We start from the raw sequence: 57671 nt of genomic DNA, 5'->3' as shown, positions 1-57671 counted from the left end.
TCAGCTCATCGGCCAAGTCGGTAACAACACGCGCCACTGCGGCCACGCCTGGGTTGCTGGAAACCGCCTGCCCACCGCCAAGCAAAACCTCGTTGGGGTTGAGCAGGGGTAACCTCAGAGTTCGCAACAGCTCGCCAGTGCGACTGAAGGGCAAACTGAGAGACTGGGTCAGCACCTGCCGCATGTGGACAGTGCCGATGTTAACCGTGCGGGTAAATTGGGGGATGCCGTTGACCAAGATGCTGATCTCGCTGCTGTCGTAGCCGATGGAGCTGAGCAACACTGCCTCTTGAGGGCTGTACTGGAGGAGCTGGTCGCGGATGGTGCGAATGAGGGAGAAGCTGGCCAGCTCCACACAGCGCGCTTTCAAGTTGGCTGCTTGCAGCACCGCCAGGTAGTTGTCCACCACCTCCTTGGGGATTGCCACCAGCAGCACCTCGATGCGCTCAATGCCATCCTGGGAAAGGTCAAGGCCCAGGGGTTGGTAGTCCACATCCGCCTGATCCCGCGGGTAGGGGATGTAGAGTTCCGCCTCCTGCTCCAAAACCACCCGCCGCAGTTCATCGGCAGGCAGATCAGCCGGTAGGCGAAGGAGGCGAACAATGGCCTCCCGCGCCGGCACCGCGGTTGCCACCGGCAAGTTGGTGGGCACCTTGTACTCGCTGAGCAAGTTAGCCAAGCTCAGGCCAACGGTGTTGGGATCGAGGATGCGCCCCTCGGCCATCGCCCCCTCGGGCATTTCCACGGTGTGGTAGTGAGCCAGCCGATAGCGGCCACTACCCTGCTTTTTGAGTTGGGCAACGGCGATGCGCTCGGGGTTAATCTCCACCCCAAGCATGGTTTGGGCTTTGAAACCGCCAAAGAAGTCGAACACGCTGGGAAACCCCACCCTCTGCGCCACTGCTAGACGCATACTACCCAATCTGTTGGGGGGTTACCACCACTCGTAGTTGACTGCTGGCAAAGATTTGTGATAGCAGACCCTCCCTTCAACCCCTTCTAAGCAGGCGAGGCCTGCCCGTGACTACACCTGAGGTGGGAAAGGCAGAACTGGCGGCTAGAATCGTAGTCTGTAATTGCCCCTTTTGGGAATGAGAACTTGTGAATTTGACCTAGCCATCCCAGCGCCGGCCCGCCTGTACCGGGGCAGGGGCATTCTGGGGACTGTACCTCTGACGGTTCTGGGATCCCGGGTGTTGGTCATTGGGGGGGAGCGATCCCTGGCCGTGGCAGAGCTGCCCCTGAAGCGCAATTTTGCTCGGGATCCCGCCGTCCAGGTTTACTGGACTACCTACGGGGTTGACTGCAGTGAGTCGGAGCTGGCTCGCCTGCAGGCACTGGCCACAGCAGAATCGGTAACCGGCATTTTGGGGGTAGGAGGCGGCAAGGCGCTGGACACGGCCAAGCTGGTGGCCCATCGTTTGAGGATCCCAGTGGTAACGGTGCCCACCTCTGCCGCCACCTGTGCTGCCTGGAGTGCCCTGTCCAACATCTACTCCGATGCAGGCGCCTTTCAGCGGGATGTGGCCTTGGATCAAGCTCCCGCTGCCCTGATCCTGGACTACGAGCTCATTCTGCAAGCCCCAGCGCGCACGCTAGTGGCCGGGATCGGAGACGCCTTGGCCAAGTGGTACGAGTCTTCTGTAAGCAGTGGCAACTCGGAAGAGGCCTTGGTGATTGCTGCTGTGCAACAAGCCCGTGTCCTGCGGGATCTGCTGTTCCAGCAATCCTTGGCGGCCTTGAGGGAGCCGGGCGGAACTGCTTGGAAGCAAGTGGTGGATGCCTGCATTTGCCTAGCGGGGATCGTCGGCGGCTTGGGAGGGGCCAAGTGTCGCACCGTGGCCGCCCACGCTGTCCACAATGGCCTTACTCATCTGAGGGGGCACCGGGCCACCCTGCACGGGGAGAAAGTGGCTTTTGGCATCTTGGCCCAGCTCCGCCTGGAGGAGATCTTGCAGGGAAGCCAGTTGGCGCTAGCGGCCCGCACTCAGTTGCTGGAGTTCTACCGCCAGGTGGGACTGCCCCTGAACCTGCGGGATCTGCACCTAGGCCACCTGGGATCCGCCGAGCTGCTGCACGCTGCCCAAGTGGCCTGCCAGCCGGGATCGGATATCCACCACCTGCCCTTCCCTGTTAGCCCCGAAGCCCTGCTGGTGGCCCTCACCACCACTGACGTGACCAGCTCCAGCCCCGTCCTGCCACGGGTGTAAGTCATTGTCCTTGGCAGACTCCCCTACTACGGGCTTGGCGGGCCTCGCTGTATGCCGCGGAGGTGACGCCTGCTAAAATCAGGGTTCCGCCTACCCAAGTCCACCCATCCGGGATCTCGGCAAACACCCAGAACCCGAGCAGGCTAGCCCAGAGGAGGCGGGAGAAATCCAAAGGCAGGAGCATCGTTACGTCGGCTAGCTTGTAGGCTTGGGCAAGGGCCACCTGGCCAAGGCTGCCCAACAGCCCCATCGCCACCATCCACAGCCACTGCTCCGGCGAAGGCCAGGTCCAAACCCAAACGGCAGCCAAGAAGGAAAGGGGAGTCTGCAACAGGCCCATGTAGGCAGTGATCGTGAGGCTGGACTCGGTGCGGGCGAGGATCTTAAGCACGATGATCACCCAGCCAAAAAGAAGCGCCGCCGCTAAGGCTAGCCCTGTGCCCAAAGAGAATTCGCGAAAGCCCGGCCTCAGCATCACCAAAGTCCCGACAACTCCTAAGCCCAAACCCAGCCAGCGCGAGGGGCGCATCTGTTCTCCCAGCACCCAAACCGCCATCATGCCAGCAAACAAAAGCTGGACAAAGCTCAGGGCCGTGGCCTCTGCCAAAGGCAACAGGCTGGCCGCCCAGAAGGAAAGCAGCATTCCCAGGGTGCTAATTGCCGAGCGCAGGAGGTAAAAGCTCATCTTGGCAGTGTGCAGAGAGTGGATCCCTGCTCGCAAAAGCAGCGGTACCAGGGCAAGAAACCCGAAGAGGTTGCGCAGAAACACAATCTCAAAAGGGTGTAGGGCGGGAGTGTTGAGCCGGATGATTACCCCCAAGCAGGCAAAGCAAAAGGTGGCTAGCAGCTTTAGGGCAACTCCTTGCCAAGCCCTCTGGTTTCTTTGCTCAGCAAGGCGGCTCCCTTGATGGCTGTACCTCCTCCCTGGAGTCACAGCTCACACCCAAATGGTTTAGGGACAGAGTTTTCGGCCTCAAACTCTCAGCTTAGCCAGACTTTCGGGGATCCAGCCTGCGCTCCTAGGCACCCTCTGCTGTCTACCAGACTGCTCCAAGGGGCAGGGCAAAACGGGATCCCTAGCTTTTCTTGAGAATCTCCTTGAGGTAGCCGATGACCGTTTCCGGCTTGAGGTGAACCATGCAGGGGTGGCCTTCCACTAGGCAGGCTTCGTTTTTGAACTTGTTTTCTGCGCAGACCCGACATTTATAGGAAGTCTGGGTAACGTAAACATGGGGCAAGCGAGGTGCCCACAGTCGCACGGGGCTAGCTCCATCGCCGTCGGCATCGTTGCCAAATAGAGCAATGGTGGGACAGCCTACAGCTGCCGCAATGTGCATTGGCCCCGCATCCACGGAGATACAGACCCGCGCCCGCTTCAGGGCCCCCGCCAGCTCGAGGAGGGTGGTTTTGCCCCGCAAGTCAATCATCCCCGTTTCAGCCAGCAGTTGCTCCTCGCCGTCGCCGTGGTAGAGGGATCGCTGTAGCTCGGGGGCGCTGCCCACTAGCCCCACCTGCAAGCCCTGGCCCTGGCACCACTGGATTACCTGGCGCCAGTATTCAAGCGGCCACATCTTGGCGCGGCGGGTGGTGGTGATGTGTACGAGAACCTCCGGCACCGGAAAATCGGGATCCCGGCTGGGGAGCTCTAGGCGGAAGAAATCCGTCTCTACGTAGGCCAGGCGGCAGAAGATCTCGGCAATGTAGTTGCTGGTGAGGATATCTCTGTAGCGCTGCAAAAACTCCAGGCTGTTCCAGTCGTCGTCCTGGAGCATGCGCTGCACCGGGTCGGAGCCGGGATCCAACTTGCGGCGAAAATCCAAGGTCAGGCCAGCCCCGGCAATGTACTGGGGTCGCAGGGCCGTTACCGCTACCAGGTTGAGCTCGCTAAACTCGTCGCAATTGATGGCCAGATCGTAGGGACCAGCTTGGGCCACGCGATCCCGCACAGCGGCCGCTAGGGCCTCGAGGTAATCGGGGCGGCGGCTGTAGAGGGGGAAACTGAAGTCGATGTAGGGGCAGTGGAGCTCAAAGTCGCGGGTAATTTCGCTGCCAAAAAAATCCAGCACACAGCCGGGGTATTTTTCCTTGAGGCCACGCAAGAGGGGGATGGTGACCACAAAGTTGCCCACCTTGCTGGAAGAAAATACCGCTAGATGTGGCCGTTCCCGCAGGGGTTGGTTGGCAAACCGTTGCATAGGGCTATGCCGTCTGGGTCAGTGGTGTAGAGCCCTCTCGCTAGGCTAGCATCCCCAGGTCAGCCTCCCAGCCAGGTTTTGGGGAGGGGCTAGACTTAGGGCAAGCTGGCTTGGCTGCCATCCCAGATGACCACCACGGCAAAGCGATCCAGAAAGCCATCGGCGGCGTTCATCCGGCGCAAGTTGAAGGCATCTTCGGCAGAGATCACCAGGTCATAGCCCAAGGTGCGCAGGGCGCGGATGCGGTGGGGCCGCTCCCCAATGCGGTTGACTAACCAGCGGGCCTGCTCTTCCGAGGTGGCGTAGGCAGCTGTGCCCTCGCTGCCCACAAAGGCGGCGTTGAGATCCTGGCCAAGGTTGATGGGCGGGTAAACAGGGTTGCCATCGGGATCCAAAAGGCGCATCGACTGGCTGGGCAGAAAGTCCAGGCCGCGGGCATCGACCAGCAGCCCTGTTACCTGGGGCTGGGGCCGCTGGGATCCCGCCTCCAGGCCAGTTCCACCCCCTGGCCCTTGGCCTGTGCCCACCCCTGAGCCAGGACTGGAGCCGCGCACCCCGCTCTGGCCGCTGCCAGGCCCGATTACTCCCCCTTGCCCAGACCCCAAGCCACCGCCGCCGGCGCTCATGTCCAACTGGCGCAACAAGTCCAAATCGAAAATCGGCCCTTCTGATCCTGCGTTCTCGTCAGGAAATAGCTGGTCGGGAGTGACCGAACGCCAGGGCGCTTCTTGTTTCTCAAGGGTTGGGGTAGGGGATCCCCCCTGCAGGCGGTGGAGGGGAGGAAACAGTGTCTGCGCCTCGACCGCTTCCCCCGGCAAGACAAGTCCCCCTGCCAGGAGTCCCAGGGCTGCCGCCTTGATCCGGATCCCTGCGCCTTGAGTTCTCATGCCCACACCTCTTGGCCTGAAAATCCGCAGCCGCTCGTTCCCCCATGCTATCCAGGCGGGGGTGGTTTGGCAGGGGATCGCGCGCAGTCCTCCTTTCTTTCTGATCCCCAGCGATCCCCAAGCTCTTGACCAATAGGAAGAAATACGTGAACATAGGGTCATCATTACTGATCCCCGCTGATCCCAACCTGTAGTCATCAGCGGTTGGAAGACGCAAAGCCGGCTGTCACCCCAGTAGGTCAGGGGTTGCGCTTAGCCGCAAGCTGGGATCAGCCTTATCGGTTAGCCAGTTGAGTGTGGGCACAAGCCCGATTTGTTGAGGAGAGGAGGCCCCGACCATGCCACCAGAGCGGATCCCCTTAGAAGAAATGACCATCCGGCAGTTGCGGGAAGAAGCGGCCCGCTATCAGATCCCCAAGTACAGCCGCATGACCAAAGACCAGCTTATCGAGGCCATTCGGGAGGCCAAAGCTAAGTCTGGGCGCCCTGTCGATACCATGCCAGCGCCCAGCGGGCAAGAATCGGTTACCCAAACGAAGTTTGTGGGTCCGGAGGTTGCCAGCAAGCCGGATCTGGCCGATGTGGATAAAGGGTTAGGGGATCTGCCAGGTGGCTATGGCGAAAGCCGCATTGTTCTGCTGCCGCGGGATCCCCAGTGGGCCTACGCCTACTGGGATGTGCCCAACGAGGCCAAAGAGAGCAAGCGCCGCGAGGGAGGTCAGCAGTTGGCGCTGCGCCTCTATGACGTAACGGATATCGATTTCGACCGCCAGCCGGCCCACAGCATGCAGGAGTACCCCTGCGACGAGTTGGCGCGGGAATGGTACCTGCCGATCCCGGTGAGCGATCGCTCCTACCTGGTGGAGATTGGCTACCGGACGGCGGATGGTCGCTGGCTCGTGTTGGCCCGCTCGGCGGCGGTGATGGTGCCGCCAGTCTTCCCTTCTGACTGGTTTGAAGAGCACTTCCTGACAGTGCCCTTTGACATGCCCCTCCAGGGCCGCACCCTCTACCAGCTCACCGAGCCCTACAAGCGCAGCGCTACCGGCATGGGCGTGGTGGCCTACAAAGGCGACGAGCCGCAGCGGGAGAGGACAGCGGATCCCTTCCTGGACATGGTGGGGGCTTTCGAGGCGATGCGAGTAGCGGGATCCTTGTTTGGCAGCCACCAACTGGTGCCGGAGCAGGCCATCAGCTCGTTCATCGTTCCGTCCGGGGTGGGCATGATGGGCATGGCAGAAGTGCCTGCTGCTCCTTGGATGGCCTCTGGCTCGGGGTTGGGGCTGTTCTCGGGCGCTTCCGAAGTGCTACCGCGGCGCTCCCGTAAGTTCTGGCTGGTGGCCGATGCCGAACTCATCGTCTATGGAGCCACGGAGCCCGATGCCACCGTCACCATCGGGGGGCGCAAGATCCAGCTCAACCCTGATGGCACTTTCCGCTTCCACATGGCTTTCCCCGACGGCAACATCGATTTTCCCATCTTTGCTGTAGCTGCCGACGGCGAGCAAACCCGCGAGATCCACATGACCTTCGATCGCCGCACCCTCTCTCGCCGCACCAACACCAAAGAGGAGGCCCTTGAGGAACTGCTGCCCTAGAGGTTCTGCTCTTGCCCTTCCCCCTGGTTGCCAGGGGGATTTTTTTTGGTCGGTAGCCGAGGACTTGCCGACCCTGGAAGAAGCAGGCTAGAGTAGAAGAACGACGCGGGGTAGAGCAGCCTGGTAGCTCGTCGGGCTCATAACCCGAAGGTCACTGGTTCAAATCCAGTCCCCGCTATAATATCTGCAAATAGGAGGAGAGCTTCTTTACGTTTCTTGGGCCGAAGCCAGGAAGACGGCGCATGGATTCGCGGGAAATCGAGGCGTTGATACAGGCTGCCCTACCCGGCGCCAAAGTGCACGTAGAAGATACAGTGGGCGATGGCAACCATTTTCAGGCTGTTGTTGTAGCTGAGCAGTTCCAGGGCCTGTCCCTCATCCAACAGCACCGGCTGGTGAACGAGGCCTTGAAGCCCTACCTTCAGGATGGCCGTCTCCATGCCCTAGCTCTCCGTACCTTTACTCCTAGCCAGTGGGAGGAGCTTCAGGGGGCGGATCCCGGTTCAGCTCTTCAATCATCCCCATTCCCTCCTTCTTGAGCTACTAGCCAAAGCTGATACGGAGCAGAGAAAAGTCATCTTCAAGAGCCGCCCTGCCGCGGAAAGATTGGATGTGTTGCAGAACGTGATCGACGCCAATGCAGGCATGGGCGCCTAGGAACGACTTCCAGTTCTCTATCCCCCAGATCCCTTCCGAGCTGGACACTTCGTAAACCCCGTCGCTGAACACGTAGAGACAACTGTTCGCCGGGATCCGCACTTCGTCCCTGGCAAAGTCCTGCTCGGGCAAAACGCCAATGGGCAAATTGGGCGTCTTCAGCTCTAGGGGGATGGGATCCGATTGAGCAACCAACAGAGCGGGGGGGTGGCCAGCGCTGGCAAAAGAAAGCAAGCGAGATCCCGGCTGGTAAACCCCATACCAGAGGGTGAAGTACATGTCATGGTGGGATCCCATTGGGAAGGACTGGTTGAGGGCGCGCAACACCGCATCTGGCTGCCGCAGGTCGGTGTCGGGCAGGCTCTGGGAGCGCAGCTGGTTCACCACCGACACGGACAAGAGGGCGGATCCCACCCCGTGCCCTGAGACATCCAGAAGGTAAATAGCTAGGTGATCCTCGTCCAGCCACTGGTAGTTAAACGAATCGCCCCCCAGCTCCTGGGAGGGCAAAAAGCACCACTCAATCGCTATCTGGTGAAGGGGGAAGTGAGCCGGTTTGGGCAAAAGCGAGCGCACATAGCTAGCTGCTTCGGCCAACTCCGCCCGCAGTCGAGCAGTTTGCTGCTGCAGGTCATGGCTGAGCTGGTGCAAGCGTAGCCCAGCCCGCACCCGCGCTCGCAATTCATTGGGATCGATTGGCTTGCTGAGGAACTCGTCTGCCCCAGCATCTAGGCCCTGAATGCGGTCTTCGACTTCGGTGCGGGCGGTAAGCAAAATGAAGAAGGTGGTGGAAAACTTGGGATCAGCCTTGATGCGCCGGCAGACTTCCAGCCCATCCATATCAGGCATCATCCAGTCGCAGATAATCAGCCCCGGGGCTAGAAGGTGGGCCTTCTCCAGCCCTTCCGAACCATTGCTGGCTATCTCGACGGTGTAGCCTTGCTGCTCCAGGGATCGCTTCAACAGCAAGCAAATGGTGGGATCGTCGTCAACAATCAGAATAGTCGTCATCCCTGCCCTCCTATCCCCGAGGCTGAAACCGCGTTCAGGCGCTCTGCCAGAACGCCCCTCTCCTCACTCGCTTTATCCGGTCGCTAACCCGCAAGGAGGGAGTTGCCGCCAGTTAGCCCGCTAGCAGTAGTAGAGGTTGCTTCCGCAATCTCCTTTATCTCTCTCTGACGCTCCCAAACCGTAATTGCCCGCTACCCAGAAACTAACTTTCTCAGGATACTGAAGAATGGGGCTAGAGACCTTCCAGGATGCCCTTTCCCTTTGCCGCCAGGGAGAGTCGCCAAGTCCCTTGGGAGATGCAGATCACACCTACCTGGGAATACTTTCTTCTATAGTCTACCTGCAGATTCGAGAGCGTCTAACAGTCCCTTCTCCCTCGCGTTGGGGTGGTGTCCCATGAGTGCATCTCCACGATGGCTATCTTCTTCTCCACTTGAGGATGGACGCACCGCCCCGCCGCCCATGCCAACTGGAGCCCTCGAGGGGGAGATTCGTCTGGAAGACCTGGACGAGAAGCAATGGCTGGCCAGCTTATCGTCGGTGGTGCTTAACCCTGCAGCTTGGAGCTGCTTCAGCCTTAGCGAAACCAGCCGCCTGCTGCGACCTTTGCAAATTTCCCCTGATCTAACAGGAACTCTCATCCTCTCTCCCAACGCCACCGCCGAGATTGTGTACAAGTTTCTTACGCGCGACGGTCGGATTGGAACCATGAAGGGGCTGATCTCGATCGAGTCCTTTCGCAGCGAGCGGCTGTACTCCGTTTACGAGCAACTGCGTATTGAAAAAGTCATACCGGTTTTTAGCGAGTCGGTCGTCGTGCAAATCGTGGATCAGCTAAGGCCGATTTTTGCCCGCGACTTGGACGAACTGCTCTGGCAAGAAAGCCTTTACTTCACCCCCCAAGATCTGCGCCAGCCGGAGTTTTGGCTGCGCGGCCTGCGGCCGGAGGCGATCCCACGCCGCTTTCGGCCCCACCTGCAAAGGGTGTACTCCCACATCATGGGGGTGTGTCGCAGCCTGCCCAACATCGCTTTTCAACTGTGTCTGCGGGCCTACTTGGAGTACAACGACGTCAAAAACCACCATCTCCTCGCCCTGCTGCTTAGCAAGTATTTCTATACGCTCTACCGCATCGGTGGGCTGGACGGCTGGGAAAGTCGGGATCCGGTGGAGGTGGGATCCCTGTGCTCTTCCAATCGACGAGCTCGGCTGCGGGCTCTTTCTCACTTGCTGACTCTGGACAACGACAGCGACGAACCGCTGGCAAGCCTCGGGAGTCCAGGGCCGGGCGGCAGTTATTTCAGCGGAGAGTGGGAGCCTGCTGCTAGCGAGGTGCCGAGTACGGAAGAAATCGAAAAGCTACGGCAAGATGTAGAGGCAGCGCGCAGCCAGGCCGCCGCGGCCCAGCAGTTGGTAGCTCAATATCAGGAAGAGAAAAAACAAGAGCTGCTCAACCGCCTCCAGGATCCGAAGAAGTTTCTCCTTTTCAGCCTCCATCAATTTTTCGACACCCTCTTGGTCTCCCTACCCGTAGAGGTGAAAAGCGAGTACGGGTCAGCTTGGGTACCGCGCACCTCCTACTTGGACGAGAAAGACCGGGACAACCTGACCGAGCATTTGCACTGGATCACCAGCGAGGCCTATTTGCTGAGCATCCCCTTTGCCGAGTCAACCATCATCGGCTACTGGCGGGTTTTGGCCGATTCGTTCTACAGCCAATGGATTTTGAATCAGTACAAGCAGTTGCAAAGCTACGGAGTGGATCTGGAGCAGCAGGGCATCCAAATCCTGGAGCGAGAACAATTTTTGCATGAAGTGCAACTGCGCTTTGCTGCCCGCCACCGCGAGATCGTGACTCAAAATGTGGAGAAGATCAGCCAAATTCTGGTGGATAGCCTGGCCAAGCGGGTGGCCCTTAACACCAGCCAGCAAAGCTTTCAGGCGATGCGAGCCAAATTGACCACTGTTTTGGATATGGAGATCTCCCGCAAAGATATGGGGGAAGTGCGGCGGCTGATCGACTACTTTACCGATGTGTTTTTGGGCAAGCAGGAGGAGTTGCGCTCGCCCTATCCGGTGGGCACGATTTTACAGGTCAAAGCGGCCATTGAAGCTCGCCCCCCCGACAGTCGCAGCCGCATTGGCCTGGAAATCTTAAACCAGATCTACCGCGAGTACGTCCCTGTCCTGCAGCAGGCGAGGGATCCCACAGGCAGGCAACTGGCCTCAGAATAGGGCTACGTCTCGGGTTAGGCGATCGAGAGTCCCCATGCGCTACCATCGAGAGTCCCCATGCGCTACCGCCAGCTTGGCCACAGCCCTCTCCAGGTTTCAGAGATCTGCCTGGGCACCATGACGTTTGGTGAGCAGAATACCCAGGCCGAGGCTTGGGAGCAGCTCGACTACGCAGTGGAGCACGGGATCAACTTCATCGATACGGCGGAGATGTACCCGGTGCCAGCGCGGGCGGAGACCCAGGGAGCTACAGAACGCTACATCGGCGAGTGGCTGCGGCACCAACCCCGGGATCGCCTCATCATAGCCACCAAGATCACCGGCCCCGGTCGGCCCTGGCACTGGATCCGCGGCGGGTCTTTGTCGATCACCCGCGACAACCTCAAACAGGCAGTGGCCGGTAGCCTCAAACGCCTAAAAACCGACTACATCGACCTCTACCAAATCCACTGGCCGGATCGCTATGTGCCGCTGTTTGGGAGCGTGGCCTACGACCCTTCTCAAGAGCGGCCCACAGTTCCTATTGCTGAGCAACTGCAGGGGCTGGCGGAACTGGTGCAGGAGGGCCTAGTGCGCTACATCGGCCTGAGCAATGAAACCCCCTGGGGACTCTGCGAGTTCTGCCACGTGGCCGAGCAATTGGGCTTGCCCAAGGTGGTCTCGATTCAGAATGCCTACAGCCTCCTCAACCGCACGTTTGAAATGGGCTTGGCGGAAGTCTGCCGCCACGAGCAGGTGGGGTTGCTGGCCTACAGCCCCCTGGCCTTTGGGCTGCTGACGGGCAAGTACCTAGGGGGCGCCAAGCCGCCGGGATCCCGCTTGGTTTTGTTTGAGAGCTTTGGCCAGCGCTACCGCAAGCCCAATGTGGAAGAGGCCGTAACCGCCTATGTCCAGATTGCCCGCCGGCACGGCCTGACCCCTGCCCAGTTGGCTTTGGCCTTTGTGCGCAGCCGCTGGTTTGTCACTAGCACCATCATTGGGGCCACCAATCTCGCCCAGCTCAAGGAAAACCTCAGTTGCCTGGAGGTGGAGCTATCGCCTGAGATCCTGGTGGAGATCGAGGCAGTGCATCAGCGCTACCCCAATCCTGCCCCCTAAAACGGCTGGCAAAACCGGCAGCCGGATAGAACTTTTTGGAAGGTTTCCCTGTCTGAGTGCGCAGTTTGGCTCGTCTTCTTCAACTCTTCTGATATCAGCACCTAATGGGGTGCTTAGTACATTGCCGGGCTCAATGGACGGCAGATTATCGGCGGCTTCCCGGACGGCACCTTTCGCCCCAACGATGTCCCCAGCCGCGCCCAGGCCATCACTGTCTTGACCTGCGCTGCCACTGACGGCAAGCTCCTTGAGGATCCCGGCCAAATCGACGCTATCCTGGCCGGCTTCGAAGACGCCAACCTGGTTCCCAACTTCGCCCCTGCCCCCATCGCAACAGCGGTTCAGGAAAACTAGCGGACGTGCCCGGCCAATAGGCCTTAATAGTGCTTCTTGGCCCTTGCCACCCCTACATCTAGGGGGGTGAGGCCAGTCAGGATGCTAAGCTACTGCCAGGTGTGACTGGATGGGATCCATGAGCTCAGCGTTGCGGCCATTTTTGCTGTCGTGGCAAAGGGTTGGCTTGGGGTGGCTGGTGGGCGGAGTGCTGGGGGCTGCTGCGGCTACTGCAGTTGCTGCCCAGCAGTTTGAGTTTACTCCCCAAGCTCCTCAGCCCAGTCCCGTCCCCACCCTCCCTCTGCTCAGCGACCCGCCCGGTTCCACGGCTCCGCAAGCCCTGCCGCCGGTGCCTCAGGTGCCGCAAATGCCGCTGGATTCCACGACCCCGGTTTTGGATCCAATCCCGGTGGTGCCCGCTCAAACAGCCCCAGGTGAGCAAGCTTCTCCAGGCGAAGCCTATTCCTACCAGCGGCGGCCCGACCTTAGCCCAGGGGGAAACCGGGCCGGAGCCACGCGGGGCGAGCTGCCAGCCGGTACCCGCCTTCTCCTCACAGTCTACCGCCCCATTACCTTCCAGCCCTACCAGGTCATCAGTGCCCATCTGGAGGTTGCTGAGCCGGTGGTGGATCGCTTTGGCCAGGTGGTGATCCCGCCAGGGAGTGTGGTGTGGGGCACCTTCGAGCCGGTCTACCAAGAACTGAAGCTTTCTAGCCGGGAGGTGGAGGGCGCCAGTTCCCAAGAGCGGGTTGTCGGCAGCCGCTTTGTGGCTCATCGCCTCACCATTGGCTCTTCCACTTATCTCGTCAGAGGTCAGTCTTCTCTGCTGCCGGTTGGGCTGGATCGCAACACCGATATGGGCACCACCGTCGCGCGGGGAGCGGGCTACGGAGCAGCGGGCGGGTTGGCCTTAGGGGTGCTTACCGGGGGATGGGGTTTCTTGCCCATCTTGGCCGGCAGTCTCGTGGGCGCAGCTGCCAGCGCTACCAACATTGACCGGGTGGTGACGCTGCAGCCCAATACCCTGGTGGAGCTGGAACTCACGGACAGCCTGATCATCCAATAGCGTGGGCAGTGTTACCCCGGCTTGCTAAGGCCGGAGCAGTCAGCGGCAGGTCGGTAGAGTAGAGAAGAGCCCCTAGTTTGCCCCATGGCCGTCTGGACCTACGTTGTGCCCCCCTTGGCCGGGCTGGTGATCGGCTACTTCACCAACGACATCGCCATCAAGATGCTCTTCCGGCCCTATCGCCCCTACCGGGTCTTCGGCTGGCGCATTCCCTTTACCCCCGGCCTGATCCCGCAGAATCAGCCCCGCCTGGCCAAGCAGATTGCCAAGACCATTATGGGATCCCTGCTTACGCCGGAGGAGCTGCACAACTTGGCTCGCAAGCTGCTGCAAACCGAGCGCATGCAAGCAGGGATCCGCTGGCTGCTAGGGGTGGCTTTGGATCGGCTGCAGGATCCCCAGCACCAACAGCAAACGGCGCAAGTGCTAGCTCGCATCCTGGCGGATCTGTTTAACGAGTCGCTGCCTCGCCTGGTGAAGGTGCTTGCCCGTCAGGAAACCTTTTTGGAGGGGCCAATTAACCAACTGTTCGACCAGGTGCTGCTGGAACTGCGCCTCAATGCGGAGCAGGCCCGGCAGCTTTCGGAGTGGATCCTGAGCCAGGCGCTGCCCCCAAAGGTGCTGCGGCAGAACCTAGTGGACTTTCTTACCGATCGCAACATCGAAGCCTTGGATGAAGAGTTTCGCGAGCGGGCCACCGGCTCCTACTGGGTGGTAGCCAACTTGTTTGGCCTCAAAAACGCCCTGCTGCGTCTGCGCGCCTATTGCCTGGAAGATCCGGAAGGTGCAGAAGCCCTCTTGGCGGATCTGCTCAAAGACCTCAACGCTTCGCGCCGCCTGACAGAGCTCTTGCAGAACCTCTCGCTGCAAAACCTGCCCCTTTCTGCTGTGCGCCAGTTGCGCCGCACCCTGCGCGACGGGATCCAAGACTACCTGCGCTCCCAGGGAGCCGATGCCATTCGCAGCTTGGGAGAGAGTATTGACTGGGAAAAGGTAGCCAGCTTGGTGTTGGGGCGGCTGCGCAGCTCCAAGGCTGTGATGGCCTCCATTGACCAGATCAGTGCTGATCTCGCCTTGATCCTGGAGCGCCACTTGGAGCGCGACTTAGAATCTCTCATGATGCAGGTGATCCCCGTGTTGAACTTGGATCAGGTGATTGCTGACAAAGTTAACGCCACTTCCCCTGCTGAGCTGGAGCAGGCCATTCAGCAAATTGTGCGTCAGGAACTGCAGGCCATCGTCAACTTAGGAGGGCTGCTGGGATTTCTGGTTGGCTGCGTACAAGTGCTGTTTTTGCTGAGGTGAGCTGTTGGCTGCCGTTAGGATAGTGGAATGAGGTTAACAATTCTCCACACCTCCGATCTCCACGCCAACCTGCATCCCTGGAACTACTTTACCGGGAGCCCTGCAGAGCACGGCCTAGCTAAGGTAGCCACCCTGATCAAGGAGGTGCGGGCTAGCAGCCAAGACCCGGTGTTGCTCATTGATAGCGGCGACACCATTCAGGGATCCCCCTTAGGCACCTACTACGCCCAGGTGGAGCGGGCCTCTCCTCACCCCATAGCCCAGGCTCTCAACGCCCTTGGCTACGATGCCTTCACGCCAGGCAATCACGACTTCAACTTTGGGCTGCAGGTGCTGCAGGATTTCGCCGCCGACCTCCGCTGTCCCACCCTCTGCGCCAATATTCTCCGCCACAACGGGGATCCCCTCTTCCAACCCTACGTCATCCGGGAAGTGGGCAGGATTCGTGTTGGCCTGTTGGGGCTGACCACTCCCCGCATCGACACCTGGGAGCGTCCCGACTACATCGCAGGGCTGCGCTTTGCCCCCCTGCTGGAAACGGCCCAGCACTACCTGTCGCTGCTGCGGCCTCAGGTGGACGTGCTGGTGCTGATTTTGCACAGCGGCCCTGACCGGTTGCCCCCTCTGCGCACCCCCGAGGCCTGGCTTAGCCTGGAGCGCTCCGGCTGGGTGAGCAACAAGAGTCTGGCAGGAGAAAACGAGCTGCTGGCTTTGGCCCAGCTTGAGGGCATCGATGTCATCCTTTCCGGCCATACCCATCAGACCATTGCGGGCTTAGGGGGAGCTAAGGCCCTGGTTGTCCAGCCCGGCTACTGGGGTAGCCACCTTTCCCAAGTTTCCCTAGAGCTGGAGCGCCACGGCAGTGGCTGGCAAGTGGTTCGCAAAACCGCCCAGTTGCTGGCGGCAGAAGGGATCCCGGCCGATCCCCAATTCCTAGCCCTCACCGAGCCCTACCACCAAGCTACCTTGCGCTACATCCGCCAGCCCATTGGCTATGCCTGCTGTGCCTATCGCGGCGGGCTGGCAGCCCGTTTGGGAGCCAATCCTCTAGCGGAGCTGCTGCATCAGGCCCAACTGCAGGCGGTGCGGGAGGCCGGCCTCTCGGCGGAGCTCTCTCTGGTTAACATCTGTAGCAATGCGGGGTTGGCGGCAGGCCCCATCTTCCTGCAAGACGCCTACAGCCTCACCGTCTACGACAACACCCTCTGCCTTCTGGAGATCACCGGCGACATTCTGCGGCGCGCTCTTGAGCAGACGGCTGGGTATTTTCGCCAGTTGGATCCCAAGCACCTGCCAGCCGATCCCAAGGCTGTCGTCGCCCCCGAGGCTCGCGGCTACACCTTCGACCTCTACCACGGTATCCACTATTGCTTTGACCTCACTCGGCCCGTGGGCGAGCGCCTGGTCAGCTTGCAATTTCGCGGCCAGCCGGTGCAGCCGGAGCAAACCTTTCGCCTAGCCATCAACCACTACCGCGCCGGTGGGGGCGGTGGCTACAGCATGTTCCAGGAAGCCCAAATGCTCTGGATCTCTGCCGAGAGCATCCGCGATTTTCTCGCTCGCCACATCCGCACCCATTCCCCCCTCCAGCCCATCTACAGCCACAACTGGCACCTCATCCCTAACTTGGCCGAGATCTACTTTCCCCGGAGCTTGGATCGATCCCAGGAGAGTCTGCTGGTGGGCTAGAGCCACTAACGCCACAACTGGCCGCTAGAGCAGCCGGTAGAATACGATCAGCATAGAGCCTGGTTTGGCTGAGTACCGCAGTGGTTCTGAGGCGCCAAACTTGGCAGTTGTGGCTACTGCTTGGTGCTTGTCCTTATGACTGCTGAAGAAAAGCAACCGATGCCCCCAGAAGAGACCTATCCTGAGATCCAGGAAGAAGAAATCAACGTGGAAGCAGAGCTGGAGAAGCTCATTTTGGAAGACCGTGAAGCAGAGGTCGGCACCTCCCCTAGCGAGGCTTCTCCAGATCTCAACGAGACCGTCAGGCAGCTCCAGCAGGAGTTGGAAATAACGCGCCAGAAACTGAAAGAGAAAGAAGACTCCTACATACGCCTTTACGCTGACTTTGAGAACTACCGGAAGCGTACTCAGCGAGAACAGGAGGAGCTTAGCCAAAGGGAACGACGGCGATTTGTGCTGGAGATCCTGCCGGTTGTAGATAGCTTTGAGCGGGCCCAGCAGCAGTTAAGGATCGAGACTGAGCGCGAGCGGGAACTGCACAACAGTTACCAGAGCGTCTATCGCCTACTGGTGGAGTCTTTGAAAAAAATGGGCGTATCCCGCATGAAATCAGTGGGCCAGCCCTTCGATCCCAGCCTGCACGAAGCCATAGCCCGCCAACCCAGCAGTGAGTACCCCGAAGATGTGATAGTTGCCGAATATCGGCCAGGCTACAAGCTGGGCGATGTGGTGATTCGCCATGCCATGGTAGCTGTCTCTGCGGGCAGTCCCAGCCCTGAGCCTTCTTCGCCAAGCGAGGGGGCCAACCCTCAACCCAGCGCTGAAGACACCCCTGATGCTTCCCAAACTGCTCCCAGTCCCTAGCAAAACTGCTTCCATGAACCTTGACCAGTAGAGCCTAACCCCCTTCAGAGAGCTACAGTGAAGGTGAAAGCACCACCTGAAGGTTGCTGGGGGACTCTGGGCAGAATGATTCAGTGGGATGGCGTTTGATGCGCGGGAAAAGGGGCTATGGGGAAGGTTGTCGGGATTGACCTAGGGACTACCAACAGCTGTGTGGCAGTCTTGGAGGGGGGTCAGCCCGTGGTGATTACCAATGCTGAGGGAGGGCGCACCACCCCTAGCATCGTCGGCTTTGCCAAGAACAATGTCCGCTTGGTGGGACAACTGGCCAAGCGCCAGGCCGTCACCAATGCAGAAAACACCATCTACAGCATCAAACGCTTTATTGGCCGCACCTTTGCTGAGACCGAAGAAGAGCGGAGGCGGGTTCCCTACAAGGTGATCCCTGGCCGGGACAACATGGTGGAGGTGGTGGCGCAGGATCGTGCCTACACCCCCCAGGAGATCTCCGCCATGATCCTGCAAAAGCTAAAGGCCGACGCGGAGGCCTACCTAGGGGAGCCAGTGACCCAGGCCGTGATTACTGTCCCTGCCTACTTCACGGATGCCCAGCGCCAGGCTACCAAAGATGCCGGTACTATCGCGGGGCTGGAGGTGCTGCGCATCATCAACGAGCCGACAGCGGCAGCTCTCGCCTACGGGCTAGACAAGCAGGATCAGGATCTGCGCATCTTGGTCTTCGACCTGGGTGGGGGTACCTTCGATGTCTCTGTGTTGCAGGTGGGCGGCGGCGTGTTCGAGGTAAAAGCGACTGCTGGCAACAACCACTTGGGCGGGGATGACTTCGACCAGCGAATTGTGGATTGGCTCATCCGTCAGTTTCTCGAGACGGAAGGGATCGACCTTTCTCAAGATCGCATGGCCCTACAGCGGATGCGGGAGGCGGCGGAGAAAGCCAAAATCGAGCTCTCCAGCACCCAGGTTACCTTGATCAATTTGCCTTTTATCGCCGCCGACGACTCTGGGCCCAAGCACCTGGAAGTGGAGCTAACCCGCGCCAAGTTCGAAGAGCTGGTGCGAGATCTGGTAGAGGCCACCGTCGAGCCTACTTTCCAGGCCCTGCAGGATGCAGGCCTCTCCCCGGAGGACATCGACCGCGTGCTGCTGGTGGGAGGATCGACGCGGATCCCGGCTGTTCAGGCGAAAATTCGGCAAATCTTCAAAAAAAATCCAGATCGCTCTGTCAATCCCGACGAGGCAGTGGCCCTTGGCGCAGCCATCCAGGCAGGCGTGTTGGGCGGAGAGGTCAAAGACCTGCTCCTGCTGGACGTGATCCCCCTCTCCATTGGCGTGGAAACCTTGGGGGGGGTGTTCACCCGCATCATCGAGCGCAACACCACCATTCCCACCAGCAAAACCCAGATCTTCTCCACAGCCACTGACGGCCAGACAATGGTGGAAATTCACGTCCTGCAGGGGGAGCGGGCCATGGCTAAGGATAACAAGACCTTGGGCCGTTTTCAGCTAACTGGGATCCCGCCAGCCCCTCGCGGAGTGCCCCAGATTGAAGTCTCGTTTGATATCGATGCCAACGGTATCCTCAAAGTCTCAGCCCGCGAGAAGAGAACAGGGCTTGAGCAAAGCATCACGATCACCAACCACGGCGGCCTCAGCAGCAGTGAGATTGAGCGGATGCGCCGGGAAGCGGAACTCTACGCGGAAGAAGATCGCCGCCGGCGCCAGTTGGCGGAAGCCCGCAACCAGTCAGACAGCCTGCTCTACAACTACGAAAAGACACTGCAGGACCATGCCAGCCGCCTTAGTGAGGCCTGCCGCCAGCGGGGGGCCCAGGCAGCGGGCACATTGAGGACACTGCTGGCAAATGATAACGTAGACTTAGCGACTTTGCAGAAGGCAATGGAAGAGCTGAGGGCAGCGCTGCTGGAGATGGGGAGCGAGATTTATGGCCCTTGCTGAGCAAAGTTGCCGTTAGGTCGTCTAGCCAGTTGTGTCTTCAGCGAGTTTGAGCTTTCTTTTTCTGAAGCGTTTCTATGGCCCGCGACTACTACGAAATCTTGGGGGTTAGCCGTGGTAGCTCCAAGGAGGAGATTAAGCGCGCCTATCGCCGGCTAGCTCGCAAGTACCACCCCGATGTCAACAAGGAGCCAGGGGCTGAGGATCGCTTCAAGGAGATCAACCGCGCCTATGAGGTGCTCTCCGATGACGAGCTAAGGGCCCGCTACGATCGCTATGGCGAGGCAGGGCTAAGCGGAGCAGCAGCAGCCAGTGGGTTCCAGGATTTTGGTGGCATTGGCAGTTTCGCTGACCTGTTTGAGAGCTTTTTCACCAATTTTGCCGGAGCAGGGATCGGCTATGCCCGTAGCCGCCAAGGGCCGGTGCGGGGGGATGATTTGCGTTTTGACCTGAAGCTGGAGTTTCTTGAAGCCATCTTCGGGGGCGAAAAGCAAATCCGCATCAGCCACCTGGAGACCTGTCCTGTCTGCGGGGGCAGCGGCGCTAAACCGGGCAGGGGTATGAAAGCCTGTCCCACTTGTGGCGGCATTGGCCAGGTGCGACGGGCCACCCGAACGCCCTTTGGCAGTTTTACCCAGGTCTCCACTTGTCCCACCTGCGGAGGAAGCGGCCAGGTGCTGGAGGAGCCCTGCTCCCACTGCAACGGAGAGGGAGTGATCCAGACTACCAAGAAGCTGCGCATCAACATCCCTGCCGGCGTGGACAGCGGCACCCGTTTGCGGGTTGCAGGCGAAGGAGACGCCGGTCGGCGTGGCGGCCCGCCAGGAGATCTCTACGTCTACCTGTCGGTCGAGCCGGATCCCGACTTCCAGCGGGATGGCCTCACCATTCTCTCCGAGGTGCGGGTGAGCTACCTGCAAGCTATCTTGGGAGCCAAAGTCTCAGTGCCCACGGTAGACTCAAAAGCCGGCCTAGAGGAAGAAACGGAGCTAGTCATCCCCCCTGGATCCCAGCCAGGCACGGTGCTGGTTTTGGAGGGCAAGGGGGTGCCGCGTCTTGGCAACCCAGCGGTGCGGGGTGACCACAAAGTCACGCTGGTGGTGGAGATCCCCACCCGCCTCAGCGCAGAAGAGCGAGAGTTGCTCCTACGCTTGGCTGAGCTGCATGGAGAACGCACCAACAAGCGGGATAGCTTCTTGAGCGGGCTGTTGCGTGGGCTAGCCCAAATGCCTGGCCATCGGGAGCGGGAGGAGGAATGATGGCAGAGGCAGTTCCCCCCCAAGACGTAAAGCTGGTTCTGGATCAGCGCGGGATCCCCTGTCCGCTCAACTACGTGCGCGCTAAGTTGCGCCTAGAACGCATGGCCCCGGGGGAGCTGCTGGAGCTGTGGCTGGATGCAGGGGAGCCCCTGGAGCAGGTGCCCAAGAGCTTGACGATGGCGGGCCATTCCATTGAAGGGCAACAAGCGGCGCCCGAGGGATATTACATCCTCTGGGTACGCCGTGGGAACTTGGCATGAGCCACCAGAGGGAGGGGCAGGGATCCACTTGCACCGGCTGGGTGCGAGCTGCCCAGGCCAACTTTTATCGCGTGCGCATCGATCCCGAGCTGGCTGCCCTCTTTCCCGAGATCGAGGGGCATTTCCCCGCCCAAAAGCCGCTGCCGGCAGAGCTCCTCTGCACAGCGCGGGCCAAGCTCAAAAAAGGGGGGCAGCAGGTGATGGTGGGAGACTGGGTGGAGGTTAGCCTGCCCCCAGTGGCTGCTCCTCTTTGGCCAGAGCGGGGGGCGATTGAGGCCATTCTGCCACGGCGAATTCATCTGTCGCGGCCGGCCATTGCCAACGTGACCCAGGTCCTGGTGGTGGTGGCTCTGGCGGATCCGGAGCCCGACCCCGACGCCCTCAGCCGTCTGCTGGTACAAGCAGAGGCCAGCCACCTGCGGATTCAGGTGGTGTTCAACAAGTGTGACTGTGTCGAAGCGGCGGTAGCCGAGGAGTGGCGACAGCGTTTGCAGCGGTGGGGGTACGAGCCCCTGTTGGTCAGTGCCCTGACTGAGGCCGGGATCCCCGAGCTCCGCCGTCGTTGTCGGGATCAGATCTCCGTGGTAGCCGGCCCCTCGGGGGTAGGCAAGTCCAGCTTGCTCAACCGGCTGCTGCCAGGTGTTCAGCTGGCCACCCAAGCGGTGTCAGAGAAGCTGCGCCAGGGGCGGCACACCACCCGCCACGTGGAGCTGTTCCCTCTGCCAGAAGGCGGTTGGATTGCCGATTCGCCGGGGTTCAATGCTGGCGAAGGGATCCCGCCGGTTTCGCCTCAGCAGCTAATCCACTGCTTTCCGGAGGTGCGGGAGCGACTGGGCACCTGCCAGTTTCGCGATTGCCTGCACGATCGGGAGCCGGGCTGTGGGCTGCGGGAGCTGGACTGGGAGCGGCGAGCGTTCTACCTGCAGCTTTTACACGAACTCCAGGAAGCGCAAGCGGCAAGTTTCAAGCCAAGCGGGGAAAGACATCACTTTCCCTGCCGCAAGCAGAGCCGTCAGATCCTAACCAATCCCGAACTCGACTGGCAGGAGGATTGAGGCAGCCTCTGCCGCAGCCAAGGTTATTGTCTCCGCCGCTGGCTTCATGATGTGATGATGGTGGTACCTCTTGGGCCATGCTCCTCCAGAAACAGCCTAAGCCTAAAGCTCTCGCGTAGCAGCTCTTATGGCTCTCTCGGATCCCCTTGGCCTTGTTGGGCAGGCGGTGCAGCAGGGCGGGTATGCAGACCGGGTGAAAAAGCTGGTTTACTTCACTTGCACCCGCACTTGGACCAACGACGCCAGCAAGCTGAGCGAGGAGGAGCTAAGGGCCCTGTTGGAGCAGCTCTGCCGTGAGCATGCGACCCTTGAGGACCTGGGCCAGCGTTTTCGCGACGCCATCCATTGCCTTAACAAAAAGGCCGAATACGCCCGCGTCGCCAAACTGCTGCTGAGCAAGCTCCAGCCCCTCTACCAGCCTTCTCAGCTACCCCAAAGGGATCCCAGCAGCTCAGCCAGGGAGGCTCCTCCGCTGGAGTACGGCGGCCTACACCTGCGCAAGCAAGCCTACGATCCGTTTGAGCTGCGGGCTGGGCTGATGCAGCAGACCAGTCCTCTGCGGGCCAAGCTGGTTCTGTTTACAGCTCTGTACCACAAGCTAGAGCCCACAGGGCAAGGGTTGGCGACCCTGAGGCGCTATAGCCTCGACGAATTGCTCAAGGCCCTCTACGAAGCCTGCAACTCCCCCCAGGAGCTGGAGGCGCGGCTGCAGCAGGCGGTGCAGCAACTCCAGGAACCTGAGCAAGATGCCCAGGCAGCCAATGCCCTGCTGCAGATGTTGCAGCCCCTCTACGCTTATGTGCCCCTAGAAACGGTTGCCGGCGGGGGGCTGGCTGCCGAAACCCCCACTGCTGATCTCGACTGGCTAAAAGGGGAAAGTGCGGCTGGGGGGGTGGAGTCCAGTGGCATGAGCTGGCTGGAGCCGGAACTTTCCCTAGCTGGCCCTCCTGCCATCGCAGCCCAAGAGCTCCCGGAACCCTGCCGCCAACTGCTGCAGCGCAGCGCCGGATCCCTGATGGTTACCCTCGAGAACACCCTAAGCGACTTGGGCAATGCCCTGGACGAGATCCTGCAGGACGAGGATCCAGCCCAATACCTCACCCTCAAGCACCAGGTGCTGCGCGGCTTTCTCAAAGACTTTGAGGGATCCGCCGCCTTGTTTAGAGGGATCCTTGAAAAACTGGAGCAATCCGAGTGGCGCTTGCTAAGGCCGACAGAAGAAGGGGTCGAGACGCCACCTCAGCCAGGAGATCCCTATGCGGCCCTGCGGCAGGTGCTGGCCAATAGCGATCTGGCCCAGCAGAAGCCTCACCTGCAGCAGGAGGTCATGCGCTTGGTACGGCGCAGCAGTGGCACGCTCAAAGCCGCCATTGAAAATGCTCTGAGCGAGTTGGGACAAGCCTTAGAGGAGCAGTTGCAGAGCCATCCTCTCGAGGAGGCCCTAGTTCTCAAGTACCAGACCTTGCGCGCCTTTTTGCAGGAAATCGAGGCAATCTCCGCCAAGTTCACCACCTTCCTAGCGCGCATGGAGGAGGCGGAGCGCCGTCTGTTTGGCCTGGCCTGAGAGTCGGACCTCTTAAAATGGCTGCTAGGAGCGGGTAGGCTTGCCATGGATGCTAAAGATCTGCTCCGGCTGTACCGAGGGGGGTGCACTTCCTTCGTAGGCGAGAACCTGGCCGCCCTTGACCTCAGCCGAGCCGATTTAATTGGGATAGACCTCTCCCAGGCCAACCTGCAGAGAGCCAGCTTCATCTTTGCCTACTTGGGGCGAGCCAAGCTAAGCAAAGCCAACCTGGTGGGAGCCGACCTCAGTGGAGCCAACCTCAACCAGGCCGACTTGAGCGAGGCAGATCTCAGGGATGCTCAACTGCACGGTGCCACCTTGCAAGGGGCGGACTTGCACCGGGCTAACCTGAGGCTGGCCCTGTTGATTGACGCCAACCTCATCGATGCCGATCTCCGCTGGGCCGACTTGACCAGCGCCAACCTGGAGGGGGCTTGCCTGCGTGGAGCCAATCTCCGCTACGAGAGCCGCCGAGGAGCGGTGTTGCGCAGCGCCAACCTCAGCCGCGCCGATCTTAGGGGGGCCAACCTATCGGGAGCAGATCTGACGCGGGCCAATCTCAGCAGGGCCAACCTCAAAGAGGCTAGTCTAGTTGGGGCGCACTTGCAGGGGGCCAACCTGCAGCAAGCCTGTTTGCAGGGAGCCATCCTCAGCAACGCCGACTTGAGGGAGGTTTGCTGTTTGGGCGCAAACTTGCAAGGGGCGCAGATGGGAAAGGCCAATTTGAAGGAGGCGAAGCTTAGCCAGGCCAACTTGGCAGAAGCCAACCTTAGCGAGGCAACTCTAGAGGGTGCCGATCTTTCTGCTGCCTGTCTGTGCTCGGCCAAGCTGGCGCGGGCGGATCTGAGTCGGGCCAATCTGGCTGGAGCTGATCTGCGGTCTGCCAACCTTGTGGACGCCTACTTGGGTCGCACCAACCTAGAAAATGCTGATCTCAGCAACGCCCTCCTCACGCGCGCCGATCTGAGCACGGCCAACCTCAAGGGGGCCAACTTGCGTGGAGCCACGCTTCCCGATGGGCGAACTGGCTAAGGCGGGGATCCACCCCGCTAAAGGTGAGGTTTTCCGCTGTCTGAGGGGCATGGCAACCGCTACTCTACCAGGGGAGGGGTGGGAGCAGAGGGATCCGTGAACAGCCGCCGATTTCTGTCCCTGCTGGAGGCCCTTTGGGCTGAGCTGCCCCTGCCAGAATGGTTGCCGGGGGCAGGGGGGCGCGTCTGGCAGCAGGCGGTGGCTGCGCTGCTGCGGCTATGGCAGGAGGTGGGTCAATTTGGCGTGGTTATCGGCGGGCCGGTACCCTGGTGGCCTCTTTGGATGATAGGGGATCCGCCGTCCCTGGAGGCGTTGCCATGCCGCCCCGGAGAGCTTGCGCGGGAGACCCCCTGGCTGTTTACGCCGAATTTGCCGCCGGAGTCTATCCCAGCTCCTGGCCACACCGTGATCCCTCTCTTGCCCCAGGATCCACTGGTGGAGGAGCCATTTCTGCTGCTGCTTACGCCTGCTTTTGCCGTGATAGCCGTCCAGGGGTACCACCCCCACACCCGCCAAAGGGGAATGATGCTCTCTTTCGAGCCGGAAGTGGTGCGGCGGGCCTGGCAGAACTTGGAGGAACGGGTGCAGCAGAGCAAACCCGAGCAGCTAGCCGCTTGGCGGGAGCTGGCTCTCCACTACCCCCTGACCAAGCCTCCTGGGCGGGTGCTGGCTCGCTTTAGCAGCTTTCTCCTGCTGGGTTCACTCGCTGAGGCGGGATCCCCGCCTGCCCGCCTGCCTCCCGCCAGAACCGAAGGGGAAAGCCGGGCAGCCCGACCCAAAGAAAAGTCGCAGAAGCCCCCTTCCGCTGTGGAAGCAGACGCCCGCATCCCTACCGCGCCAAGCTCCCAGAGCAGCCTCTCGGAGGCGGAGCTATTGCGAGCTCTCATCCACGAGATCCAGACTCCCCTCAGCACCATCCGCACCCTGGCCAGTCTCATCCTGAAGCAGCAGGACCTGCCACCGCGGGTGCGGGAATACGTGGAAAAGATTGACCGCGAATGTACCGAGCAAATCAACCGCTTCAGCCTCTTTTTCCAAGCCACTGAGACAGTGATGCCCCCTGCTGGGAAAGGGGAGGGGCGCCGACTGCAACTGGAGCCGATTGCGCTGGTGGATCTGGTGCGGCAAAACCTGCCGCGCTGGCAAGACCAGGTAGAGCGGCGGGGATCCCGCTTGGAGTTGGAGATCCCTGCCGAGCTGCCCGATGTGGTCAGCGATCCCAAGGCCCTGGAAGCGGTGCTATTTGGAATCATCGACCGCCTGGCCCGCAGTACCCCCGCTGGCAGCCACATCCGCGCCCAATTGCTCAGCGCTGGCGAGCTGGTGAAGCTGCAGTTTCAGGTAAACACCCCCGAGGGGAGTGACACCTCTAGCTTGGAACTCAAGTCCCCTCAAGCAATTGGCCAGTTGCTGGTGGTGCAGCCAGACACTGGGGCCATTAGCCTCAGCCTGCCAGTGGCCCAAACCCTGTTCCGGGCCTTGGGGGGCTATCTCACTGTGCGCCACCGGGCTCGGCAAGGGGAAATTCTCAACATCTACTTACCCCGCCAGCTCTAGTCCGGATCCCAGGCTCGAGGAGATAGGGCTAGGATCCGTTTATGTGCCCCAGGAGAGCCGAGAGGGGGGATCCATGCCAGCCAGAAAAAAAGTTGCCCAGCCCCAGCCAGAGCCTGAGCCTGCCTACAAGGCCAGGGCTGCCAGCCCAGGGGAAAGGATCACGCTGCCTGTTCAGCAGCTTTCCACCCTCATCCACCAGATGCGCAACCCAATCACGACCTTGAACATGCTGGCCAAGCTGCTGAAAAAGCACTTGCCCCCTGAAGATCGCAACCACTGGATTGGGCTCAGTATCGAAAAAGAGTGTAAGCGCCTGCAAGACTTGCTGGGCGAGTTCGAGCGCCTGGATGGAGTTCCAGGCCCCCTGCAGCTCCGACCCCTCGCCCTAACTGACTTGCTCCAGGAGTGGATCCCTCTCTACCAAGCCCTGGCAGAGACCCAGGGGCATCGCTTCCAAGCCGTTTTGCCCTCCTCGCTGCCCCCAGTTCAGGTGGATCCTCGGGCTCTGCGCCAGGTGTTGGACAACCTCATCGACAACGCCTGCAAATATACCCCTTCGCCAGGCACCATCCAGCTTAGGGTGGAGGTTAGGCCTGCAGAGGAAGAGGCCAACGAACCTGCTCGGCAGGAGGTGTGGATTGCCGTCTGTGACAGCGGCCCCGGCATCCATCCCGAAAACCTGGAGCGGATCTTCGATCCGTTTTTTCGCGCCGATCTCACCAAGCCCGGGCAGGGTCTGGGGTTGGCCATCAGCCGCGACTTGGCTACCCAAATGGGAGGAGATCTCCAGGTGGAAAGTTCCCCCCAGGGCTCCTGCTTCCGCCTCCGCTTGCCCACGCCCTCCTAGAGGTTAAACCTCTGCAAAACCTTGAAAGCTAGCCAGGAGTTGTACAATGGCCCCTTCTGACCACGCCAAACCCGAAACCGCCACTGGCAAGTCGGCCCGCATCCTGCTGGTGGATGACGAGCCGGGCCTGCGGGAAGCGGTGCAAGCCTACCTCGAGGACAGCGGCTTCGAGGTGATCCCGGCTGCCAACGCCCAACAGGCTCTGCAACTGCTCAGCACGGCCCAGCCCCAGCTAATCATCTCTGACATCATGATGCCGGGCATGGATGGCTACCAATTTTTGGCGCAATTGCGAAAACTCGAGCCCTACAGCCATCTGCCGGTGGTATTCCTCACCGCCAAAGGGATGACCGCCGACCGCATCCAGGGCTACCGGGCCGGCGTCGATGCCTACTTGCCCAAGCCCTTCGATCCAGAAGAGCTGGTGGCCATTGTCTCCAATCTCATTGAGCGCTCCCGCGCGGCTAGCCTCTCGGAAGTGGTGGCCCGCGAGCTGGCCTCGATTCGCGCCCTGTTGTCGGAGCGTACCCTGGCTGCCGCTCCTCCTCCACAGCCCTCTGCCCCTACCTCCTTGCCTCCACCCATCAAGGTAGAGCTGACGCCACGAGAACAGCAGGTGCTGGAGAAGGTGGCGGAGGGGTTGATGAACAAGGAGATCGCCAAGCAGCTGCAGACCAGCGTGCGCAATGTGGAAAAATACGTCACCCGCCTCTTGAACAAGACGGGCACCAGCAGCCGCACGGAGCTGGTGCGCTACGCCCTCACCTACGGCCTGATCCGGTTGTAGTCCGCTTCCGTTACTTGCGCTCCCGCCTCCTGAACCAGCCGATCCCCAGCCCAGGCTTGCAGCTCCTTCGCCTCTTCCGGTTTGGTGGAAAAGGCCAGCGCCAGGGGCGCCGACGGAGGAACCAGCGCTGTCTCTGGCAGAACATCGTCAGGAAGCCTGAGCTGACAGGATCCCAGAAGCCAAGAGCTTCCAACCACAATCAAGGGAGGGGGAGAGTTTGGGGACGAAACTGGAGACGAAGCTGAGGCTGCGTGATAGCTACTTAGGCAGCTAGTGGTTGTAGCCAATCGCAGCACTTGGGCAGAGGCCCACGAAGCCAAGTTCTTAAGTAGAAGTTGCGCCTAGCACCATCTTCCCTTTAGCCTTAGCAAACCGAAGCGCATGGAATACTTGCCCCGTGCGCTACCGACGAGATTGGAATAGTGAGTATCCGAAGAGGTAGTTCTACCTTCCCTAGGAGTCCTCCCTTTTCCAAAAGTTGAAACCCTTGCTATGCTTGGGCAGAGTCACTTTCTCCGCCTGTAGGGAAGAGCACCAGAGGTTACTAGCTGTGACACAAGCCAAGAACTTCGAGCAGTTAGGAGCTTTATTTTGGCAAGGATCTTACTCTGACTTTTTTGCCCAAGCTGAGCAAGAAGGTATCCCTTCAATTCTCCTGGAGACCATTGCTCTATCCATTGCCCCTGAGTTTGCGGAAAGGTATGGGGGTGGATCTCCGGAAGGATTGCTGTGGCCACAGGCAAGGCGATTTTTGCAGGTTCTTTCGATTGTCTATCAGCCTGTTGCAGAACGCATGCGGCAGGAAGCCTTGAAGCTGCCTGCACGCGACTACCAGCGACTCCAGCTCCTGGGACACAGCCTTGACTACTTCGCCAAAGCTGGGGAAGAGGATTCTGTGTGTCTAGTGCTGAAACAAATCCTAGAAGATTGGCCACCCGACGCTTTTGCCAACTCCCTTTATGATCCTCCGCTGGGAGAGGAGGTGGCGCGCCTGTGGCTATTCCAGATTACTCGATACCTTTATGACCTCTTTCAAGATGAACCTGATGCCTTTTCATCTCAAGTTAGTTCCCTCTATCATTTCTACCATCGAGAAGCTGCTGTCGCTTATAGTCATTGGGTCGGTCAACAACGAAAAAATGACTCTGCTCAGCCAGAGTGGTACATCCCACCAGAGATTCGACTGGATGAACCTTTTGGGACGGCTCTTGCAGAAATCTGCAGGGATCCCTCCCTGCGGGTGGTGGTCGAGGTAGGGGCCAGTAGTGGAGAAGGATCCACAGCTGTTTTGCGATATGCTCTTCCCAAATCTGCTCGTATTTACAGCATAGAAGCTCATCCTGAGCGCTACAGGGAGTTGGCTAAGAGGGTAAGCGAGGATCCCCGCTGTATTCCCATTCACGCTGCTGCCCAGCCTAGGATCGCTACAGTGGAGGAGGTGGAAGAATGGTTGGAATCTGGCTCTAGCATTTGGACTCCCTATGGCCGAGAGCAGGCTTTACAGTGGCGTCAGGGGGATGAAGACTTACTCAAGTCTGTTCCCACAGATGGGGCAAGTCAAGTTCCCAATCCCGATCTTCTTCTCATCGACGGTGGCGAGTTTACAGGCTGGTACGACCTGCAAGCTTTTTTAGAGCGGGGTGCTCGTCCCAAGTATATTGCCTTGGATGATATCCTTGCTTTTAAGAATAGCCGCGCCTTGAGGGAGCTTCCTAGATGTGGCTACCGACTCATTCGCTGGAGAAATGCCCGCAACGGCTTTGCCATCTTTAAGGATATTAAAGCTACCCTTCCTATTCATTTCTTCACCATTGTATTGGATGGACAACCCTACATTGAGCGCCACTACCCTGTTCTCTGTCAGTTGGATAGGTTAGGGATCCCCTGGCAATGGGTGGTGGTTGAGGGCGTTGCTGCCTTGCGGCATGACACAGGGTGGAGTTTGGCCAACGGTGGCCGGATCCCTGAGGAGTATGCTCAAGGGCACAGCTTAGATGGCACAGTTGAATACTTGAGAGACTTGGCGGCCAAGGATACCCGTGTTCGGCTGGTTCAGAAGCCTGATGGCCAGTTTTGGGATGGCAAAATCGAAATGGTCAGGGCAGCTCAGCCTGATTATCCCTGCTTGCTGTGGCAGTTGGATGCTGATGAGATTTGGACAGCTGAACAAATCCGACGGGTGCATCGACGATTTGAAGCAGACCCCAGTTTAGAGGCAGCTCAGTTCTACTGTCGCTACTTTGTGGGCCCCAATCTTGTGTTGGACAACAAAGGCAAGTGGGGCAACAACCCTCAGATGGAGTGGTGGCGAGTTTGGAGGTGGGATCCCACCGAGTGTGAGTGGCAAACTCACGAGCCGCCCATATTAACCCGAAATGGACAGGTTCCTAAGAAGGTTTTGACTGCAGACCAAGCAGAAGCAGAGGGCTTAGTGTTTGACCACTATGCCTATGCGTTGCGAAAGCAGGTGGAGTTTAAGGAGTCCTACTACGGCTATCAAGGGGCCGTAAAAGCCTGGGAAGAGCTGCAAAAAGCGGAAAAGCCCTGCTCGCTGCAGCCCTTTTTCCCCTGGGCATACGGGGATCCCTTAGTGGTAGAGGTGCGGGAGCGTCTTCACCTGTTTGTGGATGGAGTGTTCTTCCAATTTGCCCAAAGTGGTATTGCCACGGTTTGGCGCAACCTACTGCGAGAATTGCCCCGCTTTGGGATTCGCGTTACTTTCTACGATCGGGGCGGCATAGGAGAGCTACCCCAAGGTGTGGAGAGAATGCAGGGGCATCCCTTTAGCTACGCCTACTGGGATGATCCTGAGTTGCGGCAAGCCTTTGCTTGGTCGGGGGCGGACGTTTTTATGAGCACTTACTATACCTATCTAGCTCCTGACGTTCCTCAGGTGCTCCTGCTCCATGACATGATCCCAGAGCTACTGGGTTGGGATCTGGCAGATCCCATGTGGCGCCAAAAGCACGCCGCCCTTGAAGTAGCCACTCGCATCATAGCGGTTAGCCAAAACACGGCCCGTGACCTCCTTCGCCTAACTGGGAAAGAGGCGGTGGTAGCTCACCCCGGAGTTGACACCAGTGTGTTCAAGCCGGATCCCTCGGCTACCCCCAAACACTGGCTACTCATTCAATGCTCGCAAGGAACCTACAAACGACACGAGTTGTTCTTCGAGGCTTATCAGCAGTGGTCCTACAAGCCCTTTCCTGTCCTTTGCACCTGTGGGTCGTTTGTTCCAGAGACCTACCGGCAAGCTGCAGCTCCTCAGCCTGTCTTCAGCGCTCGCCTAGATCTACAGGGCATGGTTCATGCCTACCAGAATGCTGTAGCTCTGGTTTACCCAAGTGCCTATGAAGGATTTGGGCTACCGGTATTGGAGGCCATGGCCTGTGGAACCCCTGTCATCATCTATCCCAACTCTGCCTTGGTGGAAGCGGGAGGAGATGCTGCGTTCTACGTAGAAGATTCCCTGGCAGATACGATGGCTCAGGTTTTGGATCCGAAGCTGCGCGCTGAAAAAATCAGCAAAGGCTTGGAGTGGGTCAAGTCTTTTACCTGGGAGCGCATGGCCAGAACGGTTCAGGAAGTCTTGCACTCTGCCGTGAGGCGATGAATTAGAATTACTTGGGTCGGGCGCGGGCGACCAGCTTATCCACATACTCGTTCCAGCGCAGACCCCGATGGGCTGGGATCCAGACCACCCGCACCTGAGGGCACTCCTGCTTGAGTTGATATAACTCCTCAACCAGATCCAAGTTTTCCACTGGCCCTGTGCGCCGCCGCCATCCCTGGGCTGCCCAGCGCTCCATCCAATCGTTATAAGTCTGCACGCAAAGGTGGGAGTCGCTGTAGATGGTCTCTACCGCGTTGCCCAGCGTATCCCGGCAGTATTGCAAGGCCCGAATGAGGCCGGTCAATTCCATGCGGTTGTTGGTGCTGGCGGGATCCCCTCCCCAAAACTCTTCCACAACCTGGTTGTCTCGAACCACCACTACCGCCCATCCCCCTGGTCCTGGGTTGGGAGAACAGCCCCCATCGGCAAAGATGCCGCTGTGGGGACATGCAACTAGCTGAGGAGGCTGAGCTACTGAGGTCTTGCCTGGCTGGGAGATCTTAGCCATAAGTGGAAAAGCGCAGGACAGCTTTTCTAGGCGCCCGACACCGACGCTAAGGGTTGTGTCAAGCCCAAACGAGCGTAAAGGCGAGAAAAGTCAAAGTTTGCTGACATGAGTTCCTGGATACAGCGGACTTGCACCTCCTCGTGCAGGGGGATTTGGCCGAAAAGCCGTTCGATGCGGTTAATGGTAGTGAAGGTATCCAGATCTACCGAGAGGATCGGCACTTCCAACTCCTCTGCCCGCGAGCGAACGCGGGGATCAAGAGGTAGCTTGCCGGTCAAGATCAGGCAGAGGGTGGAAGTCTCCAGGGCAGCCAGTTGAATGTCGGTGCGATCGCCGCCGGTGATGACTGCCTTGTGTTCCAGGTTGCGGAAATATTTCAGGGCAGCGTTGACGTTCATCGCTCCCACGGCGATGTTTTCCACCATCAAATCCATCCGGTCCGGACAGCAGAGCACCTCCGCTTCCAGTTGCCACGCCAGCTTGCCGACGCTGACGCTGCGCAAAATGCGATGGGAGGGCAAAATGCCCAGAACCGGGATCCCTCGCGCTTCCAGAAAAGGTCGGACGACGACCTGGGCTGGCCCCATTTGGTCGGGCGGCACATCGTTGAGCAACACGCCGCACAGGTGGGATCCCAGTTGGCAGTGGGCAAAGAGAAGAGCATCAACCGCCGAAGGGGAACGGTAGCGGCTGACCAGCAGCACTGGAGCATTCAGAGCTTGGGCCATTTTGGCCAAGGAGAGGCCGAACACCTCTCCCTCGTAGAGACCGGCTGGGCCCTCTAGCAGAACCAAATCCGCAGGGGATGCCTTGACAAACTCCAGCAGAGAGGCAACCGAGCGAGCTGGATCCGTAGGAGACTGCCGCAGGTGAGCCAGCCAAGCTGCTTCGTCAAGCTGAAGGAGCATGGGGGGCATCTGGCTCAGCCGCAGGGTTTCCGCTATAAAGCGCACATCCGGATCCATTTCTCTGTCGCCTGCTCCGAGCGGCTTCCCATAGGCAACTTTCGCCCCCTGCTGCTGCAGATGCTTAGCCAAACCCAAGATGGCTGATGACTTGCCGCTGCAAGGCTCCGTCGAGCCGATCAGGAGGAACTTAGACACGCAGAGCTCCTGAGAGGTCAGGGACACCAAGGGTGTGGCTGAAGCCACTTGTTTTGTTACTCAGTCTAACGGAAACGGCTTGGGGAAAAGCTTGCTTCAGGGCTGCTTCCCATCCCAACTACAAGCTAAGACGCCTCCTCTTCCTTCAAGTTCCCCAGGGCCGAGAGCAAGAGATCAGCCAATTAAGATCGCCTCTTCGGGGTAGGTCACCAGCGGACGGGGCTGCTGTTGGGCCAGAGCCAAGACAATGGTCAGCGCCCCCAGCCGGCCCCAGAACATCACCAAGACAATGAGCAGTTGGCCGAAGAGGTTGAGCTCTCCCGTGAACCCCGTCGAGAGGCCACAGGTAGCAAAAGCAGAAATAACCTCGAAGAGCACCGGCTCCAGCCTGCTGTTGTGGTGGGTAATTAAGATCAGCCAAGTTGCCAATAGCACCACGAACAGGGAGACCGTCAGCACTGCTGCTGCCTTACGCACCATCGAGGGATCCAAACTGCGCCCGGCAATCTGAGCGCTGGGCAAGCCGCGGGCATAGCCCCACAAGGCCAGCACCAACACCGCTAAGGTGCCAGTGGTGGTGCCGCCTCCCATCGAGGCCGGTGCCGCGCCGATAAACATCAGCGTCATCAGCAGCAACTGGCTTGCTGGCGTCAAGTCCTCAATCGGGATCCCGGCAAACCCAGCAGTGCGGGCCGAAACCGACTGAAAAAACGCCAGGCCCAGGCGGCGAGGCCAACTCAGCTCGCGCAGGGAGCCGCCAGGCAAACTCTCGGCCAAGAACATCCCCAAGCCGCCTGTGCAGAGCAGAACCACCACCACAACCAGAGTGATGCGGGTGTGCAAAGAGGGGCGGTGGCCCCGCGGCCAGGTCAACAAATCCGACAAAACCGGGATGCCCAGGCCGCCGATAAAAATGAGAGTGCCCAAGATCGCCAGCGACAGTCCATCGGTGGGGATCCCCTCTTGCCCAAATAGGTCAAACCCAGCATTGCAAAAAGCAGAGACGGCGTGAAAAATTGCCAGAAAAACCGCCCGACCCGGGCCATAGAGATCCCGCCAGTGCACCCAGAGCAGCAAGGCCCCCCCCAGCTCAATGAGGGTAACCCCGATCAGCACCCGCCGCGTCAATTCCAGGATTGCCCCCGGATCGATCAGGCCCAGGGAGTTGCAGAGGGCCAGGCGATTGAGCAGGGAAATGCGCCGCCCAAGCAGTTGAAACACCACCACCGCCACCACCATGAAGCCTACCCCGCCAATTTGGATGAGGAGCAGCAGCAGGATCTGGCCTAGGAAAGTGAGATCCTCTGCCGCCACAATCGTCGAGAGCCCCGTCACGCTCAGGGCCGATGTGGCCGTAAACAGGGCCTCATTCCAGCTCAAGGGATCCCCCCGGCCGACCCCCGGCAGCTTAAGCAGCAAAGTCCCCACCACTACCAACAGGCCCAGTCCGGCCACCAACCGTGATGGCGGTGGCAGCGGGCGACGCCTGTCTCCAAAAAAGAGCCGCTGTAAGGGGTTGGCCAGTAGCCGAGACTGAGGAGAAAAGCGGGGGGAACTCCAGCGCTCAGCCCCCTCCGGTTGCAACGGCGGGACGCGGCCCTCTCTCATCGAACCTTTACCCCTACATCTCATTCAGCCGCGAGATGTTGGTGTTGGCCCCCAGCACCACCAGCAGATCTCCCTTCTCCAGAACATAGTCTGCTGGCGGCGAGACCACCAGCGACTGTTTTCGCTTCACGACTAGAACCGTGATGCCAAAGCGGCGGCGCAAGTCCGACTCCGCCAGCGTATGACCCACCAGGGCCTCCGGCACCTCCAGCTCAGTAATGCCGTAGCCGGGCTCCAGCTCCAGTTGATCCAGGATCCCTGGTGCTGTTAGCACCTGCGCCAAGCGCCGCCCTGCCTCCTGCTCCGGCAGCACCACCCGATCTGCCCCTACTCGCAGGAGAATCGAGCGCTGCCGCTCCGTGGAAGCCTTGCAGATAACATTACGTACCCCCAGACTCTTGAGGGCTACCGTCGTCAGCAAATTGCTCTCGAAATCGCTGCCAATGGCCACCACCACCGTGTCAAAGGAGGGAATATCCACCGCCCGCAGGGCGTCTTCATCGGTGGAATCGAGCGCCACCACCTGCGTCAGCTGGTCCGCCAGGCGCTGCACGATCTCGCGGCTGCGGTCGATCCCCAAAACGTTATGCCCTCGCTCCATCAGCGTGAGGGCCAAACTTGTGCCAAAGCGCCCCAGCCCAATCACCGCATACTCGCGCTCTGCCCGCCCCATCCACCCCCTGACCCTTTCTGCCAAAACCAGCCATCGATCATAAGCCATGCAGTCGGGCTCGGCAGAGCTGTCATCTTAGGCAGACTCCGGCTTGGGCAAGGTGGAGGGGTGGGGGATCAACTCGCCCGTAGAGCGACGCTCCACCATCTCGGCGGTAATACGCACGTGCTTGATGTCGCGCCGCGAGGGAACCTCGTACATCACATCCAGCATCAGCTCTTCCACAATCGCCCGCAGCGCCCGTGCCCCGGTTTTGCGACGGTAGGCCTCCTTGGCAATGGCAGAAATGGCAGCTGGCTCAAACTCCAGCTCCACTCCGTCCATGCGCAACAGCTTCTGGGCCTGCTTGAGGATGGCATTTTTAGGCTGCGTCAAGATGGCCTCGAGGGCCTTCTCGTCCAGGGGATCCAGCGTAGCCACCACTGGCAGCCGCCCGATGAACTCTGGGATCATGCCGTACTTGATCAAATCCTCCGGCTCCAGCGCCTTGAGAGCATCGGCTAGGCGTTGCTCGCGAGTAACCGCTGGTTGATCCCCTGGCTTGATGAACCCCACCGATCTTTTGCCAATGCGCTGCTCGATGATCTTCTCCAGGCCGACAAAAGCCCCTCCACAGATGAAGAGAATGTTGGAGGTATCCACTTGAATGCAATCTTGGTAGGGGTGCTTGCGACCTCCCTGCGGAGGCACGTTGGCAATAGTCCCCTCAAGCATCTTCAGCAGGGCCTGCTGGACGCCTTCCCCGGAAACGTCGCGAGTAATGGAGGGGTTTTCGCTCTTGCGGGCAATCTTGTCGATTTCATCGATGTAGACAATGCCGCGCTGGGCTTGCTCCACATCCATGTCGGCCACCTGCAGCAGGCGCAGTAGGATGTTTTCCACATCCTCCCCCACATAGCCAGCTTCTGTGAGGGTTGTGGCATCGGCAACGGCAAAAGGCACATCCAGCAGGCGGGCCAGGGTCTCAGCCAGGAGGGTCTTGCCAGATCCAGTAGGACCAATGAGAAGGATATTGGACTTTTGCAGCTCCACCTCCTCCAGTTCTGCCAATCCAGCGCTGCCAGGATTGGCTTTGGCAGCTAGCCGCTTGTAGTGGTTGTAGACTGCTACCGATAAGATCTTCTTGGCCTTTTCCTGGCCAATCACGTACTGGTCGAGATAGCGCACAATCTCCCGCGGCTTAGGCAACTGAGCCAAAGAAGGCAAGCCGCGCGGGGGCTTTTTAGGAGCTTCCCGCCGTCTGGCAGCAGGAGCTGAGGCTGGCGAGCTGTTGCCGTTGTAGAGCTCCTCCTCCAGAATTTCGTTGCACAGCTCCACACATTCATCGCAGATGTAGACCCCTGGCCCTGCAATCAGCTTGCGTACCTGATCCTGAGACTTGTTGCAGAAGGAACACCGCAATTGGGAGTCATGCTTGGCCATGGGATCCTCGTCGCTGTTGGCTGTTGAAGTAGGTACCCGAAAAAGCGGCTTGCCTTCCCTCGCCGCAGGGTGAGATGAATTGGCTAGAAAGGCAAATAACCTGGTGAGCCAAGTATTCCTAGTCTAACACTTCCATTGCCAGGGATCCCTCCTAGCGCTGCCTGGCTTGAGCTTACCTTAGAGGGGGAAAAGCCCATAGGAAAACCGCTCGACTTAACGCCGAGCGGCGGATGGTGTGAGGAGTGAACGGAAACATGCGTCTCCGCTACTTCTATGATAGGGGAACATCGCCGGCTGCTGCCAAGGGGACTGGCGGGGAAGAAGAGAGCTCTGCACTGTTCCTGAGCAAGGCCAAGGCAGGTCTTGACACGTGTCTGTTGCATCCAAAAGGGGAAGGGACTTTCCTTGTTTCGTCCGCTTCCCCTTCCGGCGTTCACTCCTCACAGAGTTGAATATAAACCATCTCCAAGGCCAGGACAAGCTGGGCCGCCTAAATTTTTCCCTGAGGCTCCACTTAAGAATGGGGATTGCCAGGATCCAAAGCCAACAGCTCCGCTTCGCTCAGCAGGGGGATCCCCAATTCTTGAGCCTTTTTGAGCTTGGAGCCAGGGTCTGAACCCACCACCACGTAGTCTGTTTGGCGGCTAACACTGGCGGTTACCTTGCCGCCGCGGCTTTCAATCCAAGCCTTGGCCTCCTGGCGAGACAGGGTAGGCAGGGTGCCGGTAATCACAAACTTCTTCCCAGCCAGCACCTGAGCAGCCGCAGGGGCCTTTTGCTGAGGCAGGGCAGGGATCCCTAACTCGCGCAGCTCCTGCAGGAGCTGCTGGTGGGCTGGATCGGCAAACCAGGACACCACTGCCTCGGCAATTTCTCTTCCTATCCCGTAGATTTGGGCGATGTCCTCGATGCTGGCCTGGGCCAAGAGTTCAGGGGCGGGGAAGTGCTGGGCCAAAGTTTGGGCAGTGACCACTCCCACATGGGGGATCCCCAAGCCGTAGAGCACACGCTCCCAGGGCTGTTGGCGGGAGCGCTGGATGGCTTGTACCAGCTTCTGGCTGGAGCGGGATCCCATCCCCTCCAAGCTTTCCAACTGTTCCGGGGTGAGGCGGTAGAGATCGCTTACGGTGCGCACTCCTAGCTTTTCCACCAACTGGGCTACTCGCTTTTCCCCTAAGCCTTCGATATCCAGAGCGTCGCGGCTGGCCCAGTGCTGCAGTTGACCCCTGATCTGGGCGGGACAGTCGGGATTAGGGCAGCGGGTTATCGCCTCGCCAGCAGGGCGAACCAAAGGGGTGCCGCACTCGGGACAGTGGCTGGGCAGGCGATAGGGAACGGCATCGGGGGGGCGCAGCTCCTTGAGGATCCCCACCACCTCAGGGATGATCTCGCCTGCCTTGCGCACGATGGCGGTGTCGCCGATGTGGACATCCAGCTCCTCCAGGCGATCGGCGTTGTGCAGGCTGGCACGGCTGACGGTGGTGCCGGCTAGCAGCACCGGCTCCAGCTCCGCCACTGGTGTAACGGCCCCAGTGCGGCCAACGCTGGCCACGATAGCGCGGATGCGGGTGGGGACTTCCTGGGCAGGGTATTTGAGGGCAATGGCCCAGCGGGGGAATTTTTGCGTAAAGCCGGCCTCCTCTTGCAGCCGCAGGGAGTTGAGTTTAACCACCACCCCATCGCAGGCATAGGGAAGCTGGGCCTGCCGCCACCGCTCGTAGAACTGGGCCACCTCTTGGAGGTTCCGACAGACCTGGGAAAGAGGATTGACAGGCAATCCCAGTTCTTTCAGCCGCTGCAGACACTCCCACTGGGTTTGGGGAGGATCCCCGGCAGGCCACCCCTCCGGCCAGTGGAGAGCGTAGGCAAAGAAGCTAAGCTTGCGGGCGGCAACCACGCGGCTATCCAACTGGCGCAAGGTGCCGGCGACGCAGTTGCGCGGGTTGGCAAAGGGGGGATCCCCAGCGGAGCAGCGCTCGCGGTTGATGCGCTCGAACTCGGCAAGGGGAAGATAGGCCTCTCCTCGCACCTCCAGGACTGGCGGGGGATTGGCGGTTGCCAAGCGCAGGGGAATAGAAGGGATGGCACGGACATTGGGGGTGATGTCTTCGCCCACTTGGCCATCGCCGCGGGTGGCCCCCCGCTGGAGCAGCCCATCCACGTAGGTCAGCGCCAGGGCCGCGCCATCGATTTTCAGCTCGCACACGTACTCCAGCTCCCCTTCGTCAGGAGTCCGCCCCAGCAGCCGCAGCAGGCGCTCCTGCCATCCTTTAAGCTCTTCCAGGTTGAAGGCATTTTCCAAGCTGTAGAGGGGAACGCGGTGGGAAACCGTAGGAAACTGCTCGGCGGGTTTTTCCCCTACCCGCTGGGTGGGGCTGTCGGGGGTAATCAGCTCGGGATGGGCCTGCTCTAGCTCCTGCAGCTCGCGGTAGAGGCGGTCGTAAACGCTGTCTTCCAGGATGGGGGCATTGTGGACGTAGTAGGCGATGCTGGCTTTTTGCAGCAGGGCGCGCAGCTCACGGGCGCGTTCTTCCAGTTTGGGATCCATACCGTCGTATCCAGCTAGCCCCTAGGGGAGCACTACGCTTGTTCTAGCAGCCTTGGGGAGGCGTATCCGCCAATTTTTGCTCCTGCAGGTATTGGTAGGCTTGGGCGGCAGCGGCCATTTCCGCCGCCTTTTTAGAGCGCCCCTCGCCACGGCCCCAGCATTGGCCTTGGCCCCAAACTTCCATGGTGAAACGGGGCGGGTGCTCCTGGGCAGCCACGAGGCGATACTCTGGCAAAATGCCCCACCAGCGCTGGGTTAGCTCCTGCAGCGCAGCCTTGGGGTTGCGACGAGTGGGATCCTGGAACCACTGCTCTACCCGTTGGCGAAAGTAGGGATCCAGCCAGGGGTGCAGCCGGGACAGGGTGTGGATGCCCCAGCTGAGGTACAGGGATCCCAGCAGGGCCTCAAAAGCATCCGCCAAGCGTCGTGCCCGACCCGCCAAGTCGTTTTGGCAGCTAGATCCCAGCTCGAGGTAACGCTCCAGGCCATGCAGATCCGCCAGTTCCGCTAGGTGAGCATCGCTGATGAGATCGGAGCGAATTGCTGTTAGTTCTCCTACTGACAGGTGAGGATAGGACTGGAACAAGAACTCAGTGGCCAAAATCCGTAGGACGGAATCCCCCAGAAACTCTAGCCGGTCGTTGTTGCGCTGGCCATCCCGGGAAGGGTGAATCAAAGCCTGATCCAGTAAGTCCCAGCGCAATTGCTCCAGCCAGGTGGGATCTTTGAACCCTAGGCGAGCTAGCAATTGCTCCAGCAAGCGACGACGGGGCAAGATGAGTTCAACCATACAGCTCAAGCCAAACTTGCAGCCCCTTGAGGGAGGAGGGCAGGAAGGCAAAACCGCCCTTAACCCCCTGGGCGCTGAGTTTCTGTCCAAATCATACATAGTCGCTGCTGGGGATCGCGGTAACGTGGGGATAGGAGCCTAGAGGCTCCAAGGGCAAGCAAAGAGTGCGGTCTCATGCTGCCGAGTGGCTCCGAAAACCCCGCCCAGCCAGCGGCCCAGTCTGGGCAAGGAGTTGAGTCCCCAGGCCCGCGGACCACAGCTCCCTACGTGGTGTTGCATGGCCACTTCTACCAGCCACCGCGCGAGGATCCCTGGCTGAACCGCATTGAGCGCCAGCCCAGCGCCCACCCCTTCCACGACTGGAACGAGCGCATTCTGGCGGAGTGCTATCGGCCCAACGCCTTTGCCCGCATCCTTGATGAGCAAGGGCAGGTGGTGCGCATTGTCAATAACTATGAGTTCATGAGTTTTAACTTCGGCCCCACCCTCCTTGCCTGGCTGGAGGAGCACGACGTTGAGGTCTACCAGCGCATCCTGGCTGCCGACCGTCTCAGCGCCGAGCGGCTGGAGGGAAAGGGCAATGCCATTGCCCAGGTCTACAACCACGTCATCCTGCCCCTAGCCAATGAGCGGGACAAGTACACGCAGATCCGCTGGGGAATCGCCGATTTCCAGCATCGCTTTGGCCGCTTCCCCGAAGGCATGTGGCTGGCGGAAACCGCTATCGATGCAGCAACGGTTAAGGCCTTGGTCGACTGCGGGATCCGCTTTGTCATCCTAGCCCCCAGCCAGGCGCAGCGCATTCGCCCTTTGGGGCAAACGGAATGGATCGATGTCAGCCAGGGCCAGATCGATCCCAGCCGGCCCTATCGCTGCTTTACCCCCGACCGAGGCGGCTACCTAGATGTTTTTTTCTTTGACGGCCCCATCTCCCGCGACCTTGGCTTTGGCGATATTGCCTACAGCACCCAGGCGCTGGCGGAGCGGCTCCAGTTGGCCATTCGCCCTGGCCGAGAAGTCCAACTCGTCAACTGTGCCACGGATGGCGAGACCTTTGGCCACCACAAACGCGGAACCGAGCGTACCCTGGCCTATGCCTTCTGCGAGGAGTTTCCCCGCCGAGGCTGGCAAGTGGGCAACTACGCCCATTTCCTCAGCCACCACCCTCCCACCTGGGAGGTGCAACTAAAGCCAGTTACTGCCTGGAGCTGTGCCCATGGGGTGGGGCGGTGGTCACGGGACTGTGGCTGTGGTGCAGTGCCTGGCTGGCACCAACGCTGGCGGCAACCGCTGCGGGAGGCCCTCAACTGGCTGCGGGATCAGTTGGCCGAGATCTACGAGACGGAGGCTAAGGCCTACCTGCGGGATCCCTGGCTGGCTCGGGATCGCTACATCGAGGTGATCCTGGATCGGGAGCGCAGGGAGGCATTTTTGCAGGAGCACCAAAGCCACCGCCTCACTGCCGAAGACCGGGTGCAGGTGCTGCGCCTGTTGGAGATGCAGCGCTACAGCCAACTGATGTTCACCAGTTGCGGCTGGTTCTTTGAAGAACTCGCTCGCCCTGAGGGGGTGCAAATCCTGCGCTATGCGGCGCGGGCCATTGAGTTGGCAGCGGCTGCCACCAAGGTGGATCTGGAGGAGGAGTTTCTGCTTCGCCTAAGCAAGGCCCCCAGCAACCTCGAACTCTACAAAGACGGCCGAGGAGTTTACCAAGCTTTGGTGCGCCCCCGCCGGGTTAGCCCGCAGCGGCTCGTGGCCCAGCACGCCATGCTTTCCCTGGTCAACGGCGTACCTTGCTCCTCTGGGTATATGCTGGAGCCGGTGGATCAGGAGCGCCTAGCTATAGGGGGATCCACGCTGCTGGTTGGGCGGGTGAAGCTCTCTTTTCCCACCACCTCTGAAGAGCACGACCTCATCTACGCTCTACTCCACCTGGGCGGCTGGGACTTTCAATGTGGCGTCAAGCCGTTTCCAGGGCAGCGCGGCTACGAGCAGTTGAAAGCCAGTCTGCTGTCTAGCTCCCGCAGCCGCATCCAGCTCGTCCTAACCCTGCAAGAGCTGCTGGGACCGGAAACCTTCGACCTCAACGCCCTAACGGAGGAAGACCGGCAGCAGATGTTGCGCTGGCTTACCCAGGACACGTTGGAGCGCTTGGCCCAGCTCTATCGCCAAACCTACCTGGAGAATTACGGGGTTTTGATGGCTTTTCGGGCCGATGGCCTGCCGATCCCGGAAGAGCTGTTGGCCGCCGCCCAGATTACCCTCAACCAGCGCCTATTGAGCAGCTTACGGGCCATGGAAATAGAAGAGGGCAAGCGGGATCACCTGCTGGAGTTGCGAGCAATTGCCCGCGAGGCAGAGCAGTTGGGGTGTCAGTTGCGGCAGGAAGAGGCAGCCCGGGTCTTGGATCGGCTCTTGCAGCGGGGGATGTGGCAGCTGGCCCAGGCAGCCGACTCGGAAACCCTCAGCGAGCAGCTCCACAACTTGGAAGAGTGGCTGCAACTGGCTGCCGATCTGGGCCTGCCCATCCACTTGGATCGCCTCCAAGAGCTCTACCTACTGGGATTGGAGCGCCGGCGTTCAGAACTACTCCGCAGCAGCCTAGAGCGTGCCCCTGGCCGGATCCCCGCCGAAACCCTACGCCGCTTGCTTCAGCTGGGACAACAGCTTCGCATTAATGTCGGTGCCTGGCTACAGCAGCTACCGCCCCCGGCCGCTACCGAGGGCTAGCCCAGCCCCCATCGGGATGACAGGATTCGAACCTGCGACCCCTTCGTCCCGAACGAAGTGCGCTACCAAGCTGCGCTACATCCCGTGATCCAACTTACAGCGCAACAATTCTAGCACGCTGACTAGCCAAGCACGATCCTCGCTGAGCCAATCTGCGCTAAGCTGCAAGAGCCCACCTTTCCGTAGGCGAGGTATGCCTCAGCCCAAGGGTTTTAGCCCCTCGCAGCCCGAAAAACAGGCAGCAAAGACCAAAGCCGCCAAGCGCAAGGAAGCAGCCAAACGCTACGACGAGCTGAAAGCCAAAGGAATGCCGGAGTTTGCCATTTTTGCCCGGCGCCGCCAGGCTGAGCCCGGCAAACCCAACCCTTGGCTGCCCGTGGGATCCCTGGCGGTCAGTCGCTCCAGCGCCATCCACCAGGCCATCTTCCAAAACGAGGAAGAGCTTAAAAAAGCAGCCGTCCGCCTCTTTCCCCGTCTTGGCAAAGTTAAAGACGAGCTGGAATTTGGCTTTCGCCTCAAAGACAAAGAGTTTCAGGACGAACCTATTCAGGTGGCAGTCCGACCCCAGCCTTCGCCCTTTCAGCTTTGGATGGACAAGGTGCGCAGGTGGCTGGGCCTGGGCAAAAGAGCTACCCAAACCTCCAAGAAAGGCTAGGTGTGGCAAATGTGCTCCCTGTCGCAGGAAGGGCTGGGGGAGCAAAAGAAGCACAGCCCTTGGGGAGAGCTAGGTGACGACGTCCGGCTGCTGCCGACCAGTGCGGGCGCGAATCTGGGCGAAGTGATCCGCTAGTTGGATCAGCTCGGCCAGGGCCGCCTGGGGATCCAAACCCTGCCGCCTGGGATCTGGCTCAAACCGCTCCAAGTACACCCGCAGGGTGGCGCCGTGGGTGCCGGTGCCAGAGAGGCGATAGACGATGCGCGAGCCATCCTCAAAGCCGATGCGGATCCCTTGGTGGCGGCTGGTGCTGCCGTCTACGGGATCGGTGTAGCTGAAGTCATCGGCATAGGCCACCGTCTGCGCGCCAAAGCGCTGTCCCACCCAGCCGGACACAGAGCGCCGCAAGTGCTCCATCAGCTCCTCGGCCACCTCCACCGGCAGCCCCTCGTAGTCGTGGCGGGAGTAGAAGTTGCGTCCGTAGGTGCGCCAGTGCTCTTCCACAATCTGCCGCACCGACTGCCGCCGCACGGCGAGGATGTTGAGCCAAAAGAGAACAGCCCAGAGGCCATCTTTTTCGCGGATGTGGTTGGAGCCGGTGCCGAAGCTCTCCTCGCCGCAGAGGGTGACTTTGCCGGCATCCAGGAGGTTGCCGAAAAATTTCCAGCCCGTAGGGGTTTCGTAGCAAGGGATCCCCAGCTTGGCCGCCACCCGATCTGCCGCCTGGCTGGTGGGCATGGAGCGGGCGATCCCGGCCAGCCCCCCCCGGTAGCCGGGCACCCAGTGGGCGTTGGCAGCCAACACCGCCAGACTGTCGCTAGGAGTTACGTAGAACTGGCGGCCCAGGATCATGTTGCGATCCCCATCCCCGTCGGAGGCGGCGCCGAAATCGGGCCCATCCTCCCGAAACAGCAGCTCCACCAGGGCGCGGGCATGCACCAGGTTGGGATCCGGGTGGAGGCCGCCAAAATCCGGCAGCGGCTGGCCGTTGAGGACACTGCCCTGGGGCGCTCCTAGAGCTTTCTCCAGGATGGCGTGGGCATAGGGGCCAGTGACGGCGTGCATGGCGTCGAAGGCGATGCGAACCCCAGAGGCCAGGTAGTCGCGGATGGCGTCAAAATCGAATAGGCGCTGCATTAGATCCAGGTAGTCGGCCACAGGGTCGATAACGCAGACCGTCAGGGATCCCAGCCGTTGCTCCCCTAGGCGATCCAGATCTACGTCCGGGGCCTCTAGGATGCGGTACTCGCGGATCCGCTGGGTGCGGGCGTAGATGGCCTCGGTCACCTTCTCCGGGGCGGGGCCGCCGTTGCCGATGTTGTACTTGATGCCAAAGTCTCCTTGCGGACCGCCGGGGTTGTGGCTGGCTGAGAGGATGATGCCGCCGTAAGCTCCGTATTTGCGGATGAGGCAGGAGACCGCTGGCGTGGAGAGGATCCCCCCTTGACCTACCAACACCCGCCCAATGCCGTTGGCTGCCGCCATCTTGAGCAGGATCTGGATAGCCTCTCGGTTGTAGTAGCGGCCATCTCCCCCCACCACCAAGGTTTGGCCGGCAGATCCCTCGAGGACGTCAAAGATGGATTGGACAAAGTTCTCCAGGTAGTGGGGCTGCTGGAACACCTGTACCGGCTTGCGCAGGCCGGAAGTGCCAGGTCTTTGGTCAGGGAAGGGGGCAGTGGTGACCGTGCGGACGCTCATACCCTAGGCTGGCGAAACTATCCCGTTCCTCGAGGCAGAACTTGGCCAGAGCGGTACCTGAACCTGCTACTTCACTAGCTCGAAGACGTTGAACATGGGCAGGTACATGGCCACAATGATGCAGCCCACCATACCACCCAAGATCACAATCATCAAAGGCTCAAGCAAGCTGGTCAGGGCGCGCACTGCCTCCTCCACTTCCAGCTCGTAGAAGTCGGCTGTCTTCATCAGCATGGCATCCAGCTCCCCCGTCTCCTCGCCGACGCTGATCATCTGAATGGCCATCAGGGGAAACACCTTGGCCTTAGCTAGGGCAGGGGCGATCTGCCCCCCCTCCGAGATGGATTGGCGAGCGGCGTCGATGGCGTTGGCCACCACCTGGTTGCCTGAGGTGTCCCGCACAATTTCCAAGGCAGTCAGCACCGGCACGCCAGAGCGGGTGAGAGCGCCAAAGGTGCGGCAGAATCGGGCCACCGCCGATTTCTGGATCAGATCCCCGAAGAGAGGGAGCTTGAGGGCCAGCGCGTCGATGGTCTCCTTGCCAGCCGGGGTGCGGTAGAAGCGGCGAAAGGCAAAAAAGACCATTACCAGAAAGCCCACCAGACCCAAGCTGTACTGGGGTGTGCGTAGGAACTTGCTGACGTTGATGAAAAACTGAGTAAAGCCAGGCAGCTCCCCCCCCAAGTCGTTGTAGATGCTCTCAAAAGTGGGCAAGATGAAGAGCACCATGCCCAAGAAGATCAAGACAGCCAAGATCGTCACCACCACCGGGTAGGTCATGGCCGACTTGATCTGCTTCTGCAGGCGATCCATGTCCTCCAGCAGCTTGGCCAGGCGGTTGAGCACCTCATCGAGCACGCCGCCCACTTCCCCTGCCTGCACCATGCTGCAGTAGAGGCTGTCGAAAGCATCTGGATAGGGGCGGATGGAGTCGGAGAGGTTTTTCCCCGCCTCCACCTCCGCACGGATGGCCCTCAGGTATTTTTTGAGCTTGGGGTTGCCAGTCTGCTCCTCCATGATGGTGAGAGAGCGAACCATCGACACGCCGGCGTTGATGAGAGCAGCAAATTGCCGGGAGAACACCGCCTTGTCGCGAATGTCGATGGACCGCAGCATCGAGAAATCGAAAGACGTATCCAGGGAGAAAAAGGGCTTCTCCTCCTGAATGTCCTCCGGTTTGGCGAAAATCCCCTCGCGGCGCAGCCGTGCGCGAGCCTCGGTCAAGTTGTTGGCTACCACCGTCAGGCGTACCGGCTGACCGGCCTTTAACCCCCGAACCTTGTAGCGCGGCATGGCTTACCCCTGCTTGGATGCTTGCTAAAACTCCGGAGTGGGATCCCTTGGCTTAGTTTTGCAACCTCAGCCAAACCGCCACTCTCCCCCAGCTAGAGCTTAGCTACAGATGAGACCGGCGGCCAAAGGCTGGCGGGGAACTTCCAGGCAGGGATCTCTAGCGACGGACAGTAACCGCTGCTGGCCGCTGCTGCTGAACTGCCGCGGCTGGGGAAGGCCCGGCAACGTTGCCCAAAAGCCGCTGCAACTCCTCAGGACGAGAGGTCTTGGACATGGCCGTCTCGAAGTCAATCTTGCCCTGCAGGTAGAGGTTGGCCAGATCCTGCTCCAGGGTTTTCATGCCCTGCTTGCCGCCCGTCTGGATGGCCGAGTAGATCTGGGCCGTCTTGCCCTCCCGAATGAGGTTGGCGATGGCTGGGGTGACCACCATGATCTCCTGCACCAGCACCCGGCCTGGCTCCCCTGGCTTGGGGTTGAGGCGGCGGGCCAAAGTTTGCGAGAAGACGGCCTTGAGAGAGTTAGAAAGCTGCACGCGAATCTGCTGCTGTTGCTCCGGCGGGAACACGTCCACCAGGCGATCCACCGTCTGGGCAGCCGAGCTGGTGTGCACCGTGGCAAAGCAGAGGTGGCCGGTTTCGGCGGCGGTGATGGCCAACTGGATGGTCTCCAGATCCCGCATCTCCCCAATCAAAATCACATCCGGATCTTCCCGCATCGCCGCCCGCAGGGCATTGGCAAAGCTCTTGGTGTCTTCGCCCAACTGCCGCTGGTGGATGATGCTGCAGATGGGGGTGTAGATATACTCAATGGGATCTTCAATGGTGAGGATGTGCTCAGCTCGCTCGCGGTTGATGAAGTCGATGATAGCGGCCAAAGTGGTGGATTTGCCGGATCCCGTTGGTCCCGTTACCAGCACCAGGCCCCGCGGCAGTCGCGCAACTTCCTTGCAGATGTCGGGCAGGCCCAGCTTTTCAATGCTGGGGATTTCCGAGGCCAGAGCTCGCATAGCACAGGCATAGCTGCCCCGTTCGCGATAGACGTTGACCCGGAAGCGCCCGATCCCGCGCACGCCGTAAGAGCAGTCCAGCTCCCAGTTCTGCTCCAATTGTTTTCGCTGGGTGTTGTTCAACATGCTGAAAATGAGCCGCTGCACCTCCTCAGGCGTGAGGGGATCATACTCTGTTGGCTGGAGTTCGCCATTGATGCGGAAGTAGGGAGGCAAGCCGGCTGAGATGTGGATATCGGAACCGCCCCTCCGGATGATTTCTTCCATCAGGTCTTCGATCATCAGTTGTTTCATAGGACTTCCCTCTCCAATCAATGGCGTGAGTTGCTCTGTTGAAGCTAACAAGAGTCAAACTAAAACTTCGGCGTCAAGCAGTACGGACAATCCATCCACTCCACTCGCAGGGCAGCACCGCAGTTGCGGCAGGTGCTAAGGGCCTTGGCACGAGCCTTCAGCTCGGTCTCCAAGCCTTTGTCGGTGAGGATGACTCGATCCACCTCCTCCAGCGTGGTTAGCCCCTGCTTCACCAGCATCAGACTGTAGGCCAATAGGGTCTTCATGCCGCTTTCAACTGCCGCCTCCCTGAGCACCTCGGTGGGAGCCCCCTTGTTGATCAAGTCGGCCAAGCGGTCGTTCATGCGCATGAACTCGTACACCCCCACCCGGCCTTTGTAGCCCACGCCCCCGCAGTTCTCACAGATGGGTTTGCCGGTGGCCTTGCGCTGTTCTATCTCTTTGGGGGAGAGCTGGTTGGCTTTGTAGAAGGTCAGCTGTTCGTTGTCGCCGCTGAGGCTAAGGCCATAGCGGGCCAGTTCCTCGGGGGTAGGGTGGTACGGGATCCGACACTCAGGACATACCCGCCGCAGCAGGCGCTGGGCCAGCACCCCCAGTAGGGAACTGGAGATCATAAACGGCTCGATCCCCATCTCCGTCAGGCGGGCGATGGCACTGGGGGCATCGTTGGTGTGCAGGGTAGTCAACACCAGGTGACCGGTGAGGGAGGCTTCGATGGCGGTTTTGGCTGTCTCGTGGTCGCGGGTTTCCCCCACCAGGATGACATCCGGGTCTTGCCGCAGAAAAGCGCGCAGGATCATGGCAAAGTCCATGCCCTTCTCCCGGAGAACCTGTACCTGGGTGATCCCCGGCAGAGAGTACTCGATGGGATCCTCGGCGGTGCTGATGTTGATGCCTGGATCGTTTAGCTCCGCCAGGGCCGAGTAGAGGGTGGTGGTTTTCCCGGATCCAGTGGGCCCGGTTACCAGGATTAGACCAAAGGGTCTCCTCACAACGTCCTTGAAGCTGGCAAGGGTCTCTGGGTCGGTGATCAGCTTATCCAAGCCCAGTTGCGTGGCGGAGTTATCCAGGATGCGCAGGACAATCTTTTCCCCGTAGCGGGAGGGCAGGGTGCTAACGCGAAAGTCCACCTTGCGTCCCTTGAACATCCGCCGAATGCGCCCGTCCTGAGGCAAGCGCCGCTCGGCAATGTTCAGGTTGGCCATGATCTTGAATCGAGCGGTAAGAGCAGGAATGATCTTTTTGGGGAAGTTCTCAAAAGCCTGCCGCAGCACCCCGTCCTTGCGGAAGCGAATGCGCAGGTTTTCTTCTTGCGGCTCGATGTGGATGTCAGATGCCCGTTCCTGCAGGGCCTTGATCAAGATTTGGTTGGCCAATTTGATGATCGGGGCATCGTCTGCCGATTTGAGTTGCTGCTCCAGAGAGGTCTCGCCGGCCTCATCAACAGCGACATCCTCGATGCTGTCTAGATCAATCTCGGCAGTGTTGACCACCACCTCTTCTTCCTCTTGGGGGGCAACTTGGCTGGCGACATCTGTGTCGTTGATCCCCTTGACAGCCAGCAGTTCCGCCTGTGCATCCATGTAGCGGTTGATCAGGGTCTCGAAGTCCTGCTGGGTGAAGACCCGCCGCTGCAGCTTTAGCCCTTGGATGCGGAAGCGCCGCTGAATGTCGTCTAGCGCCTGCAGGTTGTCCGGCTTGACCATTGCCACCACGACCTGGCTGTCTTGGCGGCGAATGGGCAAGAACTTATAGCGGTTGCAGATATCAAGGGGCAAGAGCGACTCAATGAGCTCGCTCATCTCCGCGAGATCCACCGGCTCCAGGTCGGTGTCGAGAGAGGGGATCCCGTAGATAACTTTGAGCTCAAAAAGCTGCTGTCGCTTGTAGGCCCGCTCCAGGTCAGGTGTGAGCTCCTTGCCCACAATGTTCTTGACCGCCAGGGCCAAAACTTTGCTGCCGCCCTCTCGATCCGCTTTGAGGGCATTTTGAATGTCTTGGATTTGCTTATCGTCGGCAAAGCCCAGCTCTTTTAGCTTGCGTCCAAAGGGGGTGATGCTGGCATTGGCAATCGCTAAGGCTTTGCTCACGCTGCCGCGACGGGAGGTCAAGGGGGGAGGAAGATCGCTCATAAGCAGTGGCTGGGGCACGCACGATGTGTCCATATTGACTGTAGTTGACCCCCAAGGTCAACGGTAGGGGTAGGAGGCCTCACTGGCCCGACTCTGCAACCTGATGGAAATCTAGAAGGGAGAAAGTCGACCCACCTTTAGACTGCTCATGCGGCTTTACGTTGAGCCCTTCACGGTTCACAAGCGCTATGCCCTCGCCCTTAGCCGCGGCACCTATACAGAGGCCACTTTGGCCTGGGTGCGCGTTGAAGAGGAGGGGATCGAGGGCTGGGGAGAGGCTTGCCCCTTCTCGGTGAGCGAGGACTGCTACCAGTCTTTGGAGGACATCTTGGCGGGTTTGGAGGTGGCTAAAGGGATCCTACGCCGCCACTCTCCCTGGGAGCGGCAGGCTGTTGAGGCGGAACTGCTGCAGGCCGGGATCCCCTCGGCAGTGCGGGCGGCAGTGGACATAGCCCTGCACGACTGGATGGGCAAGCGACTGGGGAGGCCCCTCTGGCAGCTGTGGGGCCTAGATCGCTCCCGCATTCCGCCCACGACCCTAACCATCGGCCTCTCCACCCCTCAGGAGGCGCGCCAGCGGGCTCTGGCTTGGATGGAACAGATCCAACAGGCGCGGGCCTTTAAGATCAAGCTGGGCAGCGAACTGGGCCTAATGGCCGATCAAAACCAGCTCATTGCCGTGCAGGAGGTGATCCCGCTGGGATCCCTGATTACGGTGGATGCCAATGGGGCTTGGACACTGGAGCAAAGCCTGAGCATGAGCAATTGGCTGGCGGGGCAGGGGGTGAGCTACCTGGAGCAGCCCCTGGAGAGGGGCCAGGAGGCGAAGCTAATCACCCTGTGGCACGAGTCGAAGCTGCCCATCTTTGTGGATGAGAGTTGTTTTGACAGCCGCGACATTCCTGCCCTGGCGGATCGGGTTCATGGCATCAACATTAAGCTAATGAAGTGTGGCGGCCTTAGCGAAGCCTGGCGCATGATCCACATAGCCAGAGCCCATGGGCTACAGGTAATGCTGGGCTGCTACAGCAACACCGCTTTGGGCAACACGGCAGCGGCCCACTTGGCGCCGCTAGCGGACTACGTGGACTTAGACAGCCACCTCAATCTCGTCGACGATCCCTTCTCCGGGGCTCTGGTGCAGGAGGGCTGTCTCATCCCCACCGACCGACCCGGCCTAGGGGTGGAGTTGCGGGAGTAGGACCATGCTCTCCAGCCAAACTCGGGTGGCCATCCTGCTCCACGGCGGCCTGTTGGGGGAGCACGGCAAAACAGGGCTGGGGTTGCTTCGGTATGGGCCCTTCCCGGTGGTGGCGGTTATTGACCGGGAGCAGGCGGGGAGATCCCTGGCCCAACTCACGGGCATTGCCAAAGACATTCCCATCGTAGCCTCGGTGCAAGAGGCGCTGGTTTACGGCCCCGAGGTGTTGGTGATTGGGATCGCTCCTTCCGGCGGCCAGCTGCCCCCGGAGTGGCGGGAGGAGCTGTGCCAAGCCCTGCAAGCCGGCTTGTCTTTGGTGAACGGGCTGCACACCCCCCTAGCGGAAGATGCCCAGTTGCGGCAGTGGCTGCAGCCGGGAGCCTGGATCTGGGACATTCGCCGCGAACCTCCTGGTCTGGGAGTAGGGAGAGGTCTAGCTCGCTCTCTCCCCTGTCGGCGGGTACTGACGGTGGGCACCGACATGGCCGTCGGCAAAATGTCCACCAGCCTGGAACTGCACCGGGCCAGCCTGAAACGCGGCCTGCGTTCTCGTTTCTTGGCCACCGGCCAGACGGGGATCCTCATCAGCGGCGACGGAGTGCCTCTGGATGCAGTGCGGGTGGACTATGCCAGCGGCGCTGTGGAGCAACTGGTGCTGCGCTATGGCTTTGACCACGACATTCTGCACATTGAAGGTCAGGGATCCCTGCTCAACCCCGCTTCCACCGCCACCCTGCCTTTGCTAAGGGGATCCCAGCCCACCCATCTCATCCTGGTGCATCGAGCTGGGCAGACCCACATCAAAGGGATGAACGATGTGCCCATTCCTCCCTTGCCTAAGGTGATCGAGCTGTACGAACAAGTGGCTGCAGCTGCTGGCGCCTTTGCCCCCGCACCGCTGGTGGGGGTAGCCCTCAATACCTTTGGCTGGGAAGAGGAAGCGGCCCTGGCCCAGATCCGCCAGGTGGAAACAGAGACGGGCCGGCCCTGTACCGATGTGGTGCGCTTTGGGGCCGATCCTTTGTTGGACGCCATTCTCTCAGCAGGCTAGCCTCAGGCGCTCGGAGCCTGAGCTTCCTTGGAGCTGGTCTCGCTGTCGAGCACCTCCAAAATAGCCTTGGCCGCACGGGCCAGAACTCCCGGCTCCCCTAGAGCTGCCCGCATGGCGGCGTAGTCAGCCTGCAGTTGGGCGCGGCGCTCGGGCCGGGTCAGTAGCTCCAGCGCCAGTTGGGCAATCCGTTCCGGCTGGGCCTCCTCCTGGAGCAGCTCCGGCACAATGGGACGCATAAGCACCAAATTGGGGGGAGCCATAAAGGGCACCGACACCTTTAGCCAATGGCGGGCTAGCCAAAAGGTGAGCGGGTTGAGGCGGTAGACCACCACTTGCGGGATCCCCAAGATGGCTGCCTCCAGGTTGACGGTGCCCGACTTGGCCAACACCAGGTCAGCGGCCGCCAGAAGCAGGTGATGGGCCTTTGGAGGGGAAGGGCGAGGCAAGAAAAGGGTGAGATCCTCCAGCCCATAGCGGCGGGCGGCTCGGGCAATTGGGGCGGCAAAATGGGGCGAGGCCAGCGGCGCCCAAAACTGCACCTGGGGCAGACGAGCCCGCAGCAGCCGCGCTGCCTGAAGCAGGATAGGCAAAACTGAGCGCAGCTCCTGGCGGCGGGAGGCGGGCAGCAGCGCCACCACCGTAGCCTCCTCCGGGATCCCCAACTCCGCCCTGGCCTGCGCACGACCGGGGACACTCGCCAAAATATCCAGCAGGGGGTGGCCGACATAGCAAACCCGGGCACCTGCTGCGGCGTAGTAGCGGGCCTCCTCGGGGAAAATGGCCACCATCAGCCGCATTTGCTGGGCTAGGCGGTAGGTGAGGCGGCTGCTGGGCGACCACACCCATTCCTGGGGGGCAATGTAGTAGACAGCAGGGATACGCCGCCGCTGCAACAGGGAAGCCACGCGGCTGTTGACGCCGATGTAGTCTACCAGGATGGCTAGATCTGGTGGATCTTGCTCTAGGAAGCGGCGGATCTTCCACTCCGCCCACAGCGCAGGGAGGACGAAGGGAAGGGCCTCCAGAATACCGATGGAGCCAATTTCAGTTGTGCGGTGCAGCAGCCGGGCTCCAGCAGCAGCCATCTCCTCTCCCCCAACTGCCGTGATGCGCAGGTGCGGACGCTGGCGCAGCAGCTCGCGGATGAGATGGCCAGCCTGTAGATCCCCGGAGACTTCGCCGGTGCAGACAAACAGATGGCTCACAGGTCGTCCCCGTCCTCGGCATCCTCTTTGCTGCGACGCAAGGCAGGCAGAGGACCACGCCGTTGCGGCTGGGAAAGGGAATCTTCCAAAAATTGCAGCAGGTGTAGCAGGGATCCCGTCTCGTCCACCAGCTCTTTCCCCTCTAGGGAGAGGATGCTCTGCCCGTTCTCGGTTCGCAGGCTCTCCCGCAGCGTTTGCAGCGCCTTTTCCAAGGGCAATCCGGAGCGGTAGAGCAGCCGGTAGGCTTGGCGCAAGGCCGGCAGGGATCCCTCCATCCCCTTGGCCCGCCGCAGCCCCACCAAGTTGAGGCCACGGATGCGGGCTGGATGCCCCTCCACCAGCAGGTAGGGTGGAACATCGCGATCCACCCGACTCATCGCCCCCACCATAGCCAGGCGCCCTACCCGGGTAAACTGGTGGATCCCGACCATGCCGCCGATGCGCGCCTGGGACTCGATGTGAATGTGGCCAGCCAGGGAAACCGCGTTGGTGATCACCACTTGGTTTTCGATGACGCAGTTGTGGGCGACATGGACATAGGCCATCAATAGGTTGTAGTCGCCAATTATCGTCGCCTCCCCCTCGTTGGTGGCTCGGTTAATGGTGACAAACTCCCGAATGAGATTGCCCCTGCCAATGACCAGCTGCGAGGGTGCGCCGTTGTACTTTAGGTCTTGTGGCTCTGCGCCCAGCACCGCTCCTGGAAAAATCTGGTTGTCCTCACCAATCTCGGTCCAGCCCTCGATCACCACATGGGCCCCCACCACGGTGTTGGCACCAATGCGCACATGTTCGCCAATAACGGCATAGGGGCCCACCTGCACCGTCTCGTGCAACTCAGCCTTGGGATGGATCACCGCAGTGGGGTGAATCCGCTGCCGTGAGCGGTGCGGCACACTTGCGAAGTCGGGAGGGGATCCTGCTGAAGCCAACACACTCATCTCCAACTAGCCAGCAACTGGAGCAACGCTCCCAACTCGTTCTTCTCCCCAGCTCACTCAGGCTGCTTGCAGGCGCTGCATGGCTCGATTGTACTCTTGATTGGGAAAACAAGGACGGCTCGGCTGATCCTCAGAGGCCAAAACTAAGCTAGGGGGGAAAGCACGATGGTACTGGAGACACTGCCGCTGGTTGCCGCTGTAGCCATCGCCATTTTTATGCTGGTCTTCTGGGTGCGGGTAGTTCGAGAGGCCATCTGGACAGCGGTGGGGATCGTGATCCTCCTAGCCGTTTTGTACGTGGTCTTTAGAATCGGCCCGCAGCAGGTGCTCCAGGAGCTGCGAGATCCCTTTGCCCTCCTCGACCAAGTTTGGCAGGTAATCCTGAGTTGGTTCCGGGCTCTTCTCTCCTAGGATCGTTATCCCTTATACAATGCTCCAGGGGAGCTCAGCCTGTTGAGGGGCTGGCAGCTTCTGCCTTGGCTTTCAACCCTTTCCTTGCCATGCCTTTTGACCAGGATCCACAAGGTCACCTAGAAGCTCTTGCTCTCCTTAGCGGGAGGGAGTTCTCAGACATCCAGGTAGAGGTAGAAGACTTGGGGGAGCGCCGCCGCCAAGTGCAAGGCCGCATCTTGATCCCGGTAGAGCGCCGGCAGGTCTGGCAGGTTTTAACCGATTACGACCATCTGGCGGAGTTTATTCCTAACTTGGTGGAAAGTCGCCTCCTTGGCAGCCAGAATGGCCGCAAACTGGTGCGTCAAGTGGGATCCCAGCAAGTTCTGTTTGCCCGGTTTTCTGCAGCGGTGGTGCTGGCTATCGAGGAAGTGTTTCCCCACCAACTGCGCTTTCAAGAAGTAGAAGGGGATTTCCTCATCTTCGAGGGGTTTTGGGAGCTAGCCGACTGGCTAGAGCAGCAGACCCTGCTCACCTACCACCTGCAGGTGCAACCGCCGCGCCGCATGCCGGTTGGCCTAGTAGAACGGCGCATCCGCCGCGATCTCGCCCTCAACCTGCAGGCTATTCGGGAGCGCTGCCTAAGTCTAGGGGGATCCTCTCCCTAGTTACCCTTGGCTGGGATTGGGGAGCTGCCAAGTCTGCCTGCCCTAAACTAAGAGTCGTCAGGTTTCCTCTCGTCAAATGTCCAGATCCCGCTACAGCCAAGAGGACGTGCAGCAGATCCTGCAGCGGGCCATCGCTCGCCAGCCGCGCCTTGGTGAGTTTACCCGCTCGCAACTGGAGGAGATGGCTGCCGAACTGGGGATCTCCCCCCAAGAGCTGGAGGAGGCCGAGCGGGAATGGAGAGCCTGGCAGCAACTAACCAACCAACGGCGTGAGTTTCAACGCTACCGCCAGCGGCAGTTTTACCAATTGCTGGGGCGGTATGCCATTGTCAACAGCTTCCTAGTAGGCTTGGATTGGCTCTCCGGCGGAGGGCTGTCTTGGTCGCTGTTTATACTGATGGGCTGGGGCCTGGCTGTTGCCCTCAAGGGCTGGAGCACCTACCAGACGGAAGGGGAACGCTACGAAAAAGAGTTTCGGCAGTGGCAGAAAAAACGCCAAAAGCAGCTCCAGCGCCGATGAGACACCTCTTGTCTTTGAAGGGAAGCCTCTTGAGGGGGTACCCTCGCCAGGTGCTATTATTGTTGGGCAGAAGCAAACACCTGTGCGGGCGTAGTTTAATGGTAAAACCGCAGTCTTCCAAACTGCTGTTGACGGTTCGATTCCGTTCGCCCGCTTGTACTCAAGATCTTTTTTTTAGAGATCCAGGCTGCAACCTAGCCCCTAGGTTGGGGAGGCCTGACTGAGGGCTTAGCTAAGGGAGGGGTGAGTTTTGCCTCTCTCTTGAATAGCAGCCAAGGCCTGTCGATGGAGCGTCGGGTTGGCCGCCGCCAACACTTCTCCTCTAGAAGTGCGGGTTAAGGGATCCCCCGACCAATCGGTAATCACGCCGCCGGATCCCTCGATCACGGGCACAAGAGCAGCAAAGTCGTAGAGGGCGAGGCCGCACTCCATCACCAGATCGATGTAGCCGCTGGCCAAGAGGCCGTACTGGTAGCCGTCGCCGCCGTAGGAGGTGATGTGAACCAAACGGCTGAGCTGCTGAAAGCGCTGCTGCTGGTCTGGCTGAGCAAACAAATCAGGAGTGGTACAGCTCAAAGAGGCGCGGCTGAGGTCGGTGGTGGCTTTGCTGCGACTAAGCTGTTGGGTGGAAGGGGTTATCCAGCAGGTTGGTTGTCCCTGCACCCCCACCCAGCGCTCGCGCAACACCGGCTGATCGATAATGCCCAAGATGGGACGATCTTCTTCTAAAAGGGCGATCAAGGTGGCGAAGGTGGGCTTGCCGGTGGAAAAGGCGATGGTGCCATCCAAGGGATCCAAAACCCAGGTATAGGGGGATCCGGTCTGGTGGAAGCCAAACTCCTCGCCAAGGACGTTGTGCTCCGGCACGTGGGCGGCCAGCAACGCCCGCATTGCCCGTTCTGCTTCCCGGTCGGCTATCGTTACGATAGGGGATCTAGCCTCTTTGTACTCGGCCTGCAGCTCCCCGCGAAACAGAGGCCGGATCACCGCTCCGGCTGCGTCGGCTAGAGCCTGGGCCAAGGCAATCCACTCTGGCTTAACCACTCTCTTGCCTACCTCGTCGGTGTTCTCTCCTAGCATAGGGAAAGATTTTCCCTCGGCTATGCGTGCTGGCCGACTGTTAACCCCTCTGGAATGGCTCTGGACCGCAATTGGAGTGATCTTGACCATTTTGGGCACCCTAACCCAGGTGAGCTTGCCGCCTCAGTGGCCAGGGGTGGGAGGATATAGCTTTTCCCTGCAAATCGGCGGCATGCTGCTAACGGCCTGTCTGGCGGGACCGGTGGCGGCAGTGTGCGCCCAGCTTGTCTATCTAGGCTTGGGATTGGCAGGGCTGCAGGTGTTTGCCCAGGGAGGGGGGTGGCAGTACCTGTACCAGCCCGCCTTTGGCTATTTGCTCGGGTTTTTGCCTGCGGCCTGGGCCTGCGGGACGATGGCCTTTCGACAAAGGGATCCCCACCTGCTGCCTACTTCCCTTCTCTCTCGCCGCAACCCCTACCTGCTGCCCAGCATCTCTGCGCCGGTGCGTCTGCAGGATTTGGCCGCCGCCAGTTTGGTGGCCCTGGCCCTGGTTCACCTGACCGGGATCATCTATCTCTTGGCTACCCAGCCTTGGAATGGAGAGTTGCTGAAGTTGCTTCGGCTCTACTCCGGCTATACCCTGCCAGGACAGCTTATCGTGGTTAGCTTCGCTGCCGTCATAGCCCTGCTCCTGCGGCGCTTGCTGCTGCTTTAGCGCAAAGACTCTCTATGGCTGGGACGGGAAAAAAGGGTGATCCAGAAGCGGGCTTGCTGCAGGGCAAGGGGTTTCATCAGGTTTCTGCAAAGGCTTTGTAGGGAGACGAAAAGATGCAGCGCGCTGCTCTGACTCTTGCGGCCACGGGCCTTTTGGCTACGGCGTTGACCGCCTGCAGCAGTGGTAGTAGCCCTGGGGGATCGATCCTCATCCCACCCCAGAGCCCAACCGTTTCTTTCATCAATCCGCCTACCTCTGTGCGGGTGGGCGCTTCCACCCCCGCCTTTACGGTACAAGTCAGTGTGCCCGGCGGTGCCCGCTCAACCCAGTTTGTGGAACTGGAAACCTTTAACCCGCTTGGCGCGCGCGTGCAAAGAGAAGCCTTTAGCCCGCAGCAGGTTGGCTGTAGCCCAGGTGCTACT

Annotated in this window: 49 protein-coding genes, 3 tRNA genes and 1 pseudogene (2 of these 53 cut by a window edge); 33 read left to right on the top strand and 20 right to left on the bottom strand. The window is 60.2% G+C overall.

Translation table 11 applies throughout. The annotated features are described in order from the left end of the window. Positions 1-913 carry the 5' portion of a type IV pilus biogenesis protein PilM gene (gene pilM, locus NW833_RS06185; RefSeq protein ID WP_414411900.1) on the bottom strand. The gene continues 248 nt to the left of window position 1, outside the view, so only the first 913 of its 1161 coding nucleotides appear in the window; its start codon is at positions 911-913; its stop codon lies beyond the left edge, outside the window. A 178-nt stretch (positions 914-1091) separates the two neighbouring features. On the opposite strand from pilM, the gene NW833_RS06180 reads away from it, so the two are divergent. Further along, complete coding sequence (locus NW833_RS06180; RefSeq protein ID WP_414411899.1) at positions 1092-2210, top strand: iron-containing alcohol dehydrogenase family protein; 1119 nt, start codon at positions 1092-1094, stop codon at positions 2208-2210. 1 nt (position 2211) lies between these two features. Here the strand turns inward: NW833_RS06180 and NW833_RS06175 are convergent, their stop codons facing one another. The 3 genes from NW833_RS06175 to NW833_RS06165 all read right to left on the bottom strand — a co-directional run bounded on the left by NW833_RS06175 (position 2212) and on the right by NW833_RS06165 (position 5292). Then, positions 2212-3144, bottom strand: coding sequence for a DMT family transporter (locus NW833_RS06175; protein ID WP_414411898.1), 933 nt, complete (start codon positions 3142-3144; stop codon positions 2212-2214). A 142-nt stretch (positions 3145-3286) separates the two neighbouring features. Continuing rightward, on the bottom strand, positions 3287-4405 hold the full coding sequence (locus NW833_RS06170) for a glycosyltransferase family 9 protein (RefSeq protein ID WP_414411897.1): 1119 nt from the start codon (positions 4403-4405) through the stop codon (positions 3287-3289). A 95-nt stretch (positions 4406-4500) separates the two neighbouring features. Further along, entirely contained in the window at positions 4501-5292 is a 792-nt protein-coding gene (locus NW833_RS06165) for a hypothetical protein (protein ID WP_414411896.1), read from the bottom strand. Between NW833_RS06165 and NW833_RS06160 the strand changes: the two genes are divergently transcribed. From NW833_RS06160 to NW833_RS06145, 4 genes are all read left to right on the top strand, one after another. Beyond that, positions 5291-5428 (top strand): hypothetical protein, encoded by a 138-nt coding sequence (locus NW833_RS06160; protein ID WP_414406177.1) that lies wholly within the window; start codon positions 5291-5293, stop codon positions 5426-5428. The two genes, NW833_RS06165 and NW833_RS06160, sit on opposite strands and share 2 nt — an antisense overlap. A 202-nt stretch (positions 5429-5630) precedes the next feature. Continuing rightward, a complete protein-coding gene (locus NW833_RS06155; protein ID WP_414393016.1) occupies positions 5631-6890 on the top strand; it encodes a DUF4912 domain-containing protein in 1260 nt (419 codons plus the stop codon). A gap of 104 nt (positions 6891-6994) precedes the next feature. Beyond that, positions 6995-7068: transfer RNA gene (locus NW833_RS06150), tRNA-Met, on the top strand. A 64-nt stretch (positions 7069-7132) separates the two neighbouring features. Continuing rightward, entirely contained in the window at positions 7133-7429 is a 297-nt protein-coding gene (locus tag NW833_RS06145; RefSeq protein WP_414393014.1) for a BolA family protein, read from the top strand. Between the two features lie 4 nt (positions 7430-7433). Here the strand turns inward: NW833_RS06145 and NW833_RS06140 are convergent, their stop codons facing one another. Then, positions 7434-8558: a PP2C family protein-serine/threonine phosphatase gene (locus NW833_RS06140; RefSeq protein ID WP_414411895.1), complete on the bottom strand. Its 1125-nt coding sequence runs from the start codon at positions 8556-8558 to the stop codon at positions 7434-7436. 462 nt (positions 8559-9020) lie between these two features. Here NW833_RS06140 and NW833_RS06135 point away from each other — a divergent pair, with 462 nt between their 5' ends. The 18 genes and pseudogenes from NW833_RS06135 (at position 9021) to NW833_RS06050 (ending at position 31075) form a co-directional block, all read left to right on the top strand. After that, positions 9021-10793: a hypothetical protein gene (locus NW833_RS06135; protein WP_414411894.1), complete on the top strand. Its 1773-nt coding sequence runs from the start codon at positions 9021-9023 to the stop codon at positions 10791-10793. A gap of 57 nt (positions 10794-10850) precedes the next feature. Next, positions 10851-11891, top strand: a complete 1041-nt coding sequence (locus NW833_RS06130; RefSeq protein WP_414411893.1) for an NADP(H)-dependent aldo-keto reductase — start codon at positions 10851-10853, stop codon at positions 11889-11891. A 120-nt stretch (positions 11892-12011) separates the two neighbouring features. Beyond that, positions 12012-12089, top strand: a pseudogene (locus NW833_RS06125) (S-layer homology domain-containing protein); the annotation flags it as partial. 18 nt (positions 12090-12107) lie between these two features. Beyond that, entirely contained in the window at positions 12108-12245 is a 138-nt protein-coding gene (locus NW833_RS06120) for a hypothetical protein (protein WP_414411892.1), read from the top strand. Between the two features lie 118 nt (positions 12246-12363). Further along, positions 12364-13290: a hypothetical protein gene (locus tag NW833_RS06115; protein ID WP_414411891.1), complete on the top strand. Its 927-nt coding sequence runs from the start codon at positions 12364-12366 to the stop codon at positions 13288-13290. A gap of 84 nt (positions 13291-13374) precedes the next feature. Next, on the top strand, positions 13375-14595 hold the full coding sequence (locus NW833_RS06110) for a DUF445 domain-containing protein (protein ID WP_414411890.1): 1221 nt from the start codon (positions 13375-13377) through the stop codon (positions 14593-14595). A 27-nt stretch (positions 14596-14622) separates the two neighbouring features. Next, positions 14623-16284, top strand: coding sequence for a bifunctional metallophosphatase/5'-nucleotidase (locus NW833_RS06105; RefSeq protein ID WP_414411889.1), 1662 nt, complete (start codon positions 14623-14625; stop codon positions 16282-16284). 135 nt (positions 16285-16419) lie between these two features. Further along, complete coding sequence (gene grpE, locus NW833_RS06100; RefSeq protein ID WP_414411888.1) at positions 16420-17148, top strand: nucleotide exchange factor GrpE; 729 nt, start codon at positions 16420-16422, stop codon at positions 17146-17148. Positions 17149-17295: 147 nt separating this feature from the next. Beyond that, positions 17296-19104 carry a molecular chaperone DnaK gene (gene dnaK, locus NW833_RS06095; RefSeq protein ID WP_414411887.1) on the top strand — a complete coding sequence of 603 codons (1809 nt, stop codon included), beginning with the start codon at positions 17296-17298 and terminating at the stop codon, positions 19102-19104. Between the two features lie 74 nt (positions 19105-19178). Continuing rightward, positions 19179-20360 (top strand): molecular chaperone DnaJ, encoded by a 1182-nt coding sequence (dnaJ, locus tag NW833_RS06090; protein ID WP_414411886.1) that lies wholly within the window; start codon positions 19179-19181, stop codon positions 20358-20360. Beyond that, entirely contained in the window at positions 20357-20620 is a 264-nt protein-coding gene (locus tag NW833_RS06085) for a sulfurtransferase TusA family protein (protein WP_414406188.1), read from the top strand. The genes dnaJ and NW833_RS06085 overlap by 4 nt, the downstream gene beginning before the upstream one ends. Continuing rightward, complete coding sequence (gene rsgA / locus NW833_RS06080; protein WP_414411885.1) at positions 20617-21675, top strand: ribosome small subunit-dependent GTPase A; 1059 nt, start codon at positions 20617-20619, stop codon at positions 21673-21675. Before NW833_RS06085 ends, rsgA begins: the two co-directional genes overlap by 4 nt. A gap of 127 nt (positions 21676-21802) precedes the next feature. Then, a complete protein-coding gene (locus NW833_RS06075; protein ID WP_414411884.1) occupies positions 21803-23239 on the top strand; it encodes a hypothetical protein in 1437 nt (478 codons plus the stop codon). A gap of 45 nt (positions 23240-23284) precedes the next feature. Beyond that, positions 23285-24271: a pentapeptide repeat-containing protein gene (locus NW833_RS06070; RefSeq protein ID WP_414406191.1), complete on the top strand. Its 987-nt coding sequence runs from the start codon at positions 23285-23287 to the stop codon at positions 24269-24271. Between the two features lie 96 nt (positions 24272-24367). Continuing rightward, positions 24368-25828 carry a sensor histidine kinase gene (locus tag NW833_RS06065; protein ID WP_414411883.1) on the top strand — a complete coding sequence of 487 codons (1461 nt, stop codon included), beginning with the start codon at positions 24368-24370 and terminating at the stop codon, positions 25826-25828. Between the two features lie 73 nt (positions 25829-25901). Then, on the top strand, positions 25902-26675 hold the full coding sequence (locus NW833_RS06060; protein ID WP_414411882.1) for a sensor histidine kinase: 774 nt from the start codon (positions 25902-25904) through the stop codon (positions 26673-26675). A 46-nt stretch (positions 26676-26721) separates the two neighbouring features. Beyond that, on the top strand, positions 26722-27462 hold the full coding sequence (locus NW833_RS06055; RefSeq protein WP_414392981.1) for a response regulator: 741 nt from the start codon (positions 26722-26724) through the stop codon (positions 27460-27462). Positions 27463-28012: 550 nt separating this feature from the next. After that, the gene (locus NW833_RS06050; protein ID WP_414411881.1) at positions 28013-31075 is read left to right on the top strand and encodes a glycosyltransferase; all 3063 of its coding nucleotides are present in this window, start codon (positions 28013-28015) and stop codon (positions 31073-31075) included. Positions 31076-31082: 7 nt separating this feature from the next. On the opposite strand, the gene NW833_RS06045 is transcribed toward NW833_RS06050, so the two are convergent. The 7 genes from NW833_RS06045 to rnc all read right to left on the bottom strand — a co-directional run bounded on the left by NW833_RS06045 (position 31083) and on the right by rnc (position 39727). After that, positions 31083-31583, bottom strand: a complete 501-nt coding sequence (locus tag NW833_RS06045; RefSeq protein ID WP_414411880.1) for a ribonuclease H family protein — start codon at positions 31581-31583, stop codon at positions 31083-31085. A gap of 26 nt (positions 31584-31609) precedes the next feature. After that, on the bottom strand, positions 31610-32686 hold the full coding sequence (locus NW833_RS06040; protein ID WP_414411879.1) for a phosphotransacetylase family protein: 1077 nt from the start codon (positions 32684-32686) through the stop codon (positions 31610-31612). A 174-nt stretch (positions 32687-32860) separates the two neighbouring features. Beyond that, positions 32861-34294, bottom strand: a complete 1434-nt coding sequence (locus NW833_RS06035) for a TrkH family potassium uptake protein (RefSeq protein WP_414411878.1) — start codon at positions 34292-34294, stop codon at positions 32861-32863. Between the two features lie 13 nt (positions 34295-34307). Continuing rightward, complete coding sequence (locus tag NW833_RS06030; RefSeq protein ID WP_414406199.1) at positions 34308-35015, bottom strand: potassium channel family protein; 708 nt, start codon at positions 35013-35015, stop codon at positions 34308-34310. A gap of 27 nt (positions 35016-35042) precedes the next feature. Then, positions 35043-36389 carry an ATP-dependent protease ATP-binding subunit ClpX gene (gene clpX, locus NW833_RS06025; protein WP_414392971.1) on the bottom strand — a complete coding sequence of 449 codons (1347 nt, stop codon included), beginning with the start codon at positions 36387-36389 and terminating at the stop codon, positions 35043-35045. A 514-nt stretch (positions 36390-36903) separates the two neighbouring features. After that, the gene (gene ligA, locus NW833_RS06020) at positions 36904-38937 is read right to left on the bottom strand and encodes an NAD-dependent DNA ligase LigA (RefSeq protein WP_414411877.1); all 2034 of its coding nucleotides are present in this window, start codon (positions 38935-38937) and stop codon (positions 36904-36906) included. A 43-nt stretch (positions 38938-38980) separates the two neighbouring features. Further along, positions 38981-39727 (bottom strand): ribonuclease III, encoded by a 747-nt coding sequence (gene rnc / locus NW833_RS06015; RefSeq protein ID WP_414392967.1) that lies wholly within the window; start codon positions 39725-39727, stop codon positions 38981-38983. A 174-nt stretch (positions 39728-39901) separates the two neighbouring features. Between rnc and NW833_RS06010 the strand changes: the two genes are divergently transcribed. Next, entirely contained in the window at positions 39902-42457 is a 2556-nt protein-coding gene (locus NW833_RS06010; RefSeq protein WP_414411876.1) for a DUF3536 domain-containing protein, read from the top strand. Positions 42458-42468: 11 nt separating this feature from the next. Here NW833_RS06010 and NW833_RS06005 read toward each other — a convergent pair. After that, positions 42469-42542, bottom strand: a tRNA-Pro gene (locus NW833_RS06005). Between the two features lie 108 nt (positions 42543-42650). Here NW833_RS06005 and NW833_RS06000 point away from each other — a divergent pair. Then, positions 42651-43112, top strand: a complete 462-nt coding sequence (locus NW833_RS06000) for an HHL1-like protein (protein WP_414411875.1) — start codon at positions 42651-42653, stop codon at positions 43110-43112. Between the two features lie 69 nt (positions 43113-43181). On the opposite strand, the gene NW833_RS05995 is transcribed toward NW833_RS06000, so the two are convergent. From NW833_RS05995 to NW833_RS05980, 4 genes are all read right to left on the bottom strand, one after another. Continuing rightward, the gene (locus NW833_RS05995; RefSeq protein ID WP_414411874.1) at positions 43182-44813 is read right to left on the bottom strand and encodes an alpha-D-glucose phosphate-specific phosphoglucomutase; all 1632 of its coding nucleotides are present in this window, start codon (positions 44811-44813) and stop codon (positions 43182-43184) included. 66 nt (positions 44814-44879) lie between these two features. Next, positions 44880-46106 (bottom strand): type II secretion system F family protein, encoded by a 1227-nt coding sequence (locus tag NW833_RS05990; RefSeq protein WP_414411873.1) that lies wholly within the window; start codon positions 46104-46106, stop codon positions 44880-44882. 157 nt (positions 46107-46263) lie between these two features. Further along, a complete protein-coding gene (locus NW833_RS05985; RefSeq protein WP_414411872.1) occupies positions 46264-47406 on the bottom strand; it encodes a type IV pilus twitching motility protein PilT in 1143 nt (380 codons plus the stop codon). A 59-nt stretch (positions 47407-47465) separates the two neighbouring features. Next, positions 47466-49538: a GspE/PulE family protein gene (locus NW833_RS05980; protein ID WP_414411871.1), complete on the bottom strand. Its 2073-nt coding sequence runs from the start codon at positions 49536-49538 to the stop codon at positions 47466-47468. Positions 49539-49686: 148 nt separating this feature from the next. On the opposite strand from NW833_RS05980, the gene NW833_RS05975 reads away from it, so the two are divergent. Next, positions 49687-50739, top strand: a complete 1053-nt coding sequence (locus NW833_RS05975) for a dipeptide epimerase (protein ID WP_414411870.1) — start codon at positions 49687-49689, stop codon at positions 50737-50739. 4 nt (positions 50740-50743) lie between these two features. After that, positions 50744-51790: a DUF1611 domain-containing protein gene (locus NW833_RS05970; RefSeq protein ID WP_414411869.1), complete on the top strand. Its 1047-nt coding sequence runs from the start codon at positions 50744-50746 to the stop codon at positions 51788-51790. A 2-nt stretch (positions 51791-51792) separates the two neighbouring features. On the opposite strand, the gene lpxB is transcribed toward NW833_RS05970, so the two are convergent. Both lpxB and lpxA read right to left on the bottom strand, forming a co-directional pair. Continuing rightward, positions 51793-52995: a lipid-A-disaccharide synthase gene (lpxB, locus tag NW833_RS05965; protein ID WP_414411868.1), complete on the bottom strand. Its 1203-nt coding sequence runs from the start codon at positions 52993-52995 to the stop codon at positions 51793-51795. After that, on the bottom strand, positions 52992-53936 hold the full coding sequence (lpxA, locus tag NW833_RS05960; RefSeq protein WP_414411867.1) for an acyl-ACP--UDP-N-acetylglucosamine O-acyltransferase: 945 nt from the start codon (positions 53934-53936) through the stop codon (positions 52992-52994). The genes lpxB and lpxA overlap by 4 nt, the downstream gene beginning before the upstream one ends. 165 nt (positions 53937-54101) lie before the next feature. On the opposite strand from lpxA, the gene NW833_RS05955 reads away from it, so the two are divergent. The 4 genes from NW833_RS05955 to NW833_RS05940 all read left to right on the top strand — a co-directional run bounded on the left by NW833_RS05955 (position 54102) and on the right by NW833_RS05940 (position 55669). Continuing rightward, on the top strand, positions 54102-54347 hold the full coding sequence (locus NW833_RS05955) for a hypothetical protein (protein ID WP_414392946.1): 246 nt from the start codon (positions 54102-54104) through the stop codon (positions 54345-54347). 89 nt (positions 54348-54436) lie between these two features. Further along, positions 54437-54994 carry an SRPBCC family protein gene (locus tag NW833_RS05950; protein ID WP_414392945.1) on the top strand — a complete coding sequence of 186 codons (558 nt, stop codon included), beginning with the start codon at positions 54437-54439 and terminating at the stop codon, positions 54992-54994. Between the two features lie 76 nt (positions 54995-55070). Then, positions 55071-55514 (top strand): 2TM domain-containing protein, encoded by a 444-nt coding sequence (locus NW833_RS05945; RefSeq protein ID WP_414392943.1) that lies wholly within the window; start codon positions 55071-55073, stop codon positions 55512-55514. Between the two features lie 84 nt (positions 55515-55598). Beyond that, positions 55599-55669: transfer RNA gene (locus tag NW833_RS05940), tRNA-Gly, on the top strand. Between the two features lie 73 nt (positions 55670-55742). Here NW833_RS05940 and hisN read toward each other — a convergent pair. Further along, positions 55743-56594: a histidinol-phosphatase gene (gene hisN, locus NW833_RS05935; protein WP_414411866.1), complete on the bottom strand. Its 852-nt coding sequence runs from the start codon at positions 56592-56594 to the stop codon at positions 55743-55745. A gap of 76 nt (positions 56595-56670) precedes the next feature. Between hisN and NW833_RS05930 the strand changes: the two genes are divergently transcribed. Continuing rightward, entirely contained in the window at positions 56671-57249 is a 579-nt protein-coding gene (locus NW833_RS05930; protein ID WP_414411865.1) for a biotin transporter BioY, read from the top strand. Between the two features lie 113 nt (positions 57250-57362). Continuing rightward, a protein-coding gene (locus tag NW833_RS05925) for a hypothetical protein (RefSeq protein ID WP_414411864.1) crosses the window boundary here: on the top strand, positions 57363-57671 show its 5' portion. 132 nt of this gene lie beyond the right edge of the window; only the first 309 of its 441 coding nucleotides appear in the window; the start codon lies at positions 57363-57365; its stop codon lies beyond the right edge, outside the window.

Source organism: Synechococcus sp. O70.1 (genome assembly GCF_047462215.1).
GTDB lineage: Bacteria > Cyanobacteriota > Cyanobacteriia > Thermostichales > Thermostichaceae > Thermostichus.
This window is presented reverse-complemented; position numbering and strand designations above follow the sequence as displayed.

Excerpts from the sequence above, each read along its gene's own strand:
- NW833_RS05975 (WP_414411870.1), top strand. The coding sequence starts at position 49,687 with ATGCGGCTTTACGTTGAGCCCTTCACGGTTCACAAGCGCTATGCCCTC.
- NW833_RS06145 (WP_414393014.1), top strand. The coding sequence starts at position 7,133 with ATGGATTCGCGGGAAATCGAGGCGTTGATACAGGCTGCCCTACCCGGC.
- NW833_RS06035 (WP_414411878.1), bottom strand. The coding sequence starts at position 34,294 with ATGAGAGAGGGCCGCGTCCCGCCGTTGCAACCGGAGGGGGCTGAGCGC.
- NW833_RS06155 (WP_414393016.1), top strand. The coding sequence starts at position 5,631 with ATGCCACCAGAGCGGATCCCCTTAGAAGAAATGACCATCCGGCAGTTG.
- NW833_RS06115 (WP_414411891.1), top strand. The coding sequence starts at position 12,364 with ATGAGCTCAGCGTTGCGGCCATTTTTGCTGTCGTGGCAAAGGGTTGGC.
- NW833_RS05970 (WP_414411869.1), top strand. The coding sequence starts at position 50,744 with ATGCTCTCCAGCCAAACTCGGGTGGCCATCCTGCTCCACGGCGGCCTG.
- NW833_RS06170 (WP_414411897.1), bottom strand. The coding sequence starts at position 4,405 with ATGCAACGGTTTGCCAACCAACCCCTGCGGGAACGGCCACATCTAGCG.
- NW833_RS05995 (WP_414411874.1), bottom strand. The coding sequence starts at position 44,813 with ATGAGCGTCCGCACGGTCACCACTGCCCCCTTCCCTGACCAAAGACCT.
- NW833_RS06045 (WP_414411880.1), bottom strand. The coding sequence starts at position 31,583 with ATGGCTAAGATCTCCCAGCCAGGCAAGACCTCAGTAGCTCAGCCTCCT.
- NW833_RS06085 (WP_414406188.1), top strand. The coding sequence starts at position 20,357 with ATGATGGCAGAGGCAGTTCCCCCCCAAGACGTAAAGCTGGTTCTGGAT.
- NW833_RS06105 (WP_414411889.1), top strand. The coding sequence starts at position 14,623 with ATGAGGTTAACAATTCTCCACACCTCCGATCTCCACGCCAACCTGCAT.
- NW833_RS06160 (WP_414406177.1), top strand. The coding sequence starts at position 5,291 with ATGCCCACACCTCTTGGCCTGAAAATCCGCAGCCGCTCGTTCCCCCAT.
- NW833_RS06055 (WP_414392981.1), top strand. The coding sequence starts at position 26,722 with ATGGCCCCTTCTGACCACGCCAAACCCGAAACCGCCACTGGCAAGTCG.
- NW833_RS06000 (WP_414411875.1), top strand. The coding sequence starts at position 42,651 with ATGCCTCAGCCCAAGGGTTTTAGCCCCTCGCAGCCCGAAAAACAGGCA.
- clpX (WP_414392971.1), bottom strand. The coding sequence starts at position 36,389 with ATGGCCAAGCATGACTCCCAATTGCGGTGTTCCTTCTGCAACAAGTCT.
- hisN (WP_414411866.1), bottom strand. The coding sequence starts at position 56,594 with ATGCTAGGAGAGAACACCGACGAGGTAGGCAAGAGAGTGGTTAAGCCA.
- NW833_RS06135 (WP_414411894.1), top strand. The coding sequence starts at position 9,021 with ATGCCAACTGGAGCCCTCGAGGGGGAGATTCGTCTGGAAGACCTGGAC.
- dnaK (WP_414411887.1), top strand. The coding sequence starts at position 17,296 with ATGGGGAAGGTTGTCGGGATTGACCTAGGGACTACCAACAGCTGTGTG.
- NW833_RS06030 (WP_414406199.1), bottom strand. The coding sequence starts at position 35,015 with ATGGCTTATGATCGATGGCTGGTTTTGGCAGAAAGGGTCAGGGGGTGG.
- NW833_RS06070 (WP_414406191.1), top strand. The coding sequence starts at position 23,285 with ATGGATGCTAAAGATCTGCTCCGGCTGTACCGAGGGGGGTGCACTTCC.
- NW833_RS05950 (WP_414392945.1), top strand. The coding sequence starts at position 54,437 with ATGCCTTTTGACCAGGATCCACAAGGTCACCTAGAAGCTCTTGCTCTC.
- NW833_RS05990 (WP_414411873.1), bottom strand. The coding sequence starts at position 46,106 with ATGCCGCGCTACAAGGTTCGGGGGTTAAAGGCCGGTCAGCCGGTACGC.
- NW833_RS06110 (WP_414411890.1), top strand. The coding sequence starts at position 13,375 with ATGGCCGTCTGGACCTACGTTGTGCCCCCCTTGGCCGGGCTGGTGATC.
- NW833_RS06180 (WP_414411899.1), top strand. The coding sequence starts at position 1,092 with ATGAGAACTTGTGAATTTGACCTAGCCATCCCAGCGCCGGCCCGCCTG.
- NW833_RS06130 (WP_414411893.1), top strand. The coding sequence starts at position 10,851 with ATGCGCTACCGCCAGCTTGGCCACAGCCCTCTCCAGGTTTCAGAGATC.
- NW833_RS06165 (WP_414411896.1), bottom strand. The coding sequence starts at position 5,292 with ATGAGAACTCAAGGCGCAGGGATCCGGATCAAGGCGGCAGCCCTGGGA.
- NW833_RS05955 (WP_414392946.1), top strand. The coding sequence starts at position 54,102 with ATGGTACTGGAGACACTGCCGCTGGTTGCCGCTGTAGCCATCGCCATT.
- rsgA (WP_414411885.1), top strand. The coding sequence starts at position 20,617 with ATGAGCCACCAGAGGGAGGGGCAGGGATCCACTTGCACCGGCTGGGTG.
- dnaJ (WP_414411886.1), top strand. The coding sequence starts at position 19,179 with ATGGCCCGCGACTACTACGAAATCTTGGGGGTTAGCCGTGGTAGCTCC.
- ligA (WP_414411877.1), bottom strand. The coding sequence starts at position 38,937 with ATGGATCCCAAACTGGAAGAACGCGCCCGTGAGCTGCGCGCCCTGCTG.
- grpE (WP_414411888.1), top strand. The coding sequence starts at position 16,420 with ATGACTGCTGAAGAAAAGCAACCGATGCCCCCAGAAGAGACCTATCCT.
- NW833_RS06075 (WP_414411884.1), top strand. The coding sequence starts at position 21,803 with ATGGCTCTCTCGGATCCCCTTGGCCTTGTTGGGCAGGCGGTGCAGCAG.
- rnc (WP_414392967.1), bottom strand. The coding sequence starts at position 39,727 with ATGGTTGAACTCATCTTGCCCCGTCGTCGCTTGCTGGAGCAATTGCTA.
- NW833_RS05980 (WP_414411871.1), bottom strand. The coding sequence starts at position 49,538 with ATGAGCGATCTTCCTCCCCCCTTGACCTCCCGTCGCGGCAGCGTGAGC.
- lpxA (WP_414411867.1), bottom strand. The coding sequence starts at position 53,936 with ATGAGTGTGTTGGCTTCAGCAGGATCCCCTCCCGACTTCGCAAGTGTG.
- NW833_RS06140 (WP_414411895.1), bottom strand. The coding sequence starts at position 8,558 with ATGACGACTATTCTGATTGTTGACGACGATCCCACCATTTGCTTGCTG.
- NW833_RS06010 (WP_414411876.1), top strand. The coding sequence starts at position 39,902 with ATGCTGCCGAGTGGCTCCGAAAACCCCGCCCAGCCAGCGGCCCAGTCT.
- NW833_RS06060 (WP_414411882.1), top strand. The coding sequence starts at position 25,902 with ATGCCAGCCAGAAAAAAAGTTGCCCAGCCCCAGCCAGAGCCTGAGCCT.
- NW833_RS05985 (WP_414411872.1), bottom strand. The coding sequence starts at position 47,406 with ATGAAACAACTGATGATCGAAGACCTGATGGAAGAAATCATCCGGAGG.
- NW833_RS05945 (WP_414392943.1), top strand. The coding sequence starts at position 55,071 with ATGTCCAGATCCCGCTACAGCCAAGAGGACGTGCAGCAGATCCTGCAG.